The organism is Vreelandella aquamarina, from assembly GCF_020075495.1.
Classification (GTDB): domain Bacteria; phylum Pseudomonadota; class Gammaproteobacteria; order Pseudomonadales; family Halomonadaceae; genus Vreelandella; species Vreelandella aquamarina_A.
Genome location: NZ_JABYQT010000004.1, coordinates 113,359 through 171,029, shown reverse-complemented (window position 1 = coordinate 171,029; position 57,671 = coordinate 113,359). Strand labels below are relative to the sequence as shown.

At 57.8% G+C, this 57,671-nt stretch carries 50 protein-coding genes and 1 pseudogene (2 of these 51 only partly in view); 26 read left to right on the top strand and 25 right to left on the bottom strand.

The window, feature by feature from the left end:
- On the top strand, positions 1-1,007 hold the 3' portion of the coding sequence (locus tag HW452_RS08320) for a sodium-dependent transporter (RefSeq protein ID WP_224105641.1). The gene continues 337 nt to the left of window position 1, outside the view; only the last 1,007 of its 1,344 coding nucleotides appear in the window; its start codon lies off the left edge, out of view; its stop codon occupies positions 1,005-1,007.
- 52 nt (positions 1,008-1,059) lie between these two features.
- On the opposite strand, the gene HW452_RS08315 is transcribed toward HW452_RS08320, so the two are convergent.
- Positions 1,060-1,278: a PA3496 family putative envelope integrity protein gene (locus HW452_RS08315; RefSeq protein ID WP_224105640.1), complete on the bottom strand. Its 219-nt coding sequence runs from the start codon at positions 1,276-1,278 to the stop codon at positions 1,060-1,062.
- Between the two features lie 243 nt (positions 1,279-1,521).
- On the opposite strand from HW452_RS08315, the gene hexR reads away from it, so the two are divergent.
- The 3 genes from hexR (at position 1,522) to HW452_RS08300 (ending at position 5,886) form a co-directional block, all read left to right on the top strand.
- Positions 1,522-2,376 (top strand): transcriptional regulator HexR, encoded by an 855-nt coding sequence (hexR, locus tag HW452_RS08310; RefSeq protein ID WP_106374676.1) that lies wholly within the window; start codon positions 1,522-1,524, stop codon positions 2,374-2,376.
- A 100-nt stretch (positions 2,377-2,476) separates the two neighbouring features.
- Positions 2,477-4,675 (top strand): DNA helicase II, encoded by a 2,199-nt coding sequence (gene uvrD, locus HW452_RS08305; RefSeq protein WP_224105639.1) that lies wholly within the window; start codon positions 2,477-2,479, stop codon positions 4,673-4,675.
- A 122-nt stretch (positions 4,676-4,797) separates the two neighbouring features.
- Positions 4,798-5,886, top strand: coding sequence for a TRAP transporter substrate-binding protein (locus HW452_RS08300; RefSeq protein ID WP_224105638.1), 1,089 nt, complete (start codon positions 4,798-4,800; stop codon positions 5,884-5,886).
- A gap of 74 nt (positions 5,887-5,960) precedes the next feature.
- On the opposite strand, the gene HW452_RS08295 is transcribed toward HW452_RS08300, so the two are convergent.
- Positions 5,961-6,374: an acyl-CoA thioesterase gene (locus tag HW452_RS08295; protein ID WP_224105637.1), complete on the bottom strand. Its 414-nt coding sequence runs from the start codon at positions 6,372-6,374 to the stop codon at positions 5,961-5,963.
- 88 nt (positions 6,375-6,462) lie between these two features.
- On the opposite strand from HW452_RS08295, the gene HW452_RS08290 reads away from it, so the two are divergent.
- The 6 genes from HW452_RS08290 to cysZ all read left to right on the top strand — a co-directional run bounded on the left by HW452_RS08290 (position 6,463) and on the right by cysZ (position 12,460).
- The gene (locus tag HW452_RS08290) at positions 6,463-7,413 is read left to right on the top strand and encodes a PstS family phosphate ABC transporter substrate-binding protein (protein ID WP_224105636.1); all 951 of its coding nucleotides are present in this window, start codon (positions 6,463-6,465) and stop codon (positions 7,411-7,413) included.
- 97 nt (positions 7,414-7,510) lie between these two features.
- Positions 7,511-8,626: an ABC transporter permease subunit gene (locus HW452_RS08285; RefSeq protein WP_224105635.1), complete on the top strand. Its 1,116-nt coding sequence runs from the start codon at positions 7,511-7,513 to the stop codon at positions 8,624-8,626.
- The gene (pstA, locus tag HW452_RS08280) at positions 8,626-10,035 is read left to right on the top strand and encodes a phosphate ABC transporter permease PstA (protein WP_224105634.1); all 1,410 of its coding nucleotides are present in this window, start codon (positions 8,626-8,628) and stop codon (positions 10,033-10,035) included. The genes HW452_RS08285 and pstA overlap by 1 nt, the downstream gene beginning before the upstream one ends.
- Positions 10,029-10,844, top strand: a complete 816-nt coding sequence (gene pstB, locus HW452_RS08275) for a phosphate ABC transporter ATP-binding protein PstB (protein WP_224105633.1) — start codon at positions 10,029-10,031, stop codon at positions 10,842-10,844. Before pstA ends, pstB begins: the two co-directional genes overlap by 7 nt.
- A 41-nt stretch (positions 10,845-10,885) precedes the next feature.
- On the top strand, positions 10,886-11,611 hold the full coding sequence (gene phoU, locus HW452_RS08270; RefSeq protein WP_224105632.1) for a phosphate signaling complex protein PhoU: 726 nt from the start codon (positions 10,886-10,888) through the stop codon (positions 11,609-11,611).
- Between the two features lie 75 nt (positions 11,612-11,686).
- Positions 11,687-12,460, top strand: coding sequence for a sulfate transporter CysZ (gene cysZ / locus HW452_RS08265; protein WP_224105631.1), 774 nt, complete (start codon positions 11,687-11,689; stop codon positions 12,458-12,460).
- Between the two features lie 37 nt (positions 12,461-12,497).
- Here the strand turns inward: cysZ and HW452_RS08260 are convergent, their stop codons facing one another.
- The 6 genes from HW452_RS08260 to HW452_RS08235 form a co-directional block, all read right to left on the bottom strand.
- Complete coding sequence (locus HW452_RS08260; protein ID WP_224105630.1) at positions 12,498-12,836, bottom strand: hypothetical protein; 339 nt, start codon at positions 12,834-12,836, stop codon at positions 12,498-12,500.
- Between the two features lie 598 nt (positions 12,837-13,434).
- Positions 13,435-13,803, bottom strand: coding sequence for a hypothetical protein (locus tag HW452_RS08255; RefSeq protein ID WP_224105629.1), 369 nt, complete (start codon positions 13,801-13,803; stop codon positions 13,435-13,437).
- Between the two features lie 304 nt (positions 13,804-14,107).
- Positions 14,108-15,400 carry a phosphate regulon sensor histidine kinase PhoR gene (phoR, locus tag HW452_RS08250; protein WP_224105628.1) on the bottom strand — a complete coding sequence of 431 codons (1,293 nt, stop codon included), beginning with the start codon at positions 15,398-15,400 and terminating at the stop codon, positions 14,108-14,110.
- Positions 15,401-15,402: 2 nt separating this feature from the next.
- The gene (gene phoB, locus HW452_RS08245) at positions 15,403-16,092 is read right to left on the bottom strand and encodes a phosphate regulon transcriptional regulator PhoB (RefSeq protein WP_224105627.1); all 690 of its coding nucleotides are present in this window, start codon (positions 16,090-16,092) and stop codon (positions 15,403-15,405) included.
- Between the two features lie 122 nt (positions 16,093-16,214).
- On the bottom strand, positions 16,215-17,105 hold the full coding sequence (gene ubiA / locus HW452_RS08240) for a 4-hydroxybenzoate octaprenyltransferase (protein WP_224105626.1): 891 nt from the start codon (positions 17,103-17,105) through the stop codon (positions 16,215-16,217).
- A 35-nt stretch (positions 17,106-17,140) separates the two neighbouring features.
- Complete coding sequence (locus tag HW452_RS08235; RefSeq protein ID WP_224105625.1) at positions 17,141-17,704, bottom strand: chorismate--pyruvate lyase family protein; 564 nt, start codon at positions 17,702-17,704, stop codon at positions 17,141-17,143.
- A gap of 85 nt (positions 17,705-17,789) precedes the next feature.
- Between HW452_RS08235 and HW452_RS08230 the strand changes: the two genes are divergently transcribed.
- The 4 genes from HW452_RS08230 (at position 17,790) to HW452_RS08215 (ending at position 20,704) form a co-directional block, all read left to right on the top strand.
- Entirely contained in the window at positions 17,790-18,980 is a 1,191-nt protein-coding gene (locus HW452_RS08230; RefSeq protein ID WP_224105624.1) for an NAD(P)/FAD-dependent oxidoreductase, read from the top strand.
- 106 nt (positions 18,981-19,086) lie between these two features.
- The gene (locus HW452_RS08225) at positions 19,087-19,359 is read left to right on the top strand and encodes an HU family DNA-binding protein (RefSeq protein ID WP_224105623.1); all 273 of its coding nucleotides are present in this window, start codon (positions 19,087-19,089) and stop codon (positions 19,357-19,359) included.
- A complete protein-coding gene (locus HW452_RS08220; protein ID WP_224105622.1) occupies positions 19,359-19,715 on the top strand; it encodes a hypothetical protein in 357 nt (118 codons plus the stop codon). Before HW452_RS08225 ends, HW452_RS08220 begins: the two co-directional genes overlap by 1 nt.
- 50 nt (positions 19,716-19,765) lie before the next feature.
- Positions 19,766-20,704 carry a LysR family transcriptional regulator gene (locus HW452_RS08215; protein ID WP_224105621.1) on the top strand — a complete coding sequence of 313 codons (939 nt, stop codon included), beginning with the start codon at positions 19,766-19,768 and terminating at the stop codon, positions 20,702-20,704.
- Here HW452_RS08215 and HW452_RS08210 read toward each other — a convergent pair.
- The 5 genes from HW452_RS08210 to HW452_RS08190 form a co-directional block, all read right to left on the bottom strand.
- On the bottom strand, positions 20,683-22,233 hold the full coding sequence (locus tag HW452_RS08210; protein WP_224105620.1) for an aldehyde dehydrogenase family protein: 1,551 nt from the start codon (positions 22,231-22,233) through the stop codon (positions 20,683-20,685). The genes HW452_RS08215 and HW452_RS08210 overlap by 22 nt on opposite strands.
- Positions 22,230-23,120 carry an NAD(P)-dependent oxidoreductase gene (locus HW452_RS08205; protein ID WP_224105619.1) on the bottom strand — a complete coding sequence of 297 codons (891 nt, stop codon included), beginning with the start codon at positions 23,118-23,120 and terminating at the stop codon, positions 22,230-22,232. Before HW452_RS08205 ends, HW452_RS08210 begins: the two co-directional genes overlap by 4 nt.
- Before the next feature lie 107 nt (positions 23,121-23,227).
- On the bottom strand, positions 23,228-24,388 hold the full coding sequence (locus HW452_RS08200) for a M20 aminoacylase family protein (protein WP_224105618.1): 1,161 nt from the start codon (positions 24,386-24,388) through the stop codon (positions 23,228-23,230).
- A gap of 10 nt (positions 24,389-24,398) precedes the next feature.
- Positions 24,399-24,893: a hypothetical protein gene (locus HW452_RS08195; RefSeq protein WP_224105617.1), complete on the bottom strand. Its 495-nt coding sequence runs from the start codon at positions 24,891-24,893 to the stop codon at positions 24,399-24,401.
- The gene (locus HW452_RS08190) at positions 24,883-25,701 is read right to left on the bottom strand and encodes a DUF3100 domain-containing protein (protein ID WP_224105616.1); all 819 of its coding nucleotides are present in this window, start codon (positions 25,699-25,701) and stop codon (positions 24,883-24,885) included. Before HW452_RS08190 ends, HW452_RS08195 begins: the two co-directional genes overlap by 11 nt.
- 158 nt (positions 25,702-25,859) lie before the next feature.
- Here HW452_RS08190 and HW452_RS08185 point away from each other — a divergent pair, with 158 nt between their 5' ends.
- Together HW452_RS08185 and yccS are read left to right on the top strand one after the other, a co-directional pair.
- Positions 25,860-26,852: an MDR family NADP-dependent oxidoreductase gene (locus HW452_RS08185; RefSeq protein ID WP_224105615.1), complete on the top strand. Its 993-nt coding sequence runs from the start codon at positions 25,860-25,862 to the stop codon at positions 26,850-26,852.
- A 92-nt stretch (positions 26,853-26,944) separates the two neighbouring features.
- Entirely contained in the window at positions 26,945-29,134 is a 2,190-nt protein-coding gene (gene yccS / locus HW452_RS08180; RefSeq protein WP_224105614.1) for a YccS family putative transporter, read from the top strand.
- A 7-nt stretch (positions 29,135-29,141) separates the two neighbouring features.
- Here yccS and recG read toward each other — a convergent pair whose 3' ends face one another.
- Entirely contained in the window at positions 29,142-31,220 is a 2,079-nt protein-coding gene (gene recG, locus HW452_RS08175; RefSeq protein WP_224105613.1) for an ATP-dependent DNA helicase RecG, read from the bottom strand.
- Positions 31,217-32,146 carry a hydrogen peroxide-inducible genes activator gene (locus HW452_RS08170; RefSeq protein ID WP_224105612.1) on the bottom strand — a complete coding sequence of 310 codons (930 nt, stop codon included), beginning with the start codon at positions 32,144-32,146 and terminating at the stop codon, positions 31,217-31,219. Before HW452_RS08170 ends, recG begins: the two co-directional genes overlap by 4 nt.
- Before the next feature lie 152 nt (positions 32,147-32,298).
- On the opposite strand from HW452_RS08170, the gene HW452_RS08165 reads away from it, so the two are divergent.
- Positions 32,299-33,180 carry an SDR family oxidoreductase gene (locus HW452_RS08165; protein WP_224105611.1) on the top strand — a complete coding sequence of 294 codons (882 nt, stop codon included), beginning with the start codon at positions 32,299-32,301 and terminating at the stop codon, positions 33,178-33,180.
- A 102-nt stretch (positions 33,181-33,282) separates the two neighbouring features.
- Here the strand turns inward: HW452_RS08165 and HW452_RS08160 are convergent, their stop codons facing one another.
- From HW452_RS08160 to gmk, 4 genes are all read right to left on the bottom strand, one after another.
- The gene (locus tag HW452_RS08160; RefSeq protein ID WP_224105610.1) at positions 33,283-33,672 is read right to left on the bottom strand and encodes a RidA family protein; all 390 of its coding nucleotides are present in this window, start codon (positions 33,670-33,672) and stop codon (positions 33,283-33,285) included.
- A gap of 57 nt (positions 33,673-33,729) precedes the next feature.
- Positions 33,730-35,865 carry a RelA/SpoT family protein gene (locus HW452_RS08155; RefSeq protein WP_224105609.1) on the bottom strand — a complete coding sequence of 712 codons (2,136 nt, stop codon included), beginning with the start codon at positions 35,863-35,865 and terminating at the stop codon, positions 33,730-33,732.
- A gap of 23 nt (positions 35,866-35,888) precedes the next feature.
- A complete protein-coding gene (gene rpoZ, locus HW452_RS08150; RefSeq protein WP_018918467.1) occupies positions 35,889-36,149 on the bottom strand; it encodes a DNA-directed RNA polymerase subunit omega in 261 nt (86 codons plus the stop codon).
- A 90-nt stretch (positions 36,150-36,239) separates the two neighbouring features.
- Positions 36,240-36,872 (bottom strand): guanylate kinase, encoded by a 633-nt coding sequence (gmk, locus tag HW452_RS08145; RefSeq protein WP_224105608.1) that lies wholly within the window; start codon positions 36,870-36,872, stop codon positions 36,240-36,242.
- A gap of 192 nt (positions 36,873-37,064) precedes the next feature.
- On the opposite strand from gmk, the gene HW452_RS08140 reads away from it, so the two are divergent.
- The gene (locus HW452_RS08140; protein ID WP_224105607.1) at positions 37,065-37,760 is read left to right on the top strand and encodes an extensin family protein; all 696 of its coding nucleotides are present in this window, start codon (positions 37,065-37,067) and stop codon (positions 37,758-37,760) included.
- 4 nt (positions 37,761-37,764) lie between these two features.
- Here the strand turns inward: HW452_RS08140 and HW452_RS08135 are convergent, their stop codons facing one another.
- Positions 37,765-38,016, bottom strand: a complete 252-nt coding sequence (locus tag HW452_RS08135; protein WP_224105606.1) for a hypothetical protein — start codon at positions 38,014-38,016, stop codon at positions 37,765-37,767.
- 63 nt (positions 38,017-38,079) lie between these two features.
- Positions 38,080-39,288 carry an MFS transporter gene (locus HW452_RS08130; protein WP_224105605.1) on the bottom strand — a complete coding sequence of 403 codons (1,209 nt, stop codon included), beginning with the start codon at positions 39,286-39,288 and terminating at the stop codon, positions 38,080-38,082.
- Between the two features lie 208 nt (positions 39,289-39,496).
- Here HW452_RS08130 and HW452_RS08125 point away from each other — a divergent pair, with 208 nt between their 5' ends.
- Entirely contained in the window at positions 39,497-40,108 is a 612-nt protein-coding gene (locus HW452_RS08125) for a DNA-3-methyladenine glycosylase family protein (protein WP_224105604.1), read from the top strand.
- Here the strand turns inward: HW452_RS08125 and HW452_RS08120 are convergent.
- Positions 40,105-40,980 (bottom strand): pirin family protein, encoded by an 876-nt coding sequence (locus HW452_RS08120; protein ID WP_224105603.1) that lies wholly within the window; start codon positions 40,978-40,980, stop codon positions 40,105-40,107. The genes HW452_RS08125 and HW452_RS08120 overlap by 4 nt on opposite strands.
- A gap of 558 nt (positions 40,981-41,538) precedes the next feature.
- Complete coding sequence (locus HW452_RS08115) at positions 41,539-42,396, bottom strand: DUF3883 domain-containing protein (protein WP_224105602.1); 858 nt, start codon at positions 42,394-42,396, stop codon at positions 41,539-41,541.
- Positions 42,397-42,936: 540 nt separating this feature from the next.
- Between HW452_RS08115 and HW452_RS17700 the strand changes: the two are divergent.
- The 3 genes and pseudogenes from HW452_RS17700 to HW452_RS08100 all read left to right on the top strand — a co-directional run bounded on the left by HW452_RS17700 (position 42,937) and on the right by HW452_RS08100 (position 46,540).
- Positions 42,937-43,388: pseudogene (locus HW452_RS17700) on the top strand (inovirus Gp2 family protein).
- Positions 43,389-43,527: 139 nt separating this feature from the next.
- Positions 43,528-45,270, top strand: coding sequence for a type I restriction-modification system subunit M (locus tag HW452_RS08105; RefSeq protein WP_224105601.1), 1,743 nt, complete (start codon positions 43,528-43,530; stop codon positions 45,268-45,270).
- Positions 45,263-46,540 carry a restriction endonuclease subunit S gene (locus HW452_RS08100; protein WP_224105600.1) on the top strand — a complete coding sequence of 426 codons (1,278 nt, stop codon included), beginning with the start codon at positions 45,263-45,265 and terminating at the stop codon, positions 46,538-46,540. The genes HW452_RS08105 and HW452_RS08100 overlap by 8 nt, the downstream gene beginning before the upstream one ends.
- A gap of 49 nt (positions 46,541-46,589) precedes the next feature.
- Here the strand turns inward: HW452_RS08100 and HW452_RS08095 are convergent, their stop codons facing one another.
- On the bottom strand, positions 46,590-49,109 hold the full coding sequence (locus HW452_RS08095; RefSeq protein WP_224105599.1) for a S8 family peptidase: 2,520 nt from the start codon (positions 49,107-49,109) through the stop codon (positions 46,590-46,592).
- A 16-nt stretch (positions 49,110-49,125) separates the two neighbouring features.
- Entirely contained in the window at positions 49,126-50,112 is a 987-nt protein-coding gene (locus HW452_RS08090; protein ID WP_224105598.1) for an AAA family ATPase, read from the bottom strand.
- 188 nt (positions 50,113-50,300) lie between these two features.
- On the opposite strand from HW452_RS08090, the gene HW452_RS08085 reads away from it, so the two are divergent.
- The 4 genes from HW452_RS08085 to HW452_RS08070 form a co-directional block, all read left to right on the top strand.
- Positions 50,301-53,453: a type I restriction endonuclease subunit R gene (locus tag HW452_RS08085; protein WP_224105597.1), complete on the top strand. Its 3,153-nt coding sequence runs from the start codon at positions 50,301-50,303 to the stop codon at positions 53,451-53,453.
- Positions 53,450-54,169: a M48 family metallopeptidase gene (locus HW452_RS08080; protein ID WP_224105596.1), complete on the top strand. Its 720-nt coding sequence runs from the start codon at positions 53,450-53,452 to the stop codon at positions 54,167-54,169. Before HW452_RS08085 ends, HW452_RS08080 begins: the two co-directional genes overlap by 4 nt.
- A 176-nt stretch (positions 54,170-54,345) precedes the next feature.
- A complete protein-coding gene (locus HW452_RS08075; protein ID WP_224105595.1) occupies positions 54,346-57,639 on the top strand; it encodes an STY4851/ECs_5259 family protein in 3,294 nt (1,097 codons plus the stop codon).
- Between the two features lie 9 nt (positions 57,640-57,648).
- On the top strand, positions 57,649-57,671 hold the 5' end (the start) of the coding sequence (locus tag HW452_RS08070; RefSeq protein WP_224105594.1) for a DEAD/DEAH box helicase. The gene runs 6,262 nt beyond the window's last position; 23 of the gene's 6,285 nt are visible here — the first part of the coding sequence; its start codon is at positions 57,649-57,651; its stop codon lies beyond the right edge, outside the window.

The window sequence follows — 57,671 nt, the reverse complement described above, 5'->3', positions numbered from 1 at the left end:
GCGGCTGGTCGCTCAACTATACGCTGGGCTCGGTGATTGGCACATTCGACGGTCAGGATGCCGATACGGTGGGCGCTATCTTCGGCGATCTGCTGGACAGTCCTAAAACGCTGCTCATTTGGCATACCGCTTTCATGCTGCTGGTCATCGGGATCGTGGCACGTGGCGTCACCAAGGGGCTTGAAGCAGCGTCACGTATCCTGATGCCCGCGCTGATCGTTCTTCTCTTGATTCTGGTTGGCTATGGCATAGCAAGTGGCTACTTTGGTGAAGCACTGAGTTTCATGTTCAGCCCTGACTGGGAGGCGCTGAATGGTGGTGTTGTGCTTGCTGCCATGGGTCAGGCCTTCTTTACCCTCTCTTTGGGGATGGGCATCATGATGGCCTATGGCTCTTATCTGGGCGAAGACGTCAATCTGATCAGCACCGCGCGTACCGTTATCATTCTGGATACGGCGATTGCCCTGCTGGCGGGCCTTGCGATCTTCCCGATCGTATTCGCCAACGGGTTAAGTGCAAGTGAAGGCCCAGGCTTGATCTTCATTACCCTGCCTCTGGCGTTTGGCAACATGTCCGGCGGCACGATTCTTGGTCTGATGTTCTTCTTGCTGCTGACGTTTGCGGCACTGACCTCTGCGATTTCACTGCTGGAGCCAGTCGTTGAAACGCTGGAAGAGCGCACGTCCTTGAGCCGGATTGGCGCAACGCTGGTAAGTGCCATCGCGGTGTGGTTACTCGGGGTGGCCGCCCTACTGTCATTCAATGTCTGGTCCGATGTACTGCTGTTCGGCCTCAATATCTTTGACTTCCTCGATACCTTCACCAGCAAGATATTGCTGCCGTTGACGGGACTTGGCGCGATCATCTTCTTCTCGCTCTGCCTGGACAAGGAAGAAGCGCGCAAGGAACTTCGCTTGGATATCTATGACTTCACCCTGTGGAACCTGCTCGCGAAGTATGTCGCTCCACTGGGTGTCATTGTGGTCTTTCTAACCGGCTTGATCTAAACCGCACCTTGCCCTGCCAAACGGCAGGGCACGTATGGCCAGCAGCTTCCGGCTAGTGCAACTCGCTCTCTTGCGGCTCTTCTTCATCAGGCAAGGGAGCGATATCCCGCGACAACTTCTGAAATTCCCGATGCAGTTCTATTCCTCGCCGCGCTCTCAGGTTGCGCTGGGCGGCGCTACGCTGGCGCTGAACATGCTCGACGACTTCCATGCTCATGAAGATGTCCAAAAGCTCGCTTTTTACCGAGGTGATTCGTTCGACGTTTTTCATGATCGACGTGCCTCCAGGTGAATATGCCTTCGTCCACCTGCATCCGTGACGCTATCAAATGATGCAGTGCGGCACTTCACTTCTTACTATAACCTACTTGACAAAATGATGACGAAACAGGAAGAGATACCCCAACGCACTTTAAACGCTTGAGCGGTACGGGTTTCACTGCCCATTTTCGCCACTCCTCAGGCATACTGAGGCAAACGCCGTGGTAGCGGCAGAACAAACGAGGAGCTTATCGTGAGTCGCGCCCTGTTCGATGAAATGAGACGCCGCATGGAGCACTTTCGCCGCTCCGAGCAGAAGGTAGCGCGGTTTGTACTGCGCAATCCCGACGAAGTCATCCACATGCGTATCGTGGACCTGGCCACCGAGGCGGGCGTGAGCGAGCCGACCGTGGTGCGGTTCTGCCGGGCACTGGGCTGCAACGGCTTTCAGGATTTCAAGCTGCAGCTGGCGCAGATGCTGGCCTCCGGCAGCCAGTTTGCCCAGTTCTCGATGAACGACAGCGACTCGGTGGCGGAGTTTTCCCACAGTATCTTCGACTCTACCGTGGGCACCTTGCTTTCCGTACGCGACCGGCTCGACAACGATGCACTCGGCCGGGCGGTGAACGCCCTGGCCATGGCCAATCGGGTGGAGTTCTACGGTTTCGGGGCCTCGGGTGCGGTGGCCTTCGACGCCCAGCACAAGTTCTTTCGCCTGCAGATCTCCACCTCTGCCTACGCCGACCCGCACATGCAGAACATGTCGGCGGTGACCCTGAAAGAGGGCGACGTGGTGGTAGCCATCTCCCAGACCGGGCGTACCAAGGCGCTGGTGGCCAGCGTGCGCCTGGCCCGTGAAGCGGGCGCCACGGTCATCGGCCTGTGCCCCAGCGGCTCGCCGCTGGCCGAAGAGGTCAGCCTGCCGCTGTATATCGATGTTCACGAAGATACCGAGATCTACACGCCGCTCAGTTCACGCATAGCTCATCTGGTGCTGATCGATGTGCTGGCCGTGGGCGTTGCCAAGACTCGCGGGCCCAAGCTTGCCGAACAGCTCAAGGCGGTGAAGAAGAGTCTCAATACGCTGCGCTACCCCGAAGAGAACTGATCGCTGCACCGCCCGCGGCTCAAAGTGAACGCCTGTATGCACAGCCAGTGTGCTTGCTGTGCTAGACTAAGCGCCCATTTTCGATCCGGCAGCGGCTTTTATGGACGACGTCACGGCGATACTCGATCAGCTCAACACCGCCCAGCGCGAGGCGGTCAGCGCCCCCCAGGGCAATCTTCTCGTCCTGGCCGGTGCCGGCTCGGGTAAAACCCGGGTGCTGGTACATCGTATCGCCTGGCTGATGCATGCCGAAGGCCTCTCGCCCTACGCGCTGCTGGCGGTTACCTTCACCAACAAGGCCGCCCGCGAGATGCGCACGCGTCTGGAGGCGCTGCTGGGCATCTCCATGCGCCACGTCTGGGTGGGCACCTTTCACTCGATTGCCCACCGCCTGCTGCGCACCCACTGGCAGGATGCGCGCCTGCCGCAGAATTTCCAGATCATCGATTCCGACGACCAGCTGCGGCTGATCAAACGGCTGCTCAAAGACTACTCGATCGACGACGAGCGCTACCCGCCACGCCAAGTGCAGGCCTTCATCGGTGGCTGCAAGGAAGAAGGCCTGCGCCCTCATCAGGTCAATGTGGATGGCGATGGCTACATGGCGCAGATGGTCGAGCTTTACGAGCGCTACCAGCTGACCTGTGAGCGCGGCGGCCTGGTGGATTTCGGCGAGCTGCTGCTTCGAAGCCTGGAGCTGCTGCGCGACAACCCGCCGCTTCTGAACCACTACCGCGAACGCTTCGGCCACGTGCTGGTGGATGAGTTTCAGGATACCAATACCCTGCAGTACGCCTGGCTGAAGCTCTTGACCGGCATGCAGACGCCCATGACCGCCGTGGGCGACGACGACCAGTCGATCTACGGCTGGCGGGGCGCCAAGGTCGAGAACATCCGCCGCTTCGAAGAGGAGTTCCCTCAGACCCATATCGTGCGCCTGGAGCAGAACTACCGCTCGACCAGCGCCATTCTGGATGCGGCCAACGCCCTGATCAGCCATAACAGCGAACGGCTGGGCAAGAACCTGTGGACCGACGGCATCGAGGGAGAGCCGATCTCGGTCTACGCCGGGTTCAACGACCTGGAAGAGGCACGCTATATCGTCGATACCATCAAGGAGAAGGTCGATGAAGGCGTCAACCGGCGCGATATCGCGATTCTCTACCGCTCCAACGCCCAGTCCCGGCTTCTAGAGGAGACCCTGATCCGCCAGGGGATGCCCTACCGCATTTACGGCGGGCACCGCTTCTACGAACGCCTGGAAATCAAGAACGCCCTGGCTTACCTGCGCCTGCTGCTCAACCGCGACGACGACGCTTCCCTTGAGCGGGTGATCAACGTGCCTACCCGCGGTATCGGCACGCGCACCGTGGAGATTCTCCGTCTGCGCGCCCGCGAACAGAGCATTTCACTATGGCAGGCGCTGCATGATGCGCTGGGCGATGGCACGCTGAAAGGCCGCGCCGCCAACGCCGTGCAGACCTTCGCCAACCTGATCGAGCAGCTCGACAACGATGCCGCGGGCCTGACGCTGCATGAAATCATCGATCATGTCACCGAGCACACCGGACTGATCGAGCATCACAAGAGCGAGCGCGGCGAAAAGGGCCAGGCACGGGTGGAAAACCTCGAGGAGCTGGTCACCGCCGCGCGCGCCTTCACCCAGGGCGATGCCTTTGAAACTCCCGAAGCGGGTGAGGGCATGGCGGCACTCGAGGCCTTTCTTTCCGAAGCGGCGCTCAACGCCGGCGACCATGAAGCCGAGGAGTTCGAGGACAGCGTGCAACTGATGACGCTGCACTCCGCCAAGGGGCTGGAGTTTCCGGTAGTGTTTATCGCCGGGGTGGAGGAGGGTCTGTTCCCGCACAAGATGTCGATCGAGGAGCCGGGGCGGCTCGAAGAGGAGCGCCGGCTATGCTACGTGGGCGTGACCCGCGCCATGCAGAAGCTTTACCTGACCCACGCCGAAACCCGTCGCCTGCACGGCAAGGAAGTCTTTCCCCGGCCATCGCGCTTTCTGCGCGAGCTGCCGCCGCACCTGCTTGAAGAAGTGCGCCTGCGCGGGCATATCTCCCGCCCGGTGACAGCGGCGCGAACGAGCTTTGCCCAGCAGAGCGTCGAGAGCGATGGCGACCTGCCGGCGCTGCACGTTGGCCAGCGCGTGGATCATCCGGTGTTTGGCGAAGGGGTGATCCTCAATGCCGAAGGCGAAGGTGCCCGAGCTCGCGTGCAGGTGAGTTTCGAGGGTGAGGGGGTCAAGTGGCTGGTGCTTGGGTTTGCCAAGCTGACACCGCTCTAGCGCTACCTGCGGGGCGGGGAGCGGCTTGCCCAATAAAACATGATTAGCGCATACTGACGGGCGGACACTTGCGCTCACGTGCAATTACACAAAAATCATGCTTTCTCGGAGTTATGCCCGCCATGCAACGCCGCCAATTTTTGAAAACCGCCGGCCTGGGTGCCGCCGGTGTCGCCGCCGCGCCTTTCGTCAGCAGCGCCCACGCGCAAGAAACCTATACCTGGGACATGGTCACGTCCTGGCCGAAAAACTTCCCGGCGCTGGGTACCGGCGCCAACGACTTTGCCAAGCGCGTCGAGCAGCTCTCGAACGGTCGGATGACCATTCGCGTACACGGCGCCGGCGAGCTGGTGCCCGCTCTGGAAGTCTTTGACGCCGTTGCCGCGGGCACCGCTGAAATGGGCCACTCCACGCCCTACTACTGGCGTGGCAAGGTAGCGGCAGCGCAGTTCTTTACCGCCGTGCCCTTCGGCATGACCACCACCGAGATGAATGCGTGGCTGTATCACGGCGGTGGTCAGGAGCTGTGGGACGAGATCTACGCCAAGCACAATCTCAAGCCGTTTGCCGTGGGCAATACCGGCCCGCAGATGGCCGGCTGGTTCAAGAAAGAGATCAATTCCCTTGCCGACATGCAGGGCCTGAAACTGCGTCTTCCGGGCCTGGCCGGGGAAGCCATGAACGGCATCGGCGTCAGCACCGTCAACCTGCCGGGGTCTGAGATCTTCACCTCGCTGCAGACCGGCGTGCTGGACGCCGCCGACTGGGTAGGCCCCTACAACGACATGGCGTTTGGCCTGCACCAGGTGGCCGACTACTACTACACCACGGTGTGGAACGAGCCGACGGCCACCGTCGAGACCATGATCAACATGGACGCCTGGAACGCGCTGCCGGAAGATCTACAGGACGTCATCCGCGAAGCGGCACGTGCCTCCAACCTGGCGATGTTCACCGAGTTCGCCTACCGCAATGCCCAGGCGCTCGAAACCCTGGTCGACGAGCACGGTGTGCAACTGCGCGAGCTGCCCGAAGACGTGATTCAGGCGCTTTACGAGTCGTCGCAGAACGTGATTCAGCGCCAGGTGGAAAGCGATGAGGACTCCCGCCGTGTGTATGAATCCTACTCGGCGTTCCAGCAGGTGATGCGCCCGTTCAGCGATATCGGCGAGTATGCCTACTTCAAGGGTCGCGAACAGGTCACCGGTTAAGGCCTATTCCTTTCGACCGATGCCGACAGGGGCGCTCAGGCGCCCCTGTCGGCGTGCTGGATGCCCTGGTTCCATCAGCCGTGAACGGCGCGGATGCGGCCATTGTCGTCCAGCGCCACTCGCACGAAACGCGCCTCGGTCACTTTCTGGCGCTCTTCAAGGCGTCGAGCATGGGGCGGGCGCACCCACACCTCCACAATGATCCTGATCGAGCTGTGCCCAATCTCCTGTACCTGGGTATAGACGCTCACCATCGACCCCACGCGTACCGGACTCAAGAAATCCATCGACTCGATGGCCACGGTTGCCGTGCGCCCGCCGGCCTCGCGTCCTGCGGCAAGCTCGGCGGACTGGTCCATGTGATTGATCAGCCAACCGCCCGGAATATCGCCGTAAAGATTGGTATCCTGTCGAGAAGCCAGCAATTTCAGGGTGAGTTGGCCTTGAGGGGCCGGGGCATCGTCCAGATCGGTTTCCAAGAGTGTCATGAGTCGGTCGCTTAAAAGGTTTATTGTTGTGGTACTGCTGCATCGCAATATTATAAGGGCGCCAGATCAAGCATACGAGGAGAAACGTTTGAAGCGTATCGGTTTACCACGCAGCCGGGCCTTTCGCTGGCGCGCTGCTCTCGCCGTGGCGCTCATGCTATGCGCATCCATGGCCTTTGGGCAACCACAACCCATCAGCGGTACGCTCAGCGCCATCGGCTCGGATACCATGGCGGGTCTGACGCTGCGTTGGGCAGAAGCGCTGACCAACCGCTACCCGGAAGTCAGCGTACAGTTTCAGGCAACTGGCTCGGCAAGCGTTCCACCGGCCCTGACCGCTGGCACCACTCGCCTGGGCCCCATGTCGCGGCCCATGAATGAAGCGGAGCGCCAGGCATTCATCGACCGCTACGGCTATCCGCCGCTGGCGCTGAGAGTCGCCAAGGATGCCCTGGTGCTGGTGGTGCATCGCCATAACCCGCTGAACGCCATTACCCGCCAGCAGGCCGATGCCATCTTTTCCACCGATCAGGCCTGTGGCGCCAGCACGCCCATTCACCGCTGGGAAGAGCTGCCTGCGACCCGTGACTGGCCTTACGGGCATATCGCTCTGCATGGGCGCAACCTGGCCTCGGGAACCCACGGGCTGTTTCAGGCAGAAGTATTGTGCGGCGGCCATTTTCGGCCGGACATCAGCGAACATCCGGGTTCGTCGGCGGTAGTCGCTGCGGTGGGCGAGTCACCCAGCGCCATGGGCTACGCCGGCTACAACCATCTGACACCCATGGTTCACGCGCTGCGCCTGATCACTCAGGATGGGGCTGAAATCGCCCCTACCGAGCAGACCATACAGCGCAACGAGTATCCGCTGGCGCGCGACCTCTACCTGTATGTGAACCTGCCGCCAGGCGAGTCGCTGCCGCCTGCCGACCAGGCTTTCTTGTCCCTTATCCTCTCCGAGGAGGGCCAGCAGATTGCGCGCGCCGCCGGTTTCGTACCGCTACCTGAAAGCGAGCTTGCCACCCAGCTTGCCTGGTAAATCACCATCATCTAACTGTCATAAAAGTGATGTAGAGTAAGGAGAGTTCTTATGCAGACGATGGTCGTGACGCCTGTGACCCCGCTATGAAGTTGCCATGATCCCACCACGCGCGCCGGTTTCTCATCAGCCGCTACGCCAGCTCAAAAACCGTATTGCCACCGGATTGATTACCGCCGGCGGTATCGGCGTGCTGCTGGCCATTCTGGCCATCGGCGTCTTTCTCGTCTGGGAAACCCTGCCGCTGCTGGGCCTTGATCAGACGTTTGCGCTGGTCAAGCTGTCACCGCTGGCCTGGGGCACGCTGAAGGCCGCCCTTGCCGCCATGCTGTTTGCCCTGCCGATTGCGCTGGGAGCAGCCATGTATTCAGCCCTGTTCATGTCGGCACGCCTGCGTAGCCGTATCAAGCCTGCGCTTGAAATGATGGAAGCCATCCCCGGTGTGGTCATCGGGTTTATTGCCGGCCTGGTGCTGGCGCCCTGGGTAGAGCGTCATCTGGCCAGTACGCTGGTGGTGCTGGTGTGGCTGCCGCTGAGCGCAGGGCTGGCCGGGGTTCTCTGGCACCTGCTCTCCTCGCGCCTGCGCCAGGGCCTGCCGCTCTCCTGGGCCGGCTTGTGGCTGGTGCCCTGGCTTGCCGGCATGCTGATGCTGGCACTGTGGCTCGCCCCGCTGCTGGAAACCATGCTACCCGGTGGCGACCTTCGCCAGTGGCTGGAACAGCGCTGGGGGCTGGATTACGCCACGCGTAATGCGCTGGTCGTGGGCATCGCCATGGGGTTTGCCGTCATCCCCAGTATTTATGCGCTTGCCGAGGATGCACTCGCCGATGTGCCCCATGCACTGATGGAAGGCGCACAGGCGCTCGGCGCCAGCCGTTGGCAGGCACTATGGAAGGTCGCACTACCCGCGGCCGGGCCCAGCATCTTTTCGGCGGTGATGATTGGCGCCGGGCGCGCCGTGGGGGAAACCATGATCGTGCTGATGGCCAGCGGTAATACCGCCCTGTTCAGCGCCAGCCCCTTCGAGGGAATGCGTTCGATGGCCGCAGCCATCGCCATCGAGCTGCCCGAAGCCTCGCCCGGCGGGCTGACCTATCGCTACCTGATACTCGCCGCGCTGGTGCTGTTCATCTTCACGTTTCTGGTCAACACTCTGGCCGAAATGGTCCGCCTGCGCATGCGCCGCCGCTACCAGAAAGCGGGGCGCTACTGATGCGCCGTCAATTCACCGCTTCCTCCCTGCGCCTGCTCGACAGGCTATGGCCCTGGCTGTGCGCGGCAAGCGTTGCGCTGTCGCTGCTCATGCTGACGGCACTGCTTTCGCTGCTGCTGGTGCGCGGGCTGGGGCATTTCTGGCCCGCTACGCTTGAAGAGGTCACGCTGCGCTCCGGCGAGGTGGTAACAGGCGAGGCCATCCGCGAAACATCACTGCCTCAAGAGGCCGGCGCTGAACGCCTCTACTTCACGGGCAATCGCGATGTGTCGGGCGCCAACTGGCGCTGGCTGGCGCTGGACGATATTGTCCAGCGCACCACGCCTGAGGCGCTTGTTCGCCTGGAACGCACCCCCTGGGGCGACTTCATCGGCCGCCTGGTCGGCATAGACGCAGAAGGCGAACAGCTCGAGGGCCAGCCGGCCTGGGAGTACCTGACCGCTGCCCTGGCGCTGCCCGCCAGCCAGCGCCCGTCGGGAGAGCTGGTCCTGGCCACCGCCGACGGACAGATCCTGCGTCAACCGCTGGCCAGCATCAGCCACGCGACGGCTCCCAATGCCATGACGTGGTGGCAGAAAACCAGCGCCTGGGGCCAGCGCGTCTGGCAGTTCTTGAGTGAGGGCCCACGGGCCGCCAACACCAGCGGCGGCGTCTGGCCGGCCATCTTCGGCACGCTGCTGATGGTGATCCTGATGTCGGTCATCGTGACACCTTTTGGCGTGCTGGCGGCAATCTATCTTAACGAGATCGCCCATCAAAACCGCCTTACCCGTCTGGTCCGCATCGGTGTGCGCAACCTGGCCGGTGTACCCTCCATCGTCTACGGCGTGTTCGGCCTTGGCGTATTCGTCTATGGCATCGGCGGCTCGCTGGACAGCTGGTTCTTCAGCAATACCCTGCCCTCGCCCACGTTCGGCACGGGCGGGTTGCTGTGGGCGTCTCTGACGCTGGCCCTGTTGACGCTTCCGGTGGTGATCGTGGCCACCGAAGAGGGCCTGGCGCGGATTCCCGATGCCCAGCGTGAAGGCGCCGTGGCCCTGGGCGCCACGCGCCTGGAAATGCTGATGCGTATCGTGCTGCCCATGGCCGTTCCCGCCATGCTGACCGGGGTGATTCTGGCCGTGGCCCGCGCCGCCGGCGAGGTGGCGCCACTGATGCTGGTGGGTGTGGCCAAGCTCGCCCCCCAGATGCCGGTCGACGGTGAATTTCCCTACCTGCACCTGGAGCGCAAGTTCATGCACCTTGGCTATCATCTGTTTGATACCGCCTTTCACGGCGAAGATGTGCAGGCCGCCATGCCGCTGGTATATGCCACGGCCCTTCTTTTGGTGCTGATCGTGCTGGTGCTTAATCTAACTGCCATATTTCTGCGTCATTATTTCAGGCGCCAACGGGGAAACGAATGCTAGCGTCATTAGACTCAGCCAACGCTTCACAGGCGCCGGTGACGCACTTTCCAGCCGAGCACCGCGCCCTGAGCATCGAGCGCTTCAGCCTTGCCTATGCAGGCAAGCCGGCGCTGCGCGAGCTTAGCCTTGATGTGCCGCGTCATCGGGTAACCGCGTTCATTGGCCCATCCGGCTGTGGAAAATCGACGCTTTTGCGCGCCATCAACCGCCTGCACGATCTCAATGAGAGCGTCGAGCACAGCGGGCGGATCGAGCTCGAGGGCCAGGATATCTACGCCCCCAGGACCAACGTGACCGAGCTTCGCCGACGGGTAGGCATGGTGTTCCAGACGCCCAACCCGTTTCCCATGTCGATCTATGAGAACGTCGCCTTTGGCCTGCGCCTGCAGCACCGTCTGCCCAAGCGCCAGCGCGACGACATCATCGAGTGGGCACTGACCTCGGCGGCATTGTGGGACGAGGTAAAGGACCGCCTGCATCGCTCGGCCTGGCAGCTCTCCGGCGGACAGCAGCAGCGTCTGGTCATCGCCCGCACGCTGGCCGTTCAGCCCGACGTGCTGCTGCTCGACGAGCCGGCATCGGCACTGGACCCTATTTCAACCCTGAAGATCGAAGAGCTGATCCGCAACCTCAAGTCGCAGCTGACGCTGATTCTTGTCACGCACAACATGCAGCAGGCCGCCCGCGTATCCGACTACACCGCCTTCATGCACGGCGGCGAGCTGGTCGAATACGGGACGACCGATCAGGTCTTCACCAACCCGCGCTTGCAGCGCACCGAAAACTACATCACCGGCCGCATGACGTGAACCATCATCAGGCCTAACCGACAAGCCATCAGGAGCGCTCAATGGATATTACGAGCAATACCCACAGCCAACATATCTCGCGCCAGTTCAATCAGGAACTGGAAGAGCTGAAAACCCACCTGATGGCCATGGGCGGCCTGGTGGAGAAGCAAGTGCAGGACGCCGTGCACGCCTTGCTGGAAGGCGACACCCGCCTGGCCGAGAAGGTTCGTGACAATGATCGTCAGGTGAACGAACTGCAGCTGCAGATCGATGACGAGTGTACACGTGTGCTGGCACGCCGCCAGCCGGCGGCGTCCGACTTGCGCCTGGTACTGGCGGTCATTCGCGCCACTTCGGATCTCGAGCGCATTGGTGACGAGGCCAGCAAGATCGCCCGCAATGCGCTGCTGTTGAGCGAAAATACCAGCACCGTACGCGGTCTGATCGAGGTTCGCCATATCAGCGAGCACGTGCGCAAGATGCTGCGCGATGCGCTGACCGCATTTGCCCGCTTCGACACCGAGCTTGCCATGCAGGTCGTGCATGAGGATGAGCTGGTGGACGATGAGTATGGCAGCGCCATGCGCTCGCTGATGACCTTCATGATGGAAGACTCCCGCGCCATCAGTTCGGTTCTCAGCATCATGTGGGTACTGCGCGCCCTGGAACGGGTGGGCGATCATGCCAACAACCTGGCAGAGTACGTGGTGTATCTGGTGAAAGGCCTGGACATCCGTCATAGCGACCTGGGCAGCGTGGATCAGAAGATGCTGAAAAAGCCTTGACCCACCCGGCAATTCCTCATGCAATACGTCCGGGCTGATGCCAGCCTGGACGCCGATTCATGAGGACACAGTACCATGTTGAATGCCATGACAGCGCTCGGCCAGGGCACGCGCCTGGTCTATCAAAAGGGGTTGCGGCGATATATCTTTCTCCCCATTCTGGTCAATGTCATCGTTTACGCGACGCTGTTGAGCGTCGTCATCACCCGCTTCTCGGGTTGGCTGGATCACTGGATGTCACTGGTGCCCGGTTGGCTTGACTGGCTCTCCTGGCTGATCTGGCCGTTGTTCGTAATCAGTCTGCTGGCGGTGGTGTTTTTTACCTTTACGCTGATCACCCACCTCATTGCCGCCCCCTTCTACGGCTTTCTTGCCGCCAAGGTGGAAGTGCAGGCCACCGGACACATTCCGCTGGATGACAGGAGTCTTGCCAGGACCGCCATCGATGCGCTGGGCCGAGAGCTGGTCAAGCTGGCATATATCGCGCCCCGGGCCATTGCCCTTTTCGTCATCAGCTGGATTCCCGGCGTGAACCTTTTCGCTCCACTGCTCTGGGGGCTGTTTTCCGCTTGGATAATGGCGATTACCTATCTGGATTATCCGATGGATAACAACAAGGTCGCCTTTAGCGACATGCGCCGGCGGCTTTCCAACCACTGGTGGCAAAGCTTGACCTATGGCGGACTGGTCACCCTGATCACCTGGATACCGCTTGCCAACCTGTTCTTGATTCCAGGCGCCGTGGCGGGGGCGGTATTGATGTGGGATCAGCACTATCGAACAGCGCGTGAGCTGACGGCACAGGACACGACCGATCGCCTACGCCATAACGCAAAGACCCCGCCGTAGCGGGGTCTTTCACACTCTTGTGGATACAACGTTCAGCTTACCACTCCGTGCTGTCACCCTCATCGCGCGTCAGGTCGGACGTGTTGAAGGTGTTGCGGTTGCCGCCGTGGTCACGTGAGCCGTGCTCACTGCGCTCATGCTGGCTGGACGGCGTGTAGTTGGAGTTCATGCGGTCACGCTCACCATGGTTCAGCTCGGTTGACGAATAGCTGGCGGCGCCGGATTCGTTGGTCGACTGCGGCTTGTCTTGAACTTCACCCACCCCACGATCCTTGTTGAGCTCGATGGACATATGTGCAAATGCCATCGGGCTTGCAACGAGGCCCAGGGAAACGCCCAGAATACCTGCTTTCTTTACCATTGCCTTGGTCAACATGACTGACTCCTGAATAAATAAGACTGCTAAAAACTATACAAATAGTATACATACAAAAAAACATCTTGCACAATAATTATAGCATTATCAGTGCCAGGATATCTCTTTTATATAAAAACCTAATTATTTCAAAATCTTGTCAATAAAAATGATGCACAAGAAACAGCCGCCCAAAAGCATAGCGTGCTAAATTACTGTGTAAAAGGAACACATGCGCCTAAAGTATATGGGTAGTTATGACACACAAGGGAACGGCTTCGCGCCGTGGCATGTTCAGCTGATCAGACTCACGATGCTTGGCAAGGATAGATCTAGAGATGCTCGGCAAAAAAGATCTACAAACGCAGTAGCCATAAAACGCCAGCCACAAAAAATCAGACCCCGCCTTGGCAGGGTCTTGATCGCTGTACTGCTGGACAATATCTAACGCTAGCTTCCTATCCTTTTGCGGGGCTCCAACCTTGGAATTTACCCTGACTAACGTTGTGACTGTCGCTTGATTCAATCCTTGAATCGCTTGCTATCCCTACCGTGGGACTTCCTTGTCCCGCATACGCCCGCTCCTGGGCGAAGAACTGCAATAACTTATGACCAACAATTACTGATCAGTGGTAACTGAACTGTTTTCCTTGGGCAGATCGTCAGATTCGAAGGACGTATCGCCACCTGATGTTTCGCCAGTCGGTCCTGAACCCATCGGATCATTATCGGTGTGGGTAGAGGAGTGCGACGAGCCCATGCCGTCTGTCGCCGTTGCTGAATCGCCTTCTTCATGCATCAGATCATTCTGATCATAAGTGGCAGAATCTGCACCCGCGCCAGTTGAATGAGTTTCCATTGGCTCTTCGTCTGCTGTGATATTGCCGCTTGGGTTAGCTGGCTCTTGAGCAAAGGCAAAAGGGCTTGCCATAAGACCAAAGGTTACGCCTAAAATACCAGCTTTCTTGAGTAGTTCCTTGGACATCATGTTCCGTCTCCTAGATCGCTGTGAATACCGCTTAGATTCAAGGAAGTGCCTTCCTGGCTTACCATTTCCTGCGGTAATCTTCCTTGCCTAGAGTATTGCATGGGCGATGCCAAGAAACCCAATTAACAGATAAATAATTTTAAAATCAAAAACTTAAATAAAAAACAAATTGGCATTCATGCGCTGTTACAAGCCATAGAGTGCGATTTTACTGGTTAAAAATGACACATGAGCAGGCTTTGACCATAGTTGTCGGCCACCCTGGCACATTTGTACAAGACCTTTAACAAACGACGCCCTGTCTTCAGTCTTGAATCAGCCGATTGGCGGGAAAGATACACCGAAAAAGCGCCCCTTCATCGGGGTGGGATTCGACCTGGAGCTGCGCATCGTGGCGCAGCAGTACATGCTTGACGATGGCAAGGCCAAGGCCCGTACCACCGGTAGCCGTACTGCGTCCTTTATCGACACGATAGAAACGCTCGGTCAGGCGTGGAATATGCACCGGATCGATGCCTTCACCGTCATCTTCCACTTCGATGCAGGCGCCGCCGTTATCCATGGCGGCCCAGCGCAGGGTGATCTGGCTACCCGCCGGGGTATAGCGCACGGCATTGAATGCCAGGTTGGAAATGGCGCTGCGTATCTCCTGCTCACTGCCCAATAGCCGGGCATCACTTTCAACGACCACCTGAACCATATGCTTGTGATGCGAAAGGGCGAGTGCATCCTGGCAGACGCTGTTCAGCAGCGTCTCGACCGAAAGTGGCTGATGATCCTGCCCGCCCTGATCGATCTCCAGGCGCGAAAGCAGCAGTAGATCATTGACCAGGTTCTGCATTCGCTGAGTCTGGTCCTGCATCTGCTCGATGCCACGCCCTAGACGCGGCGGCAATTGCTCGGCGAGATCACCATAGGTTTCCAGATAGCCCGACAGCACCGTCAGCGGCGTGCGCAGCTCATGAGAGACATTGGCCACGAAATCACGCCGCATCTGTTCAAGGCGGTGCAGACGCGTGATGTCCCGCGCCATGACCAGGCGTTCATCATCGCCATAAAGAGTAATCTGATACTGCAGGATACTGCGTTCATCAATGGGTGAGGCAAGCGTCAGCGGCTCGCCATATTCGCGCGCATTGAAGTAGCTGATGAAACGAGGGTCGCGCAGCAGGTTGGTAATATGCTGGCCGCGGTCATGGGCAGTTTGAAGGCCCAGCATGTCAGTGGCGGCGCTGTTCCACCACTCGAGGTCGCCATGGCGGTCCAGCATTACCACGCTGTCACGCATGGCCTCCGAGGACTCTTGAATGCGCGCCAGCGTGGCCCGCAGACGCCCCTGGGTGATGCGCTGGCTTTTCTGATAGCGGTAGAGACGGTCGAGCAGCTCGCCCCACATGCCGCCGGCAGCCGGCGGCTCCTCGTGAGGGTTGAGCGTCAACCAATGAAATAGCGTGCGCAGCTGGCGCAGATGATGAAACAGGCATACACCCAGTCCGGCCGCCAGCCCTAGCCCGGCCGACCCCAACAGCCAGCCTACGCAAACTCCAATAGTCGCCAACCAGGCAATGCGCCACAGCTCACGACTCCATAGACGCATGCTTACACCCGGGCAGAGAAGCGGTAACCGGTACCCCGTACCGTCTGGATCAGGTTCTGATGTACATCGCCCAGCGCCTTGCGCAGACGGCGAATATGCACATCCACCGTACGCTCCTCGACATAGACATTGCCGCCCCACACCTGATCCAGCAGCTGGCTGCGCGTATAGGCACGCTCTTGATGGGTCATGAAGAACTGCAGCAGGCGGTATTCGGTGGGCCCCATTTCCAGCGCCTTGCCGTCAGCACTCACCCGGTGGCTGACCGGGTCGAGCAGCAGACCGTTGATCTCGATGGGGTCTTCAACCCCGCGCGGCGTCGCACGGCGCAGCACCGCCTTCAGGCGCGCCACCAGTTCACGCGGAGAAAAGGGCTTGGTGATATAGTCATCCGCGCCGGATTCAAGCCCCTGGATCTTGTTGTCCTCCTCACCCTTGGCAGTGAGCATGATGATAGGAAGCTCGGCGGTCGCCTCTTCACGCTTCAAGCGCCTGGCAAGCTCGATGCCGCTGGTACCCGGCATCATCCAGTCAAGCAGCAGCAGGTCGGGCTGGTGATCGACCACCATGGCGTGGGCGTCCTGGGCGTTATCCGCTTCGAGCACGCGATAGTCAGCCATCTCCAGCGCCACGGCGATCATCTCGCGAATGGGCGCTTCATCATCGACAATCAAAACGGTCTTGGCGGTCATTCCAGGGCCTCACGGTGCTCAATGAAAGGTGGTTCAATGACATATCTGTGACAATAACACCATGGCTTGATGACACTTCCATGACAAGTACCCATATCGGCCCGCTCAGGATCTTGTCTCGGCTACCCGGCCACGGGCCACCAGCTAAGCGCAATGCCGGCAAACACCAGCAGCCCCGACCAGTGGTTGTTCAGAAATGCCTGAAAGCAGGGGTCGCGCTCACGCTCCTTGATCAGCCGCTGCTGGTGAATGAAGGTGACCGCCATGCCACCAAGCCCCAGCCAGAAGAAGCCGCCCAGCCCCATACGCAGCCCCACCCAGGCAAGCAGAGCAAGCGTTGCCAACTGCAACAGGCCAATGATCAAGCGGTCGGCGCTCCCAAACAGCACGGCGGTCGACTTGATGCCGATTTTCAGATCGTCATCGCGATCGACCATGGCGTACTGGGTGTCGTAAGCCACGGTCCAGAGCACGTTGGCCAGAAACAGTACCCATGCCTCCATCGGCACATGGCCCAGCACTGCGCCAAACGCCATGGGAATCGCCCAGGAGAAAGCCGCCCCCAGCACCACCTGGGGAAAATGGGTATAGCGCTTCATGAACGGGTAGATGAACGCCAGCACCACGCCGCCCAGCGACAGCATCACCGTGAACCAGTTAGTCAGCAGTACCAGAACGAAGGCCACCGCGACCAACCCGACAAACAGCAGCTTCGCCTCTGCCTCGCTGATCCGTCCCGTGGCCAGCGGACGGGTCTTGGTGCGCTTTACGTGGCCATCGAAATGGCGGTCCGCATAGTCGTTGACCACGCAGCCCGCCGCACGCATCACATAGACACCCGCTACAAAAATCAGCAGGACGTTACGCCCCGGCACACCCCGAGTGGCTATCCACAGCGCCCACAGGGTCGGCCACATCAAGAGCCAGGTCCCGATCGGCCGGTCCAGACGCATCAGCTGCAGAAAATCGGCGGCGCGTGCCCAGCCGGTTGGCCGCAACAAAGAACGATCCATGCTTACCTCACGAAAAGAAGAGATGCCGAGCAAGCCTAACGCGAAGGCAGGCCAAGATCATCAGCCATGGTGGTTAAAAAGTGCTCCTGCACCAGCAGCGAAAGCCCACCGTGCTGGAACACCGAACGCCGCCCCCACCGGCTTCTTGCCTTGTCATCCTGCGGGTACGCAAAGCGCGGCTGGCAGGTGCTTGCCTCTATCGGGCCGCGTACCAGGTCAGGCTGTTGAAACAGCCAGCTTCCCAGCGACCGCTCCCCCAACCGCTTTAGATGCTGGCCCTGCAGCTGAGTCAGCGGCGCCACCGAACGCGCCACCACCCAGGGCGAATCTCCCACGCATAGCGCCACTTCCCGCAGCCAGGCATAACGGCGCGGTGCAATGCCCAGCGCCTGCGCTTCATCCAGCCGGGGCATGCCCACTTCCTGACGCAGAAGGCGTACGCGAAACCGCCGCTCGCCTCCTGCGTTTATCAGACGGGCCGTCAGCGAATCGGTGGAGGCCACCCACTGCCACCAGGGCGCGCTCATGGCCGGACGCACCGCCGCCACGGGTTGCCAGACGGGGAAAGCGCAAGCAGGCCGAAAAGAGAAAGTCGCCACCGGGTGCTCCTGGGCAAAAAATGGGGAAGCTAGTGTAACATGGCACTCAGACAGGCTTTTATTGCATCGACTATTTGAGGATGGCATGCCCGTATCACATACGCTTGACGCCACTGACCACACCGGGCTGGTCATTATCGGCACCGGGATGGCGGGCGTCGGCCTTGCCCGCGCGCTGCGCCGCCTGAACGATCGCCGCGCGATCACTCTGATCAGCGCTGATAGCGGCGACGACTACAGCAAGCCGCTGCTCTCGACCGGGCTTGCCAAGCGCCTGCTGCCCGACCAACTTGCCCAGCGCAGCGCCGCCATGCTTGCCGATGAGCTGGATGCTCGGGTAATGAGGCACACTCACGTCGAGCAACTGACACCGGCGACGCGCACCATTCGCTTGAGCGATGGCCAACTGCTGGGCTACGACACGCTGGTACTGGCGACCGGCGCGGCCCCTCAGGCGCCGTTTGCGATCCCAGAGAGCCTCTCCCGGCGCTTTTTTACCGTCAACGACCTGGACGACTACCGCCGCTTTCGAGCGGCGCTTGACGAGCGCCCTGCCCGCGTGGCCATCATCGGCGCGGGCCTTGTGGGCTGTGAATTCGCCAACGACCTGCACGCAGGCGGGCATCAGGTAACGCTGGTAGCGCCGGAAAGCGCCCCGCTGGCACGGCTGCTGCCCGAACCGCTCGGCGCCGCCTTGGGCAGCGCCTTTCAGGACGCCGGTATCCAGCTGGCCCTGGGGCGCAAACTTGTCGATATCAGCGCAGGCAGCGACAACGCTGTCCGGCTCACCCTGGACGATCACGCCATCCTCGAGGTGGACCTGGTGCTGCTGGCCACCGGCCTGGCACCGCGCACCGCGCTTGCCGACGCCGCCGGGCTTGATATATCTCGCTACGGCGTCACGGTCGACCGTTACCTTCGCTCCTCGAACCCGCACATCTACGCGCTTGGTGATGTGGCCTGCGTGACGGGGGTGAACGCCATGTACGTGCAGCCATTGCAGGCAAGCGCCAAGGCGCTGGCCGCCACGCTTGCCGGCACGCCGACGCAGGTCAGCTTCGGCGCGTGGCCGATTATCGTCAAGACCCCGCTGCTGCCGGTCGTGGCCTACCCGCCGGCCGCAAGCGTCGAGCGCTGGCGAATAGAGGGAGAAGGCGGCGACATGACCGCGCTTGGGGAAGATAAACAGGGGAATTTAGTCGGTTTTGCGTTGACAGGGGGCTGTGTGAGACGGAAAGTGGAGCTTTCCAGAGCAGCCCCTGTGCTGCTAGGCTGATTTTCACCGCGTTCACGACTAGGCTAGATAGGCTGACCCAGCCTGGGTGGCGCTTTTAATAACATCATTACGCTTTTTGCTTACTATTTCACGAGGGGAATTCCTTATGCGCAAACCTGAACTCGCCGCTGCTATCGCTGAAAGTGCCGACTTGTCCAAGGACAAGGCTGGCCAGGTCCTGAACGTGATTCTGGACGAGATCACCAACAGCGTGGCCAAGGGCGAAGACGTGGCTCTGATCGGCTTTGGCACCTTCACCGTACGCGAGCGCGCCGCGCGTACCGGCAAGAACCCGCAAACCGGCGAGCCGCTGAAAATTCCGGCCAGCAAGAACGTGGCCTTCAAGCCCGGCAAAGCGCTCAAGGATGCCGTTTCCTAATGAAGCTCAAGCTGACGCTGTGGCTATTGGGCTTGATGCTCAAGCGTGCCCTGCGCCGGAAACCGCGCTTTCGTGAACAACTCGAGCGCATGCGTCACCTTGATTGGGGCGTCGCCACGGAAGACTTGAGCATTGCCCGTCATTACCGGATGACACCCAAGGGCATCACGTCTGAAAAAGGCCTGCCGGTAGACCTGGACCTTGAGCTGCGGTTTCGTGACCAAGACGCCGCGCTGCGCATTCTCAGAAAGCCTACCCAGCAGGCGTTTCTCGATGGCATGGTCAATGGCGAGGTGCGTCTGGTAGGTGACTCTACCGACATGAACAAGCTGCAGAAGCTGTTGAAGTACCTGTAGCTTTTCATGATTGGCTCAGGGTAATTCATTAAAAGGGTATAAAAGCCGCGATGGATATACCTCATCAGCGCTTGGCTTACTTTCGCGTTACCCTGGAGTCTGGATCGATACGGCGTGCAGCGGCACGACTAGACATTGCCCCCTCGGCGGTTAGCCGGCAGATCGCTTTGCTGGAAGAAGCCTTGGGGGCAACGTTGATGGAGCGCCAGCGCGACGGCATTTCGCCCACCCCGGTGGGCGAAATGCTGCTTGAATATTGTGAAAGGCGCAGTGCGCTGGACGAAAGCTTCATCACTTCTCTCGAGGCGTATCAGCGCCTTGAAACCGGCACTATCCGTCTGACCGTCGGCGAAGGGTTTGTTAGCGACCTGGTTGCCACTCCGCTGCATGAATTCAAGCAACGCTACAAAGGCATTCAGCTCGATATTCATATTGCAGGTACTTCGGGTATTATCGAGGCAGTCGTTGAAGACCATAGCCATATTGGCCTGATGTTTCATGAACGAACCCATCCTCAACTGCGTTTCTGGGCTTCAAGCCCTCAACCACTGATGGCCATTCTGCCTCCCGGGCACCTTTTGGCGACCCAAATCACGCCCTTGTCACTCACCCAACTCGGCGCCGAGCCCATGGCCATGTGGGATACCACGCACGGTGTACGTCAGATGGTCGACCAGGCTTTTCAACAAGCGCATATTACGCCGCAGTTGGCCATGAATACCAACTCCATGGTTACCTTGGCCCAGTATGTACGCAGCGGTATGGGCATTACTCTGCTACCAGCCTTTGCCGTGGCCCATGATCTTGAAATCGGCACTCTGATTGCTCGGCCGATCGATGACCCGCTATTTCAGCGCTCCCAGGCCCATATGGTCACAAGAGTGGGCCGCCAGCAGCCTAAAGCCAGCATACTGCTATTGCGCCACTTACAGCGCTGGATGCAGGCTTTTCGCGACCCGATGGGCGATCAGCCAACACCGTTACCATAGCCAAAGGCAACGCTCGCCTCGGGCGCCGTCTCTACCCAGACACTTTGCGGCACGCTGTATTCACGTAAGCCTTCCAGTCCGCTGGAACGACCAAAGCCACTGTCGCCAAAGCCACCAAAGGGCGACATAACGCTAATCGCCTTGTAGCTATTAATCCATACCGTACCTGCTCGTAGCTGTGCAGCCACCCGATGTGCTCTAGCGACATCCTGGCTCCAGACGGCACCGGCCAGCCCAAACCGCGTGTCGTTGGCCAAGCGAACGGCCTGCGCCTCATCGTCGAACGCCATGGCAATCAATACCGGACCGAATACCTCCTGCTGGGCGATCTCCATATCCGGTGTCACATCGACCAGAACGGTAGGGGCGATAAAGTAACCCCTGGCTTCTTCCGGTAAGCCTTCCGGGCGTTTACCGCCAGTTAATATCCGCGCTCCCGCCGCAACGGCGGCATCGATCATCCTCGTTACGTGTTCAAACTGGCGACGATTCTGCAACGGCCCCATACGTGTAGCCTCGTCACTAGGCAGCCCGACCTGAATCTGCTCTGCGGCTCTGGCTAATCGAGACGTCACTTCGTCAAAGATCGAACGTTCGATCAATAGCCGCGACCCTGCGACACAGCTTTGCCCGGCAGCTGCAAAGATCGCGGCCTGAGCGCCAGCAACAGCGTCATCCAGACGCGCATCGGAAAACACGATATTGGCTGATTTACCGCCCAACTCCAAAACGCTAGGCACCAAACGCCGAGCGCCAGCTTCTGCAATCATGCGCCCAGCTTGGGGGGAACCCACGAATACCAGCTTACTGATAGTGGGATGACCAGTGAGCGCAGAACCGGTGGTCTTGCCTAACCCATTGACAATATTGATCAGACCTTGTGGCAAACCGCCATTTTCCAACAGCCTGCCGATCACCACGGAGGTAAAGGGGGTCAACTCCGAAGGTTTCAGCACGACGCCATTACCTGCCGCAATGGCCGGTGCAAGCTGCCAAGCGCAAGTAAACATGGGCGCGTTCCATGGGGTAATCTGGCCAACCACGCCGTAGGGCAAGTAGCGTACATAGTTAAGGTGCGAGGTAGGTACCGGTATCACTTCGCCGTGCTGCTTGTCGCACCAGCCAGCGTAGTACTCGAACATCTCTCGCACCTTGCCAACCTCTGCGCGGCAGTCGCGAATCGGTTTACCGGCTACGACGCTTTCGAGCTGCGCCAGTTCTTCTTCATGGCCCTCCAGGCCGCGTAAGGCGGCATTCATGCGTCGTCCACGGTCGCTGGCGGTTAATGCCATCCATTCACGCTGTCCACGCTCAGCCGCTTGGGTAGCGCGCTCTATCAGTGCAGCACCCGCATCGCGATAGCTCACCAGCGCTTCGCCGGTGGACGGATTCATCAAAATGATTTCCTCACCTTCTCCTGCGACCAACTCGCCATCAATCCAGTTGCTTAGAGGCGTGGCGGCAGCTAATCCAAAGCCATCAAGAAGCTCAGCAAGGTGGTTACCGGCATGCTGACTAAGTGAGCTCATTCGTTGTCCTCCGCTAGATGGGTACGCGTTAAAATTGGCGTGGTGATATGATTAAAGTCATCGCTATCGGTGGGATTTTCAGGATTCGCATGCCAGGCACCAACAACGGCTTGTAACAGCGGCAAGGGAATATTCAGTTGCTCAGCAGCGTCCCGAGCCAGGCGCAGGTCTTTACGCATCAGGCCGGAGGTAAAGCCTGAATCAAAGCGTTCACTCAGCACCCACTCGGGGAAGTTCACCTCACTTACCGCACTACGGCCAGACCCACTATTGATACCTGCCAAACAGGCAGCGGGATCAACGCCCGCTTTGACTGCCATGGACACCGCCTCGGCAGTGGTCAGCAGGTGCGCAGCACACAGGTAATTATTGGCAAGCTTAACCACATGACCACTGCCCGGGCCGCCTACATGGGTGCGTTTGGCTGACATCGCTTCCAGCATCGGCATTACACGCTCGATAGTGGAATCATCCCCTCCCAACAGCATTCCCAGCTTGCCGCTGGCAGCTCCTTTAGGCCCGCCACTGACCGGGGCGTCCAGCCACCGGAGACCCTCAGCAGTTACTTTTTCGGCCAACTCACGAGTGACGGCCGGGTCACTTGTGGAGGTATCAACGATTACACTCCCTTTCGGCGCAAGGGTCAGCAGGCCAGGGGATTGCTCAATTACCTCACGCACATGCGCGGACGTGGGCAGCGACAGCAGGTAGACGTCGCTTGCTGGTAAAGCATCGGGAACGGCAACCGTCAAACCTTCGGAGGCCAGACGCGTTCGCGCTTGTTCAAAAACATCGCTTCCGGTAACTGCAAATCCGGCGGCTTTAAGAGTAAGCGCCATATTGCCGCCCATTTGCCCCAGGCCAATTACAGTAATGGTTAAAGACACGATAAAACTCCTTAAAGCTCTCGGTAGAGAGCATGTTTGGCCTATACGCTCCCCTACCCGTGAAGGCATCAAGAGAGCGATAAGTAGCAGTTGATTAAGGCTTTGCGTTAACGCTTGAGCAGCGCGGCAACAAGCTCTACCCAATAGCGAGCGCCCAAGGGCAACAGCGCATCGTTGAAGTCGTAGCGCGGGTTATGCAGGGAGGCGGATTGTTCACCATTGCCCATCCAGATATAGGCGCCGGGCCGCTCGGCAAGAAGAAACGAAAAATCTTCCGATGCCATGCTCGGTGGCGGGTTACGGTGCACGTTATCGCGACCCAACAAATCTTCCAGCACGGCTGCGCACTGTTCAGCATGCTCCGGTGTATTGATGGTGGCAGGGTAGCAGCGCTGGTAATCGAGCGTGGCCTGCAAACCATGAAACTCGGCGAGACTGGTAATGGCCTGTTTGAAGCGCGCTTCCAGGCGCTCCTTGAGAGCCATATCAAAACAGCGCAGCGTACCGCGCAGTTCCACTTTTTCAGGAATGACATTGAACGTGTCGCCACCATGAATGCTGGTAACACTAAGAACCGCCGACTGGGCGGGCGGGGTTTCACGGCTAATCAACCCCTGCAGTTGACTAACCAGTTGGCAACTCGCCAGCACGGTATCAATGCCTAGATGCGGCATGGCCGCATGGCAGCCCTTACCCGTCAGCGTCAGCGTAAAAATATCGAACGCCGCCATGACCGCCGCATCGTGTACCGCGGCCTCGCCTACCGCCAGCCCCGGCCAGTTATGCAGGCCATAAACGGCATCCATGGGGAAGCGTTCAAATAGACCATCCTCCACCATGGCCCGCCCTCCACCTTCATTCTCTTCCGCCGGCTGGAAGATAAACACCACCCGACCCTTGAAATCAGGCTGCTGCGTTAGCGCCCAGGCAGCGCCCAGCAACATGGTGGTATGGCCATCGTGGCCACACGCATGCATCTTGCCAGGTATCGTGGAAGCATAGGCTAACTCGGTCTCTTCACGTATATCCAGGGCGTCGATATCGGCCCGTAGCCCAATGGTTCTGCCCTGCCCCAAACGCCCGTCCAGCACTGCCACAACGCCTGTACCGGCCAATCCCGTGGTGACTTCAAGCCCCCACTCAGTCAGTAATGACGCAATCTTGGCACTGGTGCGGTGCTCCTCGAACGCCGTTTCAGGGTGTTGATGAAAGTCGTGGCGCCACTCTTCAAGCAAGGCGGTGTCCGGTAGGCTAATCGATACGCTCATCGTTCTCTCCTTAAAGCAGTATGTGGGCGACAATCGCTGAGCCAACAAACGTACCGGTGAAGACCAGCAGCGCAACCAGCACCAGTTTCCAGCCAGTGTGCTTGAACATGGCAAATTCACGCCCGGTAAGCGCCAGCCCTGCATAGGCCAATACCGGTGTTACCACTGCCAGAAAGTTGACCTGTGCCAGCTGCTCGAGAATCCATTCGCTGCCAGGAAACATCGGCAGCGTCATCACGATGCTTATCAGTGAGACCCAGGCAACGCTTGGCAGATAGAAAGGGCACGCGCGACCGATGCCCAGCCCCACCATCACCATGGCGTAAAGGATCAGCATACCTGGTAGTGCATCCAGCAATGGCGCGCCGTTTACCACGTTACTGAACCAGGCTGAAATACATACAGCGGCGAGCACCAGCGCCGTCTTGCCCAGCTGGTTTTCTGGACGCAGTTCCTTTAGCGCTTCGGCATCGAAATGATCGACGGCTGTTTGATTAGATTTCATGACGAACCTCCGCAGGCGCATTGCCTTTCAGGCGCTTGTACATCCATTCGGTAATCGGCAAGGCGATGAACAGCGAAATATAAAGCCCTGTTGCATACGTCAGCAGGTTGCTGGCTCCAGCAAACGCCAGCAGTTCATCCTTCGAAGCCGGCACGGCTTCCACCAAAGCCGCGGAACAAGCGGCTACCATACTGCCACTGCCCACTCCGCAGGCCATGGCCAACGCACGGATATCCAGAATATCGAGCGATGCGATATAGCCGGCCATGAGTGCAAAATACAGCGTGCCAAACATTGTGCCGACAACGTAAACCCCCATGATGCCGATACCTTCCGGACTTCTTAAGCCGTACCGGTCGGAGATGATAGCGATATTGGGCTCTCGGGCGATGGAGTAGGTAGCCCCGATGGATTCGCGCCCCATCTTGAGTACCAGCACGGCAAACGGTAGCGCGATCAGCATGGTGCCTAGGTTGCCAGCCTCTTGCAGCAGCAGCGCGGGACCTGCGGCGATGATCTGCTCGATCGCAGGGCCGATGGTGGAACCAAACTTGGCAATAAAAGGCAGGATGGCAATTAGAATGATCGGCCCTGATGCATGGCTGACCGACTTGGGAACCAGTTTGCCCATAACTGAAAACAGGTGAGGGTTGAGAAGTACGCCAATCACGAAGGCATACAGCAAGGGCAAGAGAAGAAGCGTTCCTGGCCCTAGAGGGATTCTTGCGATGCCAACCCACTCGGCGAACATCGACGTCACGATCACTGTCAGGTGAAGACGCCAGTTCAGCAGCAGTTTTAGATCCATGGAAATAATCCTATTTTTGTTAGAGTCATTTCGAGTATCGAAAGGTTGCTGTTCTAATCATAGAGTTTTAGTGATCTGTTTTTTAGTACATCATTTTCTTTAAAGCAGATGAATGGTTTGTAATTACGATAATTTCCTTCAGCGTGAGAACCACTTCTATGCTCACCAGCGGCTTGATATTGAACTGCCTTCCCAAAAGAAAGTTAAGGCCTGAACACTTTAGAACCATCGATGTTCCACTACCTGATAAGCCAGTCCTGCTGCTAAAGTCCCGCTATATAAGTGTTGACCCTTATATGCGCACTCGCATGCAAAGCGAAGGTTATAATTACATTGAGCATTGGGTGGCAGGGAGCCATCTCTCTGGCTGGACGCTTGCGGAGGTAATCGAGAGCCGACACCCTCGCTTCACGTCAGGAGATCTCGTCGTCGGCCATCTGCCGATGCAGGAAGAGGTTATCTCTGACGGCAAAGAACTTATCCCGACTCCAGCAGGGATCAACCCGCTAGCGTATTTACATCCCTTGGGTATGACCGGATTTACCGCCTGGGTCGGCATGCAGCTATTGGGCAAGCCGACCAAGAACGATACCGTGCTTGTAAGCGCGGCGGCGGGCGCTGTCGGCTCAATTGCCGCACAGCTTGCCAAGCGCCAGGGTGCACGTGTGATCGTCACAGCCGGGCGGGCAGATAAGCGTGATTGGTTACGCCGCCTAGGGTTTCAGACAGTGCTTGATCACCGCCATCCCACATATGCAGCTCAGCTAAAACGAGCCGCGCCCACAGGCATTACGCTTGATTTCGAAAATGTAGGCGGCGCTGCTTTTAGAGCTGCCATAGATGCTACAAGAGTCAATGGACGCATCGTGCTATGCGGCCTGGTAAGTCAGTATCAATCTGCCCGGCCTCGCCAAAGCCCTGCTAATTTCGCTCAACTGCATCAGAAAAAGGTTTCGGTACACCCCTTTGTCGTACCCCACTACCTCCACCACTGGGATGCCTTCCAAAACGATATGGTGCCGCTCGTTGTTCAGGGCGGGATAGATTGGCACCTAGACAAAATAAGCGGCGGGCTTGATAGCATTGCTCCCGCACTGATTGGCTTACTCAACGGCGACAACCTGGGCAAGCGGGTAGTAGCAATGCCTTGAAAGTCCCTGCAATATAATGGTTTAAGCCATAGCAACGGGCTGCCCACAATAGGTATACTAAAGTCTAACAACGACCCCCAATAAGAGCGTCTATGCCCTCTTTTTCACTGCCGCTGCGGCGTCTCTGGACGCTGGACAAGTTTGCCTACAGCCTGCGTGTCTTTCTGGCGTTCAGTGGCGCGCTGCTGTTCAGCCTCTACTCCGGCAACATTGCCCTTGTGATACCGCTGTTTCTGGGCATCATTGCCTGCGCGCTCTCGGAAACCGATGACAGCTGGCAGGGGCGGCTTCAGGCGCTGGTCGTGACACTTTCATGCTTCACCCTGGCCTCGTTTGTGGTTCAGTGGCTGTTTCCCTGGCCGTGGTTGTTTGCGTTGGGGCTGGCGCTTTCCACCTTTACCCTGATCATGCTCGGCGCCATCGGTCAGCGCTATGCCACGATCGCCTCGGGTACGCTGATTCTGTCGATCTACTCGATGATCAATATCGAGCAGCACGGCGGGGTCGACCAGGAGGTCTCCACGCGCCAGCTGCAACTGATTGCCGGGGCCGCCTGGTACGGGCTCATCTCGGTGGTGTGGTGTGTGCTCTTTTCGCGTCAGCCGCTCAAGCAGAGCATGGCGCGGCTGTACAAGACGCTGGGTGAGTTTCTGATTCTGAAGTCGGCGCTGTTCGAGCCGGTGCGCGGCGTGGACGTGGAGGCCCGCCGGGTGGCGCTGGCGCGTCAGAACGGCAAGGTGGTGGAGGCGCTCAACCAGGCCAAGGAGATGATCTTCCGGCGCCTTGAGGGCCAGCGCGGCAACCGCAAGCTGAACCGCTACCTGCGCATCTACTTTATTGCCCAGGACATCCATGAACGGGCGAGCTCGACCCACTACCCCTACAGCGCGCTGACCGAGGCCTTCTTTCATCACGACGTACTGTTTCGCTGCCAGCGCCTGCTGGATCAGCAGGGCCGCGCCTGCCGCCAGCTGGCCAAATCGCTGCTGCTCAACCGTCCGTTCGATCACCACCAGAGCGAAGAGGCGTTGGCCGACCTGCGCGCCTCGATCGATAATCTGAGCGACCGCGGCAAGCCCGAATGGCGCCCGCTGATGCGCCCGCTCAATGCGCTGGCGGACAACCTGGCCACTCTCGAAGGCCAGATTGCCAGCGCCCACAATCCAGACATGGACGACGAGCGGCGCGACAGCGCGCTGTTTGACCGCTCGCCCTCCAGCCTGCTGGAGGCCTGGAACCGGGTGCGTCTCAACCTGACGCTGGGCTCGCCCACCTTTCGCCACGCCATACGCCTTACGTCGGCGCTGGTAGCGGGTTATGGGCTGCTTCAGTGGCTGGACCCGGAACAGGGCTTCTGGATTCTGTTGACCACGCTGTTCGTGTGTCGGCCCAACTTTGCCACCACGCGGCGCTTTCTCTCTCAGCGGATCCTGGGGACGGTGCTGGGGCTGGTGGTCGGCTGGGCATCGATCAGCCTGTTTCCCCAGCCCGGCGTGCAGAGCATGATCGCCGTGGCGGCGGGCGTCACCTTCTTTGCCAACCGCGAGAAGCGCTACGTGGTCGCAACGGCGTCCATCACCCTGCTGGTGCTGTGCAGCTTCAATCAGGTGGGTGATGGCTTCGACCTGATCTGGCCACGCCTGTTTGATACGCTCATCGGCTCGCTGATTGCCGGGCTTGCCGTGTTCTTCATTCTGCCCGACTGGCAGGGGCGCAGACTCTACCGCGAAGCGGCCAAGGTGATCACCAGCCACCGCCGCTACCTGGATGAAATCGTGCGCCAGTACCAGGAAGGCAAGCAGGATGGTCTGGCCTATCGCCTGGCGCGCCGAAACGCGCACAACGCCGATGCCGCGCTTTCCACGCTGTTGACCAACATGCTCCACGAGCCGGGGCACTACCGCAAGCAGGATGCGGATAACGGCCTGCGCTTTCTGGTGCTCTCCAATACGCTGTTGAGCCACCTTTCCGCCCTCGGCGCCCACCGCCATCAGCTGGCCGAAGACGAAGACGATACCGCGCTGGTGCCGGTGGCCCGGCAGATGGGCGACATGCTGGAACATCTGGCCGAGCAGCTCGACAAGCGCCAGTTGACCGACACCGGCACCTTGGCCGAACAGGCACAGGCGCTGGTCGCGCAGCTGGACGAGCAGACGGCGGCTGCCGAGGAACAAGCGGTGGTGGTGTACCGCCCGATTCAGAGCCAGCTACGCCTGATTGGCGAACAGCTGGCACCGCTGGGCGAGGCGGCCAACCGGCTGATCAGCCCGGTGAAGGGCTGAAAGAGCCTCAGACCTGCCCGTAGCGGCCCGCCGCCTCGCCGAGCCAGCGGCGTACCAGCACGGCGGTTACCTGCGGGGTGTGCTGTAACTCGGCGGCCAGGGACGTTACGCGTTCAAGCAGATCACCATCACGCTCGAGGTCGGCAATCTTCATCTGCGCAAGCCCTGTCTGGCGAGTGCCGAGCACCTCGCCAGGGCCGCGAATTTCCAGGTCCTTCTCGGCGATACGAAAACCGTCGGTGGTTTCGCGCATCACGCCCAGGCGCTGGCGGGAGCTTTTGGAAAGCGGCGGATGATAAAGCAGCACACAGAAACTTTCCGTACTGCCGCGCCCTACCCGGCCACGCAGCTGGTGCAGCTGGGAAAGCCCAAGGCGCTCCGGGTTCTCGATGATCATCAGGCTCGCATTGGGCACATCCACCCCCACCTCGATCACCGTGGTCGCGACCAGCAGATCCAGCTCGCCCTGCTTGAAGGCGGCCATGATCTCCGCCTTTTCGCCAGCCTTCATGCGTCCGTGAATCAGCCCGATGGCAAGTTCGGGTAATGCGTCGGTCAGCTCCTGGCTGGTGACTTCCGCGGCCTGGCACTGAAGCGCCTCGGACTCCTCGATCAGCGTGCATACCCAATAGGCCTGGCGGCCCTCGCTGCATGCCTTGCGAATACGTTCGACCACCTCCGGGCGGCGCTCGTCGGAAACCACCACGGTCTTGACCGGCGTACGCCCGGGCGGTAGTTCGTCGATCACCGAGACATCCAGATCCGCGTAGGCGCTCATGGCAAGCGTGCGCGGAATGGGCGTGGCGGTCATGATCAACTGGTGCGGGGTCAATCCGCCCGCCTCGCCCTTTTCCCGCAGCGCCAGGCGCTGGTGAACGCCAAAGCGGTGCTGTTCGTCGATGATCGCAAGCCCCAGGCATTGAAAGTGAACATCGCCTTGAAACAGCGCGTGGGTGCCCACCACCATGCGCGCCCGGCCATCGGCAATGGCGGCCTTGGCGTCCAGGCGCTGCTTGCCCTTGAGCTTGCCGGCAAGCCACGCTACCTCGATCCCCAGCGGCTCGAACCAGGCCTTGAATGCCCGGTAGTGCTGCTCGGCGAGGATTTCCGTCGGCGCCATGATCGCCGCCTGGCAGTTACCGGCCAGGGCAGCGAGCGCCGCCATGGCGGCCACCACGGTCTTGCCCGAGCCCACATCCCCCTGCACCAGGCGCAGCATGGGGGCCGGACGGCCCAGGTCCAGAGCGATCTCCTCGAGCACCCGGCGCTGGGCACCGGTCAGGGCGAAGGGCAGCTGGGCCAGAAAGCGCGCCTGGAGGCTGCGCCCAGAGGGCAGTACCGGCGCGCCATCGGCCTGGATGCGCAGGCGCACCTCGCGCAGGCTGAGCTGGTGCGCCAGCAGTTCTTCCATCGCCAACCGGCGCGTGGCGGGGTGCTGGCCCAGGGTCAGCTTGTCGATATCCACATCCGGCGGCGGCTGGTGCAACACGTGGAGGCAGGCGTGCAGGCCCGGCAGGTGGAAGCGCTGACGCAGCGGCTCGGGAATTACATCGGGCAGCGCCTCGGGAGCGCTGTCCAGCATCTCCAGGGCCTGCTGCGTCAACGCCCGCAGGCGCGCCTGATTCAAGCCTTCCGTAGTGGGGTAGATGGGCGTGAAGTACTCATCCACCGGCGTCTCGCTGCTGCCACCCAGGCGATATTCCGGGTGATAGATCTCGAGGCCCGTGGCCCCCGCCCGCGCTTCACCAAAGGCGCGCAGCGAGGCGCCGGGGCGCATCTGCTGCTGCTGGGCGGGCGAGAAGTGAAAAAAGCGCAGGCTCAGGATGCCGCTGGCGTCGCGCAGGCGCACCAGCAGGCTGCGGCGACGCCCCTTGACCACATCGCAGGCGGTGACTTCGCCTTCGATGACGGCTTCCTGCCCGGCGCGCAGCAGGCCAATCGGCGTGAGCCGAGTGCGGTCCTGATAGCGCAGCGGCAGATGAAACAGCAGATCACTCACGTGCTCGATGCCGAGCCGCGACAATTTCAGTGCCAGCGCTTCGCCCACGCCTTTCAGCGTGGTAACGGGGCCGGTCAGGTCGCTCATGAGCCTGGGTTGACCGATCTGGCGGGTTGCTGGCAGCGGCTGATCGCCTCCACCAGGGCATCGATGGCCTTGGGCCGCGGGAAGCTCGCCCGCCAGGCGATGGCCACCGTGCGCGAAGGCGCCGGGTCCACGAACGGACGGCTCTCCAGCATGGCGTTTTCGTACTGGTCCTTGCCGAGCGCGGACTGCGGCAGCACGGTAATGCCCAGTTTCGAGGCCACCATGTGGCGGATGGTCTCGAGCGAGCCACCTTCAGCAATCAGCGTGTTGTTCGGGCTGTTGAGCTTCTGGGTAATCGCCGGGCACGCCTCGAGAAGCTGGTCGCGAAAGCAGTGACCTTCACCGAGCAGCAAAAGGCGCTCCTCGAGCAGATCCTCTTTATGGATCGCGGTGCGCTCGACCCAGCGGTGGTTGGCAGGCATCAAGACTTCGAATTGCTCTTCATAAATGGGCTTGGTCACGATATCGGTGTCGGTAAACGGCAGCGCCACGATAATGACGTCGAGCTCACCATTTTTCAGCTTAGCACGTAACGTTCCGGTCATGCCCTCCTCGATATACAGCGGCATCTGCGGCGCGATATCGGCCAGGGCGGGAATCAGGTGCGGAAACAGATAGGGGCCGATGGTATAAATGGCACCGATCCGCAGCGTGTTGGAGAGCTGGTCGCGCCCGGCGCTGGCCATCTCGTAGATCAGCCGGCTCTGTTCGAGTACCCGCTGGGCCTGAGCGATGATCTTTTCGCCCAGCGGGGTCACCTGGATGGTCGACTTGGAGCGCTCGAACAGCGGAATCTCGAGCTCTTCCTCGAGCTTCTTGACCGCAACCGAAAGCGTAGGCTGGGAAACATGGCAGCGCTCGGCCGCGCGGCCAAAATGGCGTTCCTGGGCAAGGGTTACGATGTAGCGTAGTTCTGTTAAAGTCATAGCGGCGCCAGTGGCATCCTCTCGTAGCAGCTCGTGACTAAGATCATCGCCCTCAGCGGGACGGAAAAGGACAGGCAAACCCTGCTGACCATGTCACATCTTGCAGGGAGTTTGTATCTAATAGGGAATATTTATCAAAAGGAGTGGATAAGGTGAAGCTAACGGTACTGATTATCGGCTGCGGGGATATCGGCATTACCCTGGGCCGCGAGCTGATCGACGAGAGCCACAAGGTCATTGGCGTACGCCGTAACACCGCGGCCTTGAAGGGTACGGGCATCGAGCCTTTGAAACTGGACCTCGATGAGCTTGACGAGGCGGGAGCCTCGGCCCTGCCCCAGGCCGACTACGTGATCTACAGCGTCAGCGCCGACCGTTTCGAGGAGAGCGCTTACCAGAGCGCCTATCCGGACGGCTTGAAGCGCGTGCTGAGCGTCATGGAGCAGCACGAAAAACCGCCGCGCCGGGTATTCTTTGTCTCCTCCACCAGCGTCTACGGCCAGCAGGAAGGCGAGGCGGTCAACGAAGACAGCCCCATTGGCCCGACCAGCTTCTCCGGCAAGCTGATGCATGAAGCCGAGCAGGCACTGCTCAATCATCCGCTGCCGGGCACCGTGGTGCGTTTTTCCGGCATCTACGGCCCTGGCCGCGACCGCTTGATTCACCAGGTGGCGGAAGGTCGCATGGCCGCGGTCACGCCGGTCATCTACTCCAACCGCATTCACCGGGACGACTGCACCGGTATTCTGGCGCACCTGATGCGCTGCCAGGAGAACGGCCAGCCGATTGCCGAGCTCTACCTGGGCAGCGACTGCGAGCCGGTGACCCTGCATAACGTCATGGCCTGGATCGGCCAGCAGCTCAAGGTGGAATCCACCGATACCATGCAGTCGCCGCTGCGCCGCCGGGCCAGCAAGCGCTGCGATAACCAGCGCATCCTGGAAACCGGCTATACCTTCCTCTACCCAAGCTACCGTGAAGGGTACGCGCAGATTCTCAAGGAAGGCGGCTTTCTGGAGCCTCAGAAGGCGTAAGACGCCTTATCGTGGCGCAATGCTAAACGACACCGGCCCGGCGCTTACTGCGCCGGGCCGGTGTTTTTTCTGCCACCCTGCCGCCGTACAGGCACTCAGGGATCAATCGCCGATCACCATGACGGCTTCGGCTTCGACCTGGCTGCCCTTGGGCAGCGCCTTGACGCCCACCGCCGCACGAGCCGGGAACGGTGACGCAAAGAACTCTTCCATTACCTTGTTCACGATGGCGAAGTTGTCCAGATCGACCAGGTACAGGTTGAGTTTGACCACGTCGCTCAGCGAGCCCGCCGCTTCTTCACAGACTGCTTGCAGATTGGTAAATACTTGGCGCGCCTGGGCTTCGAAATCGTCGGAGACAATCTCCATGGTCGCCGGATCAAGCGGAATCTGGCCGGAAAGATAGACCGTGTTGCCTGCCTTGATGGCCTGAGAGTAAGGACCGATGGCGGCCGGCGCCTTGTCAGTATTGATAACGGCTTTGTTGCTCATGCGATGTCTCGCTCCTTTAGTTATTGATTGACGACAGCCGGCCCGAGGCGATACGGCTTAATTGGTCATGCGCGTGATCTTGCCCACGTTCGGCAGATTGCGGATACGCTTGATGATACGTGCAAGGTGTACGCGCCCCTTGACCGACAGCGTCAAATTCACCGTCGAGAGGCGCGCATCGCGCTCTTCGATGCCAATGCGTTCGATATTGGCGTCGGCATCGGTCACCAGGCCGGCAAGCTCGGCCACCAGGCCGCGGCGGCTCTCGATCTCGATACGCAGCGCCACCGGGAAATCCTCGTCGATGGCATCCGACCACTCGAGCGTGAAGAGCTTTTCCGGGTCGTTCTTGTGCTCGACCAGATTGCGGCACTCGGCGCGATGCACCACCAGCCCCTTGCCCATGGAAAGATGGCCCAGCACCGGGTCGCCGGGCAGCGGGTGACAGCAGCGGGCAAAATTGATCACCATGCCTTCGCTGCCGCTGATCAGCACCGCCTTTTCACTATCAAGCTCCGCCCGCCGGGCATCAAAGCGCTCGCCGTGGATCACGTCCACCAGTCGCCGGGCCACCACGTGGGCCATGCGATTGCCAAGCCCCAGCGACTCCATCAGCGCCTCTTCCGAGGCCACCTCCAGCTCCTTGACCACCTGCTTGAGTACGTCGGCATCGAGCTCTTCGAGGCTGGTTTCGAAAGGCGCCAGCGCCTTGTTGAGCAGCCGCCGCCCCAGCGCTACCGCTTCGGTCTGCTGCTGGTGCTTCAGGGCATGACGAATGGCCGAGCGCGCCTTGGCGGTAGACACGAAACTCAGCCAGGCAAGGTTGGGCCGTGCGCCGGGGGCGGTGATGATCTCCAGGGTCTGGCCACTTTCCAGGCGGGTGGAAAGCGGGGCGAGGTGGCGGTCGATCCGGCAGGCAATGCAGTTGTTGCCGATATCGGTATGCACGCTGTAGGCAAAATCGATCACCGTGGCGCCCTGAGGCAGCTCCATGATGTCGCCCTTGGGCGTGAACACGTAGATATCGTCGGGAAAAAGGTCGTTCTTGACGTGTTCGATGAACTCCAGCGAATTGCCTGCATGGCGCTGCATTTCAAGCAAGCCCTTCACCCAGGCGCGCGCACGCGCGTGGCTGCCCTCGGCAATCGGGTGGGTCGTCTGCCCCGCCTTGTAGAGCCAATGGGCGGCGATGCCGTTGTTGGCCATGGCCTCCATCTCGCGGGTGCGGATCTGCACTTCGATGGGCATGCCGCGCGAGCCGAAGAGCGTGGTGTGCAGGCTCTGATAGCCGTTGGCCTTGGGGATGGCAATGTAGTCCTTGAAGCGCCCCGGCACCGGCTTGTACAGGTTGTGCACCACGCCGAGGATGCGATAGCAGCTGGCCACGTCCTCGGTAATGATGCGAAACCCGAACACGTCCATGATTTCCGCAAACGGCTTGCGCTGGTCGCGCATCTTCTTGTAGATCGAGAGCAGGTGCTTCTGGCGCCCCACCACCGTGCCCTGGAGCACTTCGTCATCCAGGCTCTGCTGAAGCGCGGCCTGAATTTCGCGCATGGCACTGCGCCGATGCCCGCGAGCGCTGGCCACGGCACGCTTGATACGCTCGGCGCGCATGGGATGGATTGCCTGAAACGATAGATCCTCGAGCTCGATACGGATGGTGTTGATGCCCAGCCGCCCGGCGATACGCGCGTAGATTTCCAGGGTTTCCCGGGCAATGCGGCGCTTTTTGTCCGGACGCAGAGCACCGAGGGTGCGCATGTTATGCAGGCGGTCGGCCAGCTTGACGATGATGACGCGGATATCCCGCGACATCGCCAGCACCATCTTCTGGAAGTTTTCCGCCTGCGCCACGGCCTTGTCTTCGAAGGTGATCTGGGTCAGCTTGGAGACACCGTCCACGAGCTCCGCCACCGGCTGGCCGAACTGAGCCGTCAGGGCTTTCTTGGAAACGCCGGTGTCCTCGATGACATCGTGCAGCATGGCGGCCATCAGGCTTTGATGGTCCATGTGCATGTTGGCCAGGATATTGGCAACCGCCAGCGGATGGGTGACGTAGGGCTCGCCGGAGCGACGGCGCTGGCCGTCGTGGGCTTGCTCGGCGTAGTAGAAGGCGCGTTTGACCTGCTGGATCTCGTCCGGGGGTAGATAGCCGCCGAGTCGATCGGCCAGGTCATCGATGGTGAACATTTACCGCGCCTCTGCCGGGTTGCTTAGTCGTCGATCTGGGCGCTGGGAGCCATGGCGGGACGCGCGCGAACGGGCGCTTCGACCGGCTCGTCGAGTACCGTGTGGTCGACCAGGCCCGCGGCGATTTCGCGCAGCGCCATCACGGTGGGCTTGTCGTTTTCCCACGCCAGTTGCGCATCGCGCGAGCCGCGCGCCAGCTGGCGGGCACGCTGGGTGGAAATCATCACCAGCTTGAAGCGGTTTTCGACATTTTCCAGACAATCTTCAACGGTTACGCGAGCCATGAGGGCCTTCCTGTAATGACGACACCGGGCCGACGTGGTTGGATAACGACACCGGCCCAGCGAAAAAGAATAGTGATAGAACCTGTTAGATTACTCGACGCCGGGCGCCTGTGACAAGAGCGCTTCGAGCAACGGCGCATGGCGCTCGCGCATGGTCGCCTGGGCCAAGCGACGGCTGATCACCAGCGACTCGAGCTCCGAAAGCGCCGTGGTGAAGTCATCGTTGATCACCAGGTAATCATACTCATCGAAGTGGGACATCTCGCTGATTGCATCGCGCATGCGCCGGGCGATCACCGCGTGCTCATCGGTACCGCGGCTTGAAAGACGACGCTCGAGTTCGGCGCGCGATGGCGGCAGGATGAAGATGGAGACCGCCTCCGGCATCTGCCTGCGCACCTGCTGGGCGCCCTGCCAGTCGATCTCCAGAATGACATCCTGGCCGGCGGCCAGCAGCGCCTGGGCCGCCTGGCGCGAGGTGCCGTAGTAATTATCGAAGACGTTGGCATACTCGAAGAAGTCGCCGCGCTCGATCATTGCTTCAAAGTCGGCCACATCGGTGAAATGATAGTTGACGCCGTCTACCTCGCCGTCACGCATCTTGCGCGTAGTGTGCGATACCGAGACCTGGATACCGTCCAGGCGCTCGATCAGCTCGCGAACCAGGCTGGTCTTGCCGGCACCCGACGGTGCGGAAACGATAAAAAGCGTACCCTGGGACATGAAGCGCTTCCCTAGTTAGCAAAAGAGTTGGCGATAGATAGCCACTGAACGTAGTGACTAAAAGATAATCGGCGCTTTAGGCCGCACGGTAACTAGCCTAAAGGTGCGCAGTATCGCACACCCGCTGCGCGGACTGTAGCATTTGCGTCCGCGCTCATATCAGCACGTGTATCAAGATAGAGGGGAGGTTGAATGCGCAGCACGCTGTTCATACTGCTGTTGATTGGCTTGGGTGTGGCGGTGCAGAAAGGCATCATCGAGATTCCCCGCCAGTGGGCGCCCTGGGCACCGCTGCACGTCGATGACCCTGTCACCCCGGTCACGCAGCTCAAGCTCAAGCGCCTGGAAGGCGACCGGGAGGGCTGCCTGGCCGCGCTGGATACCGTTCCCGAGGGCGAGCTGCGCTACACGCCACTGGATGACTACTCACCGACCGCCAACTGCCCGCTGAGCAACATCGTGCGCATGCAGTCCAGCAGCGTGCAGTTCAGCCAGAGTTTCGTGGCCAGCTGCCCGCTGGCGCTTGCCTGGGTGATGTACGAACGCCACGAATTGCAGCCTGCCGCCGAAGCGATCATGGGCAGCCGGGTACGCCAGGTGGACCACGTAGGCAGCTTTGCCTGTCGCAATATCTATCACCGCGAGAACGCCCGGCGCAGCGAACATGCCACGGCGGAAGCGCTGGATGTGACAGGCTTTCGGTTCGAGAATGGCCAGCGCATTACGCTGATCAACCACTGGGATGACGAGGGGGAAGCGGGAGAGTTCCTGCGTGCCGCCCGGGATGGCGGCTGTCAGACCTTCGGCAACGTGATCGGTCCGGACTACAACGCCGCGCATGCCGACCATTTTCATATGGGCATGCGCGGCTTCAGGCTTTGCCGTTAAAGGATTACTCGAGGTTGATATCGTCTTCGTCGGTCAGCGCACCGGCCGCCGCACCGGCGCCTGCGCCAAGAATCGCGCCGCCGCCGACGCTGCCACCAGTGGCCGCCGCCGTACCGGCACCTACCGCCGCGCCGACACCGGCGCCGCTGGTAGCACGCTCACCGGAGGTCGAACCACAACCGGCCAGGCCAATCGTCAGTGCCGCGATGGCAGCAAGGGTCAGAATACGTGGTGTTTTCGTTACTTGAGTATGCATGGGGTCACCTCCTTATGGGTTGCACCCTATACACAGTAGGAACGATTGCCCTTTTTTGCCACTTTAAAGCGACCGCGAGGGGGCGGGCGCCGGTCCGGCATCGCGCGCTTCGAGCCACTTGCCCAGAAAGAAGATGCCCAGCCCGCAAAGCGCCAGCCCCGTGCCTACCAGGCCGGTGCTCGACCAGCCAAAGCCCGCGCTGATCACCAGCCCGGCAAGCCAGGCGCCGAGTGCGTTGGCACCATTGAACGCCGCATGGTTGAGCGAGGCGGCCATGGTCTGGGCGTCGCCCGCCACGTCCATCAAGCGGGTCTGCAGCGAAGGCGCCAGCGCCATGCAGGTGCCCACCAGGCCCACGAACAGAAGCCCCGACCAGACGTAGTCCGCCGCCAGGTAGTAGCCCCCCTGAATCGCCGCACACCAGATCAGGATGCGCGGAATGGCACGCATCAGGTTCTTGTCTGCCATGCGCCCCCCCGCCAGGTTGCCGATGATCGAGCCGATACCGAAAATCACCAGCACCAGTGGCCCAAGCGCCTCACTCATGCCAGCCTGCTGGGTCAGCGTCGGCATGACGTAGCTGAAGATCGAGAACATGCCGCCGCAGCCCACACAGGCAATGGCAACGGTGACCAGCACGCGCTGCTTGACCAGGGCGCCAAGCTCGCGAAGCGGGCTTGCCAGGGCATCGAAGGGCTGCACCGGTACCCAGAAACGAATCAGCACCGCGGTCAGCAGCGCAATACCGCCGACGCCGGCAAAGGCGATCTGCCAGCCAAACTGATTGCCCGCCCAGGTACCCAGCGGTGCACCAATCAAGATGGCGGTAGTCAGCCCCAGCATCACCCTTGAAATGGCCCGGGCGCGTTGATCTACCGGCACGGCGCCTGCCGCCACCAGCGCCGCCACGCCGAAATAGGCGCCGTGCGGCAGGCCGGCGATGAAGCGCAGCCCCACGAACGACCAGAACCCCGGCGCCATGGCGCTGGCGATATTGCCCACGGCAAACACCAGCATCAACGCAATCAACAGCGCCCGTTTAGGCACCCGCGCGGCCAGCGCCGAGATCAGCGGCGCGCCGACCACCACGCCCAGCGCATAGCTGCTGATCGCATAGCCGACCTGCGGCACGCTGACCGCCAGATCCCCGGCAACGCGGTTCATCAGCCCCATGATCACGAATTCACTGGTGCCGATACCAAACCCACCTAACGCCAAGGCGAATTCGGCCAGACGCGGATTGCGCGCCAGCCCCTGGGTCGACTCTTGCATGTTTTCTCCCAACGCACGCGTGGCGTGCTGTTCTTCCTGATGGCTAACGAGCAATGATCGCAAGCCTAGACAAAAGTATAAATACATCCAGCAAAATATTAGCTGGTGAATATTTCACTTGGAGGGTTACCTATTGAAGCAGATAGGGGTTTGAAGGCTTAATAGAGAGAACAATGCCTATCGATGTTCTGCGCGAGGAAGGCCGTTCATGACCCCTGAAACGATCGAACACGCCATGCAGGCGCTCGCCAAGGCCGACCCGGATATCGCCCGGGCGCTTCCGCTGGTGGGCGTGCCGTCACCCCGCGAGCGCGATAAAGGCTTTGCGACGTTCTTCTCCACCATCGTCAGCCAGCAGCTTTCCACCGAAGCCGCACGTGCCATCATGGCACGGGTGAACACCCTTCTGCCCGAGCTGCACGCCAAGGCGGTGATCGATACCGAAGGCCAAGCGCTACGCGATGCCGGCCTCTCATGGCGCAAGATCGAGTACGCCAAGGGGCTTGCCGAGGCGGAACTTGCCGGCACGTTCAGTGCCGACGGCCTGGAGCACCTGAGTGATGAAGAAGTAATTGCTACGATTACCCAGCTTCGCGGCTTTGGCCGCTGGAGTGCGGAAATCTACCTGATGTTCTCGCTCAAGCGCCCGGACGTGTTCCCCGCCGATGACCTGGCCCTGCGCGTGGCGCTGGGCCGGCTGAAAAGAATGGAGAACAAGCCCACGCCCAAGCAGGCGCGCCAGATGGTGGAACACTGGGCGCCCTGGCGCAGCGTGGGGTCGCTGTTTCTGTGGCACTACTACCGCGGCGAGCCGCTTTAGGCATTCAACCCGCCGAACTTGCCCGCCTGGTAGTCCTCCACCGCCTGAACGATCTCCTCGCGAGTGGTCATTACAAACGGGCCGTGGGAGTAGACCGGCTCGTCGATCACGTCTCCATGACCAAACACCAGCCGCGCATCGCTGCCGGCTTCGATCACCAGGCACTCGCCGTCGCGGTCCACTTCGATCAGATGGTGGGCCTTGACCGACTCGCCGCCCACCGAGACGTCACCGCTCACAACATAGAGAAACACCTGCCGGCCAGGTGCCACGGGCAACTGTTCGCGCGAGCCAGCCGGTAGATTCAGCGTCGACATGAACACGCCGGTCAGCGCCTCGACGGGGCCGGTCTGCCCTTCCCACTGCCCGGCAATCAGGTTCAGTTCGCCACCTTCGCAAAGCGCAATCGCTGGAATGTCGTTCTTCTGAAGGCCCGCATAGCGCGGCGCGCTCATCTTCAGGCGCGAAGGCAGGTTGACCCATAGCTGAAGAATCTCCAGCGGGCCGCCGTCGCGCAGAAATTCCGGCGGCGAAATCTCGGCATGCACGATGCCGCTGCCCGCGGTCATCCACTGCACGCCACCTGCATGAATCACGCTCTGGTGATCCGCGCTGTCAGCGTGGGCAAGCGAGCCTTCCAGAATGAAGGTCACCGTCTCGAAGCCACGGTGCGGGTGCGGGCCAAAGGGCAAACCCTGGTTGTTCGCAGGATACACCTGCGGGCCGTGATGGTTCAGAAACAGAAACGGATCGAGCTGATCAAGTTTCGGCCCCGGCAGCGGGCGCCGGGTGACCAGATCGCCGATATCATCGCGCCTAGCCGGGTGCTGGGCAATCACGTGACGCTCTGATGGGGTAGTCGCTGATGGCATAAGGTACTCCTTGCAAGGTTACCCTCAGCTTAAAACCTGGGGCGGGCGATGTTGAGCGAATAATTTATCCGGTTTCGTTGAAGGAAATTGGAAGCAAGGAAACATTCAATACCGCAAGACGTGCAGATGTAAGAGGCTCCGAGGGTTTCAAATCATTACTTACAGCAAGATGGTCGGTTACCTAACCATTTCAATCGGCAAAGTTTGAAGCTGAAGTGCTTTTTACCGGTGGGCCCGAACCTCGGAAAGCCAAAACATCAGGATATCGGCCAGATGGATACCTACGTGCGCCCATACGATGAGCAGCGTAAAACAGTGATGACCACCCCACTACCGGGCTGATGCTGTGCAGTGAAAAAAGCGAAGCGGTAGCAAAGTACTCGGTACTCGCTGATCAGAAACAGCCATTTTCGGTGAAGCATCTGCCGTATCGCCTTCCGAGGAGGAGCTCACGCGGAAGTTAGAGCGTGAGCGAGCGAAGGCGGAGGAACCGCTTCAACACAGCACACGATGAGTGCCTATGTTAATAACTGAATTAATTTTAATTTATCTATCAAATCAACACACCCCCGCCCGGTAGCTGTCTGGCTCGAGCCAGAGCTGCCCGCGTAAATCACCCTTAAGGCAAAAGAGCTTCGGCCCCTTGCGAAAGTTGAACAGTCTAAACAGATGGTAATGATCAGAATGAACTCGCGAGCAGTCGAGCTCGTTGGGTGTAATGAAAAACGCGCTTTCTTTGGCAAACGCCGTAGTCTTGACTTCAATCAGCCGGTCGCGGCCATCGGGTTCGAAGGAGCGAATATCGAACCCCAATCCATCGCCTTGGGTGATGGCCACGTGCTCGACACGCTCGGCAAGTTTTTCCTGGCCTACTTGAATCAAACGGTGCTGCTCAAAACGCATCACCAGATGCTCACCCGCAAGCCCTAGCTCGCGATTGCGGGTTTCCCGGGCCAGGTAGTCACGTTTTTGTGGCAGGCGAACCGAGTAATCAGCGTGGGGTTCGCGAACGCCTCTTTGCGGCGGTTTCGTTTTGGGAGGCTCGACAATAATGCGCTCATCTACAGTACCGGTGGTATCGACCACCGGAAGATCAGCGGCCAAACGCGCCGCGCGATCAACGAGTTCGCTTCGCAGCAATAATTCCTCGACCACCTCAACCAGGCTGTGCTGATAGTTGCTGCGTGGCTTGTAGCCATCCACATAGGGACAATTGGCATCGCGCAGCACTGCACTAATATTGCAGTGCTTGAATTCGATAGCGCTAGCCGAGCGGCCATCGAGCCGTGTCATGAGTGCTCGATTGAGTTCGCGCTTGTTATAGCTTTGCCCGCTTAGTTCCGCCACCAGCATCTGCCGGTAGGTGAGAACGGTCGCCTCGACCTCACTTGTACTCCAGGGTGTCGCTCGACTCATATCTTTCACTCAATATTCTGAATATTAAAATAGAATATGAATTAATTATCCATATAAATCAAATGCTTAATTAATTGAAAATCACTCATTTAACAGGGTTACTGCCCAACATACTACCCAAATGCCAAAAGCTAAATACTGCTGCATAAAGGCATTGCACCGACGGCCGGGGCCCCTGAAGTGAGTATGGGCACACGGTTATTAAAATGACTTCACAGCTCATAAAATACCCTCATGCATTATCAGCCGAGAAAATTCATCATTTCTTGATCAGATAGCCTGTCTTCAAGATTTTTACAGTACCCCCATCCTTGCTCTTTTTAACCGCTGTCGTATCGAAGTGCCAATATTGTCGCAATGCAATGGCTCCTGATTTCACCCACAAACAAAACACAAAAGTGTTGTTAATACGGTCGTACCAGGCGCCTCTATGGCTCGCATATTGAGGCCGGAGCTTCAAAGGCCTTTTTACGCGCCTGGGCCAGATTCGCTAATCGCTTCTCTATTGACCCGGTTATCCCCACGGTTATCAGTGACAGGATGACGCTAGAGGATCACAAAGGCCTTATCGCAAGGTTCATCGCTTCCTTGAAAGCGATTATCAAACATGACCGCGAGAGTAAGCGGAAGGCTGGCTGGGTGCCTGATACCAAGGTGCACTACGTGTGGTGTCGGGAGATTGGCCGTAACGGCAAGCCGCACTATCACTTCTTCTTCCTACTGAATCGTGACGCGTATTACATGCCAGGTAAGGCAGCCTCTCAAAAGAGAACCTTATCAGCCGGGTGTCACGTGCTTGGTACAGCGCGCTGGGAATCTCTTGGAACCCTCAAGAGCCATGGGTACACGTACCTGATAACCCGTACTACTGGATCGACCGAGGTGACCTGACTAGCTTTGAGCAGGCTTTCACACGTGCCTCTTATCTCTGTAAAACGAATACAAAGCAGTACGGGCTAGGTGTACGAGCGTTTGGCACCAGTCGTCACTGAAAGCCTCATCATAATCATGAAGCAAGGCTGCTAAGCAGCGCTTTGCCCACATGCCCCCACACCGCTAAACTCGGCTCACTATTTTGTGGGGGCTAGGTATCCGCCATGCCCACGATTACTGCCATACATGGAATCATCAATGAGCCACACCGTTACGCTGCAACAGCTGGAATCCTTCTTATGGGAAGCCGCCGATATTCTGCGCGGCAATATGGATGCGTCCGAATACAAGGATTACATCTTCGGCATGATGTTCTTGAAGCGCTTATCAGATGCCTTCGAGGAAGCCCAGGAGTCGGTGGTTGCGTATTACCTCAGCAAAGGCAAAAGCGAAGCCCAGGCGCGTGAGTTGGCCAACGACGAAGACGAGTACGACAAAACCTTCTACATCCCGCCAGTTGCGCGCTGGGGTGCCATCAAAGACCTGAAGCACGACATTGGCGCGGAGCTGAACAAGGCTACCGAAGCGATTGAAGAACACAACGCCACGCTGGAAGGCGTGCTGGTATCCATCGACTTCAACATCAAGAACAAGCTCTCTGATAAGAAGCTGCGGGATCTGCTTAGCCATTTCAGCCGCTACCGGTTACGCAACCAGGATTTCGAGCGGCCTGACCTGCTGGGCACGGCCTACGAATACCTGATCAAGATGTTCGCTGACAGCGCCGGTAAAAAAGGCGGCGAGTTCTACACGCCTTCTGAAGTGGTGCAGCTACTAGTATCGCTGCTCAAGCCCCATGCGGGCATGCGCATTTACGACCCAACGGCGGGATCGGGCGGGATGTTGGTGCAAACCCGCAATCACCTAGCCGTCAATGGCGAGAACCCGGCCAACTTGTCGCTGTTTGGCCAGGAAATGAACCTGAATACCTGGGCCATTTGCAAGATGAACATGTTCTTGCACGGTGTTTACAGTGCCGATATTCGCAAGGGTGACACGCTAGGCGACCCGCAGCACACCCAAGGCGGTGAGCTGATGACCTTCGACCGGGTTCTGGCCAATCCACCGTTCAGCTTGAAAAAGTGGGGCAAGGAGGAAGCCGATAATGACCCCTATGGCCGCTACCCCTACGGCACGCCGCCGAAAGATTCCGGCGACTTGGCGTTTGTGCAACACATGATCGCCAGCCTGAATGCCGAGGGCATGATGGGCGTGGTGATGCCCCACGGCGTGCTGTTCCGGGGTGCCAGTGAAAAGGCCATCCGCCAGGGCATTCTTCAAGACGACCTGCTGGAAGCGGTGATTGGCCTTCCACCGGCGCTGTTCTACGGCACCGGCATTCCCGCCAGCCTGCTGATCATCAATAAGCAGAAGCCTGCCGAACGTAAAGGCAAGGTGCTGTTTATCAACAGCGAGCTGGAATATGAGGAAGGCAAGAACCAGAACAAGCTGCGTCCGCAGGATATTGAGAAGATCGTCGCCACCTTTGACGATTACGCCGAGATCAAGCGCTACTCCAAGGTCGTCAGCATGGCTGAAATAGCCGAGAACGATTACAACCTGAACATCCGCCGCTATGCTGACACCAGCCCACCGCCAGAAATCTTTGATGTGCTTGCCATCCTCCACGGCGGCATCCCCGTGCGGGAAGTGGAAAGCGAGTATATCCGCGAAGAGATCCTGATGGAGTTTGACGTAAGCTGCGTATTTGATCGCCGTGATGAGGCCTACTACGACTTCAAACCTGCCATCGACAGCAAAGAGCAGCTACGTAACATCGTTCAGCAAGAAGCCCCCGATGCTGAAAACAGCGACGCTATTATCAGCCAGCTAGAACGCTGGTGGGATAAGTACAAGGTCTCGCTGCATGAGCTGGATGCCGAAGTAGCCGAAGCCGAAAGCGTGATGAAGGGGTATTTGAGGGAGCTGGGGTATGAGTAACAGGGTGCCTGCTGGGTGGGGCATCCATGAGCTGGGTGACCTCGCTGAAAAAATTGAAGGTGGTGGAACACCTCCGCGTATAGAACCCACCTACTGGGATGGTGGCATTCCTTGGGCAACTGTTAAAGACTTGCGCCGTGTGTCACTTACTTCCACTGCAGAATGCATCTCAGTTCAAGGGCTGGAAAAGAGCTCGAGCAAACTGATTTCTGCCTACACAATGATCATTGCCTGCCGAATGGCAGTCGGGAAAGCTGTTTACTTCGACCGCGATGTAGCAATTAATCAGGATTTGAAAGCCTTCTATCCGGTTAGCGGAGTAGACTGGCGATTCATATTGCATTGGTACCTATCTCAAAGTGAGAAAATCGAAAATCTCGCGACTGGCTCAACCGTAAAGGGTATTCGGCTCGACGACTTAAAACTGTTGCCTATCGACCTCCCACCACTCCCCGAACAGAAAAAAATCGCCGCCATCCTGTCATCTGTCGACGAGGTGATTGAAAAAACACGCGCCCAGATCGACAAGCTGAAAGACCTGAAAACCGGCATGATGCAGGAGCTGCTGACCAAAGGTATTGGGCCGGGCGGCGTTCCACATACCGAGTTTAAAGATTCGCCTGTGGGAAGGATTCCTGTTGGCTGGGAAAGCTATCTATTGGGGGATGTGTTTGATCTTAAAAATGGTGTGAATAAAGACAAGGATGCTTTTGGTCATGGCGTACCAATTATCAGCTACAAAAATGTTTATGTAGGTGGAGGAATTCTGGACTCAGACCTTAGCGCGCTCGTCGAAATGAATGAAAAGGAGCTCTCAAGGTTCAGGGTTCATTTTGGAGATGTGTTTTTCACGAGAACCTCTGAAACACCGGACGAGATTGGCTTTTCTAATGTCTATTTAGGTCGAAGAGACGATGTGGTTTTCAACGGCTTCGTTATTCGTGCTCGTCAAAAAAATGGCTTATTCCACCCTAATTTTTTGAAATATGTATTTCAAAGCAACGCCGTTCGTAAGCAAATGATGGATAACAGCAAGTTTACGACAAGAGCAGGTATCAGCGGTGAGTCTTTGGGCCGTATCGCAATAGCTGTTCCAGACATATCTGAGCAAAAAAACATAGCTAATGCTCTAGACTCAGTTGAAGCGCGTATCACAAAAACCATCAATAAGATCAACGCTATTCAATCGTTCAAAAAAGCCCTAATGCAAGACCTGCTCACCGGCAAAGTCCGCGTCAATGTCGATGCCCGCGAGCTGGCCGACGACTAGCCCATCTTTGAAGTAACGGCATCGTACAGTGCGTATCGATGCCGCTTTCTTAGGTCTCCACCTGCACGCTGGCTTCAATCAGATTCTCGACCTCTGAGTAGATATCCACCTCGCTATCCGGCACGTCGATGCTGACGATCAAGCTAAAGCGAACGCGGTTTTGCCAGCGTTCTTCTCCTGCACGGTACTTCCACCAGCCGCCCACGGGATAGACCGCTAGTGTGTGCATATTGGCTAGATCCGCCGCTGAACCTGTCCACGTATCGGAGTGTAGCGAGCCTCGGGTTCTGATTTGGGAACCCAGTAGCCAACCACTGCTATCACCTTCGACACCTTGGTAGCCCTCGACAGACTCGTTGGCCACGCGGTTAATTGCAGCACGAAAGTTTTCTAACGATTGACTGGGACGAATGACATTGAAACGCAGCCCGTGAGATTGATAACTGTAGCGCTGGCGGTAGCCTCTGCGGCCTGGGTTTGGCTCAATAAAGTACGACAGCGTCACCCGTAATTTAATATCCAACTCTGGCGGCAATGTACGTAACTCTTCCACGGGCCAGGGCAACTGATAAAGTTGCATTTCGTTCAGTTTCGGATCGTCAGAAGCCTTGCCACTCGGCTTTTTGAAGGGCTGCAGGGTATCCTGAACAATCAACGTCAAGGCATTGTTCGCACTGTACCTTGCACGCTCTAGGCTCGGAACGCCGTGGCCTACGCATCGCAGCATCGTCTTGGCAGCATTGGAGGGCGTTTGGCTTTTGTTCAGCAGGTCAAAACGCTCCCACATTCGGGGTGTCCATTCCGCCGAATGAACAATCAGCCCGCGTATTGTCTCTGGCCAGTAATCAGGATACTCCGCCATCAGCAGTGCGGCCTGTCTGGAAACCAACGCACAGGCCGCGCTGGTATCTTTGGTGGTCTCGAATAGCTGCCCGCTGGTTCTGCCTGAGGTGGTTAATAGCGACACCACGTCAGCATCGGACACTTCCGTGCCGTCAGGCGATAACAACCGGTTACCGCCTTCTGCCACCACATCAGGTTTATAAGGCGCTTGCTTTTGCCAGCCCCAATTCACCGATGACCGGCTCGCGGGGGCAACATCCCCAGGTTTGGCAAAAGGTGCCCAGCCTACAAAGCTGGGGTCGTCGTTGGTTGTTTTTTCTGTGTAAGCACCAACGGTTAAGGCGTTCCATGCTTGGGCCGGGTCTTCAATGTCCGCGAGATGTACCTGATCCCAGACATCCACTGTCGCGTATAACGATTGGTTGTTACCAGCAGAAATCACAAACAGCCTTTGTAAATCGTCCTCCAGACCGAAGGCGAACTGATCAATTTCGGCAGACCAGGACGAAGGCTGCCCGCTTATCGATTCAGCGGGCGAGGTAACCGCCAGAGAATAAACGCGGGAAAACTCCGGGTTATCAATTTCAAGCTTCGCTGCGGTGCCTACGGTAATAGCGCCGTAAAGTTCAGGATCGTTATTCCCAGCGGGTGGCAATATGCGGCCAGACTCAATTCGGTAAGCAAGCCAGATCTCGTGAGTAGCAAGTAACGATTCATCTAGCTCACCCAGCGCTGCTAGCCCCGCTTGCCTGGAACCGTGGTCGTTATACGGCGCTAGGGGGTAGGTAGGCTGGTAGTCATCATAGAGAGGCCAGCTGGACTCCCACGCTTGTGCCACCTGCTGAGTAATCACCTGGCTTAGTAGTGGATGATGGAAATTGACCCCTGTATCCAGCACCGTAATAGCGGTTGTGGTGCTTTCGTCTAGCCGTATCCGGTCTGCTAGCTCATCGGCCCACTCGTGCTGCTCTTTAGCTGGCATAGAAATGAACGCATTCGGAGTCTGTTTGGCGCGACGTAATTCTTCAAGGTTGGCGATTAGCTCTGGAGCTGATTTAAGCTGGTCAACGGATGCTTTGATGAGAATAACGAAACTATCAAAGAAACTAAGCGAGGTGTTGCTTAGCTCAGCGTCAAGCCGTTCAGCAAGCTGTGCAGCCACTTCGCTAGCAGATAGATCTGTCGCCCGCTTTTTCAGCCACAGTTCCCACCACACAGGCTGGTCTGCTGCTTCGGGGAATAGTTCTTGGGCATCTGTCCAGAAGGAGCGTAAATCTGCCAGCTTGATCTCAGCGATGCTGTCGATAAACGCCTGATTACGAGGCATGCCCTTGTCTGTATCTTTAGTAAGATACCAGTGGAGCTTTTGGTTGAAAGCATCGCGCCGTGACTCAGGAATGAAAACCGTCGCGACTTCGTGGTCACCCTGCTTACGGCAGGAACAGAGCTTGAAGTCGCGGTTATCGAGCTTCTCTAACGGGAGCTCGATGCCTGAAAATCCGACAACTTCAACGTAAACACCTGTTTCATCTGTAATAGGTACTAACGGCTCAGCTTGGCGAGCCTCATGCCTAGCCAGCACGTTAGCGTATTGCTGTGCTAAGGCAGTGCCGTGTTGATGCCTATCTTGAAGAGCAACTTCGGGGCTTCTACCTCGGCTTCGGGACTGAAAATCTTCTCTACTACCAACACCGTTAACCAGTAAATGCGGTTTCCGATCCGCCATGAAGCACCCTTATTCCTTATTGTTTTCCGTTTTGTCGGCGTTGTACGGCCTTGGTAATCATTGCGGTAGTGATGTTGGCATCATGGTGCAAGACCGCTTCTTTGGCAGCGTCCTCACAGGCTCGGGTAACGTCCGCTGAGCTTAGCCCGCAGGCACCCTGGGTGATTTCATCCCAGCTTAGATGCCCAGTCTCAAACGCTGAGAGGCGATTTTCGACCAGCTGCTTGATTTGCGTCTGACCTGGTTTTTCAAACTGAATGATGTCGTCAAAACGCCGGTAAAGCGCTTTATCCAACAGTTCTGGGTGATTGGTCGCCGCCAAAATGATGCTTTCAGAGGTGTCCTGTTCGACGAACATAAGGAACGAGTTCAACACGCGACGTATTTCGCCAACGTCGTTTGTCGCGCCCCGCTGTGTGCCGATCGCGTCAAATTCGTCAAAGAGGTATACCGCTCGCGTTTGCTTGATGTGATCAAAAATCAACCGCAGCTTAGCGGCGGTCTCACCCATAAAGCGAGTGATCAGGTTATCCAGAACGATGGTGTACAGCGGTAGCTTAAGCTCTGAAGCAAGTACCGCTGCCGACAGGGTTTTGCCCGTGCCCGGCGAGCCGGTAAATAACAGCTTGCGCCGTGGGGAAAGGCCAAACTGAGCCAAGCGACTTTTTTGCCGCTGCTCCAGTAATACCTTATCCAGCCGCTCGCTTACCTCACCCGAGAGCACCAACTCGTTTTTGCGAGCGGTTGAGTGCGTCAGCTCCAAAAGCCCTTTCAAATCGCCTTTGGGGTGCTGGGCAAGCGGAGTCGGTTTAGTAGGCGCAACGGTCAGGTTTTTCGAGGCTTTCTGAGAACGCTCGATGGTTTCCTTGATTTCGCTGGCCAGCTTGTGGTGCCCCTTGCGGGCTTCTTTGGCAGCGACTTGCAAGGCAATAGAGTAGAACCGCTGATCATCGTGATCAGCGTGGCTCTTCAATAATGCTTTGATCTGCTCTGCCGTCGCCATAAATTACCGGATGCGTCTGTGGAAAATGCCCAAACAGGACTGGGCTTTTGATGAAATAAAGTATAACGCGTTCGTTGAATCGCTTCACAACTACTTGCGGCGAGACGCCTCTGCTTAGGTCGTAAACGGCTGAACCGGTGGCGATAGCATGCTAGGCTGAGCCAAAAGCATGACAAAGGATAATTACCTTGTTTCAGGATGAAGTCGATAAGGTTGAGCTACCTGCTATTGCCCAACTTCAGCAACTGGGGTGGCGTTATGTTCCTGGGGCAAGTTTATCCCCTGTGCTGCCTATTGACGGTGCCCCTTCTACCGGTGAGCGCGGCTACTATCGTGACGTAGTACTCGTCAAACAGTTAGAAGCCGCCCTGCGGCGCTTGAACCCTTGGATCAGTGAAGAGAACCTGCGCAAGGTACTGCGGGAAATGACTCATCCCCACCATGCGGGCCTGATGGAGTACAACCACGCCCTCTACCAACAGCTGGTCAACTACCTCTCGGTAGAACAGGACGTGGGCAAGGGGCGCAAGGGCCAGACGGTCAAAATCATCGACTTCGACCAGCCTGACAACAACGACTTCATCTGCACCAACCAATTCAAGATTGAAGGCCTTAACCAGAACATCATCCCGGATATCGTTTGCTTCGTGAACGGGCTGCCGCTGGCGGTGATTGAGTGTAAGTCGCCTTATATTGCCGATGCTCTGGCGCAAGGTATTGACCAGTTACGGCGCTACGCCAACCTGCGTTATCCCGAAGATGACGAAGGTGCGCAAAAGCTGTTCTGGTACAACCAACTGATGGTGTCTACCTGCCGAGACCATGCCAGGGTCGGCACGATTAGCTCCAGCGCTCAGCATTACGGCGATTGGAAAGATGCCTACCCGTTTAGCGATGCAGATATTCATCAGTTACTCAGTTCCGCTCAGGTGGCCAACACGCCTAAGCCTTCCTCCAACTCGTATGACGTTAACGAGGTGCCTTCCCCCGCTTACCTGTTAGAAGCACAACGTATCGCAGCGGGCAATCCGCTTCACAGCGCTATTACCGCCCAAGAGCGGCTACTCGCCGGACTTTTCGCACCGGCCAACTTTCTCGATGTTCTGCAGAACTTCACGCTGTTTGAAGCCGTGGACGGGCGGCTGATCAAAAAGATCGCCCGCTATCAGCAGTACCGGGCGGTTAATAAAGTCATTGAGCGCCTAAAAGCGGGTCAGGATCGCAAGGAAAAGTCTGGCGTGGTGTGGCATACCCAAGGCTCTGGTAAGTCGCTCACCATGGTAATGCTCGCGGTGAAGATGCGCCGCGACCCGGAGCTTCAGCAGTACAAGCTGGTCTTTGTTACCGACCGCACGCAGCTAGATAGCCAGCTCTCCGCCACGTTCCGCGATGCTCAAAATGAGACCATTCACAATGCGGGCTCTGTTGCTCAGCTAAAAACGCTGTTGCAGCGCGATTCATCCGATATCGTCACTGCCATGGTGCAGAAGTTTCAGGATGCCGAAGCCGAGGGCGATTTCAGCGACCTGAACCCCAGCGATAAAGTGATCGTGCTGGCCGATGAAGCCCACCGCACCCAGTTCGGTAACCTTGCCGCCACTATTAATGCGGCGCTACCTAATGCGCCCAAGATCGGCTTTACCGGCACGCCGTTGCTGAAAACGCAGAAAATGAGCCAGGCGTTTGGTGGCTACATTGATCAATACAAAATCAACGAGGCCGTGGCCGATGGGGCCACGGTGCGTATTCTCTATGAAGGCCGTCAGGTGCTCACCGATGTAGTGGGCGATTCGCTGGATGCACTGTTTGAGGAATATTTCGGCGACTACAGCAACGACGAAAAAATAGAGATTAAGAGGACATACGGAGTCGAGCGCGCAATACGCGAAGCACCGGCACGTATACACTGGGTATGTATCGACCTGCTGAAGCACTACCGCGAGCATATTCAGCCCAACGGCTTTAAGGCGATGATTGTGGTGGGGAGCCGCTATGCCGCTACGCTGTTCAAGAAAACCCTGGATGAGCTGGGTGCCCCACCGTCTGAAGTCATTGTATCTGGCAGCCACAACGACCCGGCTTACCTAGCGCCGTACACCGATAAAGCCCGCCAGAAACAGGTCATCAGCAATTTCACCAAGCCGTTAAATGAAGACCCCACGGCTTTTTTGATCGTGAAAGATATGCTGTTGACGGGCTTTGATGCGCCCATTGCTCAGGCGATGTACATCGACCGCAGCCTGAAAGACCACACGCTCATGCAGGCAATAGCACGGGTTAACCGCACCTACTCTTCCCCGAATGGCAAAGGGGCAAAACAAGCTGGCTTTATCGTCGATTACTACGGGTTATCTGACCAGCTCACTGAAGCGCTGGAGATGTTCAGTCACGACGACGCCGAAGGCACTTACCACAGCCTGAAAGACGAGATCCCCAAGCTGAAGGCCGCCCATACGCGGGTGGCGAAGCTATTTGCAGGGGTGAAAGAGAAGGATATTGATACGTATGTCCTTTTCCTCAAAGACGAAGACAAACGACAGCAGTTTGAGCTGGCCTATAAAGCCTTTGCTAAGCAGATGGATATCATCCTGCCAGATACAGCGGCCAAGCCGTTTGTGCCAGACCTGAAATTCTGGGGCAAGGTGCAAAACGCCGCGAGAAACCGCTACCGCGACCCGGGCCTTAACCTGGCCGATGTAGGTGAGAAAGTTCGCAAGCTGGTGGAAGACCACATCATCAGCACGGGGGTAGACCCCAAGATTCCGCCAGTGGATTTAATGGATGCCAACTTCAAGCAAACCGTGGAGCAGATCAAATCCTCGGAATCTAAGGCGTCCGAGATTGAGAGTGCGATTAAACATCACATTACCGTCAACCTGGAAGAAGACCCCGAGTATTACAAATCACTCAGCCTACGCCTGCGGGATATCATTGAGAAAACGGCAGGCAAGTGGGATCAACAGCTAGAACTACTGCTGCAGATGGTCAGCACCATCGACACCGAGCATAAGCAAGAAGCCGATGCTCTAGGGCTGAGTGAAACCGAGTTTGCGTTCTACAACATCCTAATGGCGGAAGTGACCCACCATGCCGGGGAAGATGCCATTAGTGAAGCGGTGCATGATGAGATAAAGGCCACAAGTCAGCACCTCGTCGATATGTTTGATGAAGCGACCCAGATCGTCGACTTCTTCGATAAGCAGGATCAGGTCAAACGCATGAAAAAAGAGATTAAGCGCGCCGTTCTGGATGGCTCCTTTGCGGACAAAGCTCTGGTCAACGTTGTGCAAGACCGCTTTATGGAGCTGGCCAAGCGTCGTTTCGGCAACGCAACCCCATGACCGCCATGGCACATCCAACCGAATACCGAGAGGCCTCGGGTTTTATTGCTGAAATCATCCGCACCAACCGCCGTAAATCGGCGGATATCCGCGTGGAAGAAGGGGCGGTCTCTATCGTCGTACCCAGTGACACCCCGCTAGAAAAGATCGATCAGCTGTTGGCCAGCAAGCGGCGCTGGATCAAAGAAAAAATGGCGCTATACCAGCTGGCCACGCCTGCCAGTAGCCGCGAGTTTGTTTCCGGTGAAGCGTTTCCTTACCTGGGGCGCAACTACCGCCTCAAGATAGAAACCGGTGCCTTTACTCCCGTAAAGCTGGTACACGGCAGGCTGCTGGTCACGTTGCCCCAAAGTACCCAGCGCCCATCTATGGTGCGCAATGCCTTGGTACGCTGGTACAAACGCCAAGCCGAACAAAAAATAAAAGAGAAAGTAACGCGCTTCGCTCCCGTTGTGGGGGTATCGCCCATGAGCGTCGGCATTCGCACGTTCAAATCACGCTGGGGCAGCTGCACCGCCAAAGGCAAGCTGGAGTTTAACTGGCAGATCATGATGGCCCCCAACCGCATGGTGGATTACGTAGTGATGCACGAACTCTGCCACCTCATCCGCCACGACCACTCCCCTGAGTTTTGGAATGAGTTAGGACGTGTGATGCCGGACTATCCGCAGTGTCGTGAGTGGTTGAGGGAAAATGCGGAGAGGGTTAGGTTTTGATGGATTTTAATTGCTGGTTGCGTCATTTTATTTTATAACAGCACAATTAATCTTAATTCGACCTCAACAATACTAAAAGAAATTTTTTATTTCGTCCCCATAGAGTCTATAAGTCATTCATTACTAAAGTGCATAAAAATCGTTAAATTATAACTGGCAAAGGGATTGCAAAGCTTTTGAAAACATCAACTACCACTTATGCAAAGGCTTGGTTAAGCGAGTTTCTATTAACTCGTGGAATGTTCAAGGGGCCAGATGGCACTCCTCTTTATAACTATCACGTTACAGAGGCTGAATTCAGGTCGCTTGTCGAGTTACTTCGTTCTTACTTCAAGCGTGGTTCTGTGGCAAACAGCTCCACTCATCTGGCGGCTTGTTTTTGTCTATTCGTCAGCGAGCAGTATCGGCGTGCTTATAACAGTTCTTGGTCGTGGTCAGGGCCAGAGGCTTTGCTGGGAGCTTCTCTATCTTCACAACAGCATGCCAGCCTCTCGGCTACAGGTCTGGCGTATTGGAAACGGCCAATACGGCTTCGGGAAAACGGGCGTGATTGGCTTGGCTCGCTATTCGCTGAAGGCGGACTACCGTGGCCTTTAGTTCAAAGTGAATCACACGGATTCGGGCGCGCTGTACGCAGAGGTATTAAGCATTTTTATAGAACTGAAGGTAATCGAAGAACAACGTCGGATTTAATGGCGGACTTCGAAAACGAGCTACCGCTCATTTTCCGCAATCTTGAAACGCGTAGGCTTTTAGCAGGTATCGTTGATCAGCTCATGTATCTGGTCGAGCATCACCCACTCAAGGATCAGGATGATCCTACCAATTATTTGGATCAGGCAGCTCCAGGATGGACAGAAGCTTTCCCAATACCATTGGATGAAAGCAATGCACGTACGCTGCTCAATGACTGGCTCCGGGACGCGGGTCAGAAGCGCAAGGAGCGTCAAGAAACTTTGGGTAGGGTGAGAGACTTCTCTTGCGAGCATTTTCTGCATGGCATATTGCCTCAGTGGCTAATACGCACAGAGTTAATTCTGCCCCATGAGGCAGAGCTTGCAGTTGATCCAACAAGCCTTAATAGTACCCGCCTTGAGCTAGCTTACTACGAGGGTGAAAGCCTTCTAGCTAGAGGTCCTTCCGTTTACGGCCAGCTTACCGAAAAAGGTATTAAAGCACGTTTCTCAAATCCTCAAGTCACGCTTGAACGTCGAAAACCTAGCGAACTGCTGAGTCTTCGCTTATTAGACAACGGGCGAGTTGTACATTGCCAATATTTCGATGGCAGTGCCATCGATTATCAAGATACACCTTTGATTTTTGAGAGTCGCTCCGAACGCTGGCAACTGGTCGCTGTATCCAGTTGCTCCCTATCATCCAAGTGTGTCCGTATCCGAGTTCCCGATGGCTTTGACACCATCTGCAAAGATCATGATGTAAAATACTTACCCAAGGATCAAGAAAATGGTCTTTGGGTCGACGCAACCTCCGACTTCACGTTAATAAAAAGGGATGATCGATATTTAGTCGAGCTTAATCAGACGAATAGTGATGACTCGAAACCGACCCTCTCGGGGGTGTTTGCACTTTACGAAAGTTCTCACTCGATGGTTTTTTTAGGCTGGCCTAACCTTGAGCTCCCTGAAGGCTACCCTCATACAAGAGAAGATTTGCTAGAGTTCATCAATGGCGAGTTACTTGACCGTCGGGTTATTAGCCATTATGGCTCGGTTCGTTATACCTTGCGCACCCGCTCGGGCAAGACACTAATGCAGCGTCGTTTCGGCGTTCTCCCCAGAGATTTCAATCTCTCGCTGATCCCCGAAGTGCGCGAGCAACCTGCGCGTCTTCAAGTTAAAGGGGCTAAGCAGCTTAATCCGCATATTGTCAGCAATGCGTTGGTAGTGGAGCAATCAGAATGTTCGCTGTATCTTCGCTACCAAGGTGACGCACCACCGTCGAAATTTATGATCGAAGTAGGTCAAGGATTACCTCCTCTCAAGCTTCAACTACCTTACCCTTACCAGGGTGCCCGTCTGCTGGACCCGTCCGGTAATCCCTCAGGAGCCAGAGAGTTGTTATTGGCTGATCTATTGGGATATCGCATTTCACTGAGTTCAGGCTTAACTCAAGGACAAACCTTCTATATACAGCTGGAGTTGGTTTGCGAAGAGCGGCCGCATCCTCAGCGTACATACAGTATCCGAGTAGATTCGGCGCCTGTAATGCTCAACCTGTTTAGCTATCTTGCTGACATGCAGAGCATGCTTGGAGCAGTAGATGAGCAGGATGCCTATATCAAACTTACAATTGAAGCCGAACAACTACTGCTTAAAATTGATATCCGACGCTATGGTGGGCAGCTTGAATGGGAAGAGCGCGATGTTTTTCATATAGGCGGTGTCTCTAAAAGAGCTGTACTTGATGGCGTGAAGGCAGAGGCTATGCTGCTGTCCGACCCTAAGCAAGCCCCTTTACAATTAATCGAGAAAACTAGCGAATCAGTTGGTACCGGTAGTTTCAAGATACCTCAAGCTATGCAGTCTCGGGGGCCATGGCTAATTTACCCAGCAGAGAACTCGGACATCCATTTTCGTCCGGCTCTTTATTTGATACATGAAAATCGCTTAGATACAGCAGCAGAGGTGTTCTCACTACACCGTGCTGCCGAACTGTTTCACCCCTGGCAAAATCCGTATGTCATCGACCAGCAAATTGCTGCCATGGCAGAAGACTTCAACCACAGTGGCTGGCAGTACCTTGCTGATTTAAAGCAGAACTACTATCACCTGCCACTCTCGTCTTTCGAGACCTGGAAGGCTCTATCTCGCAACCAAGAAGCATTAAGCTTCGCAATATTCCGTCTTGAGATGGATGAGCCGTTCTGTGTCCGCATACGTGATGAGCTAGCTGTTATTTGGGAAACTATCTCCCTTCCTTTATGGGTAAGAGCATATCGGCTTTTCCAGGATTCTATAAGTTTGACCGGGCTTCCTGAAGCTTTGGTCAACAACCTTATATCGAACCGTGCCAACGTGCTGCGTTTTATTGTTTCAGGGTTTGAGTACCTTGGAGATTACCTAAGCACAGGCAATAGTTGCTCATTGACAAAGCTGCCACCTGAAAATGTTCTGCCGATTTGGTACCAGGATCTACGCCGATACCACGAAGCTAACCAAAACTGGCCAACTCTGCTGGGCCGAGAGCTTTCTGACTGGATTAAAGAACAGGAACTGCCACCGCCAGTAAAAGCTCTTTCACTGACGGATTTCACCGACGCAGTGACCTACCTGCCCATATTTATGGCCTTCGTCACGGCTGGAAGGGCCAAAATTACTGACCTGCCATTGACTCCAGCCTATCTTAAATTCGCGATTCGATTGATTTCAGACTTTGACCGTCAGGGATGGTTCGTGCCCGCACACGCCCTGATGGTGTCTTATTTACTCGCCTCGCAGGACGAGGCATAAGGAGTAGTGATGCGTTTTTTTAGGGACCTGAT

What these genes read in the sequence shown, in the direction of transcription:
- HW452_RS08315 (WP_224105640.1), bottom strand. Translation starts at nt 1,278, where the DNA reads ATGAAAAACGTCGAACGAATCACCTCGGTAAAAAGCGAGCTTTTGGAC.
- uvrD (WP_224105639.1), top strand. Translation starts at nt 2,477, where the DNA reads ATGGACGACGTCACGGCGATACTCGATCAGCTCAACACCGCCCAGCGC.
- HW452_RS08300 (WP_224105638.1), top strand. Translation starts at nt 4,798, where the DNA reads ATGCAACGCCGCCAATTTTTGAAAACCGCCGGCCTGGGTGCCGCCGGT.
- HW452_RS08295 (WP_224105637.1), bottom strand. Translation starts at nt 6,374, where the DNA reads ATGACACTCTTGGAAACCGATCTGGACGATGCCCCGGCCCCTCAAGGC.
- HW452_RS08285 (WP_224105635.1), top strand. Translation starts at nt 7,511, where the DNA reads ATGATCCCACCACGCGCGCCGGTTTCTCATCAGCCGCTACGCCAGCTC.
- pstA (WP_224105634.1), top strand. Translation starts at nt 8,626, where the DNA reads ATGCGCCGTCAATTCACCGCTTCCTCCCTGCGCCTGCTCGACAGGCTA.
- pstB (WP_224105633.1), top strand. Translation starts at nt 10,029, where the DNA reads ATGCTAGCGTCATTAGACTCAGCCAACGCTTCACAGGCGCCGGTGACG.
- phoU (WP_224105632.1), top strand. Translation starts at nt 10,886, where the DNA reads ATGGATATTACGAGCAATACCCACAGCCAACATATCTCGCGCCAGTTC.
- cysZ (WP_224105631.1), top strand. Translation starts at nt 11,687, where the DNA reads ATGTTGAATGCCATGACAGCGCTCGGCCAGGGCACGCGCCTGGTCTAT.
- HW452_RS08260 (WP_224105630.1), bottom strand. Translation starts at nt 12,836, where the DNA reads ATGTTGACCAAGGCAATGGTAAAGAAAGCAGGTATTCTGGGCGTTTCC.
- HW452_RS08255 (WP_224105629.1), bottom strand. Translation starts at nt 13,803, where the DNA reads ATGATGTCCAAGGAACTACTCAAGAAAGCTGGTATTTTAGGCGTAACC.
- phoR (WP_224105628.1), bottom strand. Translation starts at nt 15,400, where the DNA reads ATGCGTCTATGGAGTCGTGAGCTGTGGCGCATTGCCTGGTTGGCGACT.
- phoB (WP_224105627.1), bottom strand. Translation starts at nt 16,092, where the DNA reads ATGACCGCCAAGACCGTTTTGATTGTCGATGATGAAGCGCCCATTCGC.
- ubiA (WP_224105626.1), bottom strand. Translation starts at nt 17,105, where the DNA reads ATGGATCGTTCTTTGTTGCGGCCAACCGGCTGGGCACGCGCCGCCGAT.
- HW452_RS08230 (WP_224105624.1), top strand. Translation starts at nt 17,790, where the DNA reads ATGCCCGTATCACATACGCTTGACGCCACTGACCACACCGGGCTGGTC.
- HW452_RS08225 (WP_224105623.1), top strand. Translation starts at nt 19,087, where the DNA reads ATGCGCAAACCTGAACTCGCCGCTGCTATCGCTGAAAGTGCCGACTTG.
- HW452_RS08220 (WP_224105622.1), top strand. Translation starts at nt 19,359, where the DNA reads ATGAAGCTCAAGCTGACGCTGTGGCTATTGGGCTTGATGCTCAAGCGT.
- HW452_RS08215 (WP_224105621.1), top strand. Translation starts at nt 19,766, where the DNA reads ATGGATATACCTCATCAGCGCTTGGCTTACTTTCGCGTTACCCTGGAG.
- HW452_RS08210 (WP_224105620.1), bottom strand. Translation starts at nt 22,233, where the DNA reads ATGAGCTCACTTAGTCAGCATGCCGGTAACCACCTTGCTGAGCTTCTT.
- HW452_RS08200 (WP_224105618.1), bottom strand. Translation starts at nt 24,388, where the DNA reads ATGAGCGTATCGATTAGCCTACCGGACACCGCCTTGCTTGAAGAGTGG.
- HW452_RS08195 (WP_224105617.1), bottom strand. Translation starts at nt 24,893, where the DNA reads ATGAAATCTAATCAAACAGCCGTCGATCATTTCGATGCCGAAGCGCTA.
- HW452_RS08190 (WP_224105616.1), bottom strand. Translation starts at nt 25,701, where the DNA reads ATGGATCTAAAACTGCTGCTGAACTGGCGTCTTCACCTGACAGTGATC.
- HW452_RS08185 (WP_224105615.1), top strand. Translation starts at nt 25,860, where the DNA reads ATGCTCACCAGCGGCTTGATATTGAACTGCCTTCCCAAAAGAAAGTTA.
- yccS (WP_224105614.1), top strand. Translation starts at nt 26,945, where the DNA reads ATGCCCTCTTTTTCACTGCCGCTGCGGCGTCTCTGGACGCTGGACAAG.
- recG (WP_224105613.1), bottom strand. Translation starts at nt 31,220, where the DNA reads ATGAGCGACCTGACCGGCCCCGTTACCACGCTGAAAGGCGTGGGCGAA.
- HW452_RS08170 (WP_224105612.1), bottom strand. Translation starts at nt 32,146, where the DNA reads ATGACTTTAACAGAACTACGCTACATCGTAACCCTTGCCCAGGAACGC.
- HW452_RS08160 (WP_224105610.1), bottom strand. Translation starts at nt 33,672, where the DNA reads ATGAGCAACAAAGCCGTTATCAATACTGACAAGGCGCCGGCCGCCATC.
- HW452_RS08155 (WP_224105609.1), bottom strand. Translation starts at nt 35,865, where the DNA reads ATGTTCACCATCGATGACCTGGCCGATCGACTCGGCGGCTATCTACCC.
- rpoZ (WP_018918467.1), bottom strand. Translation starts at nt 36,149, where the DNA reads ATGGCTCGCGTAACCGTTGAAGATTGTCTGGAAAATGTCGAAAACCGC.
- gmk (WP_224105608.1), bottom strand. Translation starts at nt 36,872, where the DNA reads ATGTCCCAGGGTACGCTTTTTATCGTTTCCGCACCGTCGGGTGCCGGC.
- HW452_RS08140 (WP_224105607.1), top strand. Translation starts at nt 37,065, where the DNA reads ATGCGCAGCACGCTGTTCATACTGCTGTTGATTGGCTTGGGTGTGGCG.
- HW452_RS08135 (WP_224105606.1), bottom strand. Translation starts at nt 38,016, where the DNA reads ATGCATACTCAAGTAACGAAAACACCACGTATTCTGACCCTTGCTGCC.
- HW452_RS08130 (WP_224105605.1), bottom strand. Translation starts at nt 39,288, where the DNA reads ATGCAAGAGTCGACCCAGGGGCTGGCGCGCAATCCGCGTCTGGCCGAA.
- HW452_RS08125 (WP_224105604.1), top strand. Translation starts at nt 39,497, where the DNA reads ATGACCCCTGAAACGATCGAACACGCCATGCAGGCGCTCGCCAAGGCC.
- HW452_RS08120 (WP_224105603.1), bottom strand. Translation starts at nt 40,980, where the DNA reads ATGCCATCAGCGACTACCCCATCAGAGCGTCACGTGATTGCCCAGCAC.
- HW452_RS08115 (WP_224105602.1), bottom strand. Translation starts at nt 42,396, where the DNA reads ATGAGTCGAGCGACACCCTGGAGTACAAGTGAGGTCGAGGCGACCGTT.
- HW452_RS08105 (WP_224105601.1), top strand. Translation starts at nt 43,528, where the DNA reads ATGAGCCACACCGTTACGCTGCAACAGCTGGAATCCTTCTTATGGGAA.
- HW452_RS08100 (WP_224105600.1), top strand. Translation starts at nt 45,263, where the DNA reads ATGAGTAACAGGGTGCCTGCTGGGTGGGGCATCCATGAGCTGGGTGAC.
- HW452_RS08095 (WP_224105599.1), bottom strand. Translation starts at nt 49,109, where the DNA reads ATGGCGGATCGGAAACCGCATTTACTGGTTAACGGTGTTGGTAGTAGA.
- HW452_RS08090 (WP_224105598.1), bottom strand. Translation starts at nt 50,112, where the DNA reads ATGGCGACGGCAGAGCAGATCAAAGCATTATTGAAGAGCCACGCTGAT.
- HW452_RS08080 (WP_224105596.1), top strand. Translation starts at nt 53,450, where the DNA reads ATGACCGCCATGGCACATCCAACCGAATACCGAGAGGCCTCGGGTTTT.